General features: G+C 71.0%; 49 protein-coding genes (2 of these 49 running past the window's edge). 34 read left to right on the top strand and 15 right to left on the bottom strand.

The window, feature by feature from the left end:
* Positions 1-1,272 carry the 5' portion of an acetyl/propionyl/methylcrotonyl-CoA carboxylase subunit alpha gene (locus tag ABD810_RS29695; protein ID WP_344947803.1) on the bottom strand. It extends 474 nt beyond the left edge of the window, so only the first 1,272 of its 1,746 coding nucleotides appear in the window; its start codon is at positions 1,270-1,272; the stop codon falls past the left edge of the window.
* A 227-nt stretch (positions 1,273-1,499) separates the two neighbouring features.
* Here ABD810_RS29695 and ABD810_RS29690 point away from each other — a divergent pair, with 227 nt between their 5' ends.
* Entirely contained in the window at positions 1,500-1,772 is a 273-nt protein-coding gene (locus ABD810_RS29690) for a WXG100 family type VII secretion target (RefSeq protein WP_344947800.1), read from the top strand.
* 149 nt (positions 1,773-1,921) lie between these two features.
* On the top strand, positions 1,922-2,194 hold the full coding sequence (locus tag ABD810_RS29685; RefSeq protein WP_344947798.1) for a WXG100 family type VII secretion target: 273 nt from the start codon (positions 1,922-1,924) through the stop codon (positions 2,192-2,194).
* 145 nt (positions 2,195-2,339) lie between these two features.
* Here ABD810_RS29685 and ABD810_RS29680 read toward each other — a convergent pair whose 3' ends face one another.
* The 4 genes from ABD810_RS29680 to ABD810_RS29665 form a co-directional block, all read right to left on the bottom strand.
* Positions 2,340-6,812 carry an FtsK/SpoIIIE domain-containing protein gene (locus ABD810_RS29680; protein ID WP_344947795.1) on the bottom strand — a complete coding sequence of 1,491 codons (4,473 nt, stop codon included), beginning with the start codon at positions 6,810-6,812 and terminating at the stop codon, positions 2,340-2,342.
* 38 nt (positions 6,813-6,850) lie between these two features.
* Positions 6,851-7,348, bottom strand: a complete 498-nt coding sequence (locus ABD810_RS29675; protein WP_344947792.1) for a hypothetical protein — start codon at positions 7,346-7,348, stop codon at positions 6,851-6,853.
* A gap of 153 nt (positions 7,349-7,501) precedes the next feature.
* Positions 7,502-9,322: a polymorphic toxin type 17 domain-containing protein gene (locus ABD810_RS29670; protein WP_344947789.1), complete on the bottom strand. Its 1,821-nt coding sequence runs from the start codon at positions 9,320-9,322 to the stop codon at positions 7,502-7,504.
* A gap of 4 nt (positions 9,323-9,326) precedes the next feature.
* Positions 9,327-9,626 carry a hypothetical protein gene (locus ABD810_RS29665; protein ID WP_344947786.1) on the bottom strand — a complete coding sequence of 100 codons (300 nt, stop codon included), beginning with the start codon at positions 9,624-9,626 and terminating at the stop codon, positions 9,327-9,329.
* 316 nt (positions 9,627-9,942) lie between these two features.
* Between ABD810_RS29665 and ABD810_RS29660 the strand changes: the two genes are divergently transcribed.
* The 11 genes from ABD810_RS29660 (at position 9,943) to ABD810_RS29610 (ending at position 19,879) form a co-directional block, all read left to right on the top strand.
* Positions 9,943-10,899 (top strand): hypothetical protein, encoded by a 957-nt coding sequence (locus tag ABD810_RS29660; protein WP_344947783.1) that lies wholly within the window; start codon positions 9,943-9,945, stop codon positions 10,897-10,899.
* A 5-nt stretch (positions 10,900-10,904) separates the two neighbouring features.
* Positions 10,905-11,729, top strand: coding sequence for a hypothetical protein (locus ABD810_RS29655; RefSeq protein ID WP_344947781.1), 825 nt, complete (start codon positions 10,905-10,907; stop codon positions 11,727-11,729).
* A gap of 112 nt (positions 11,730-11,841) precedes the next feature.
* Positions 11,842-12,738, top strand: coding sequence for a type II secretion system F family protein (locus ABD810_RS29650; RefSeq protein WP_344947778.1), 897 nt, complete (start codon positions 11,842-11,844; stop codon positions 12,736-12,738).
* A complete protein-coding gene (locus ABD810_RS29645) occupies positions 12,735-13,646 on the top strand; it encodes a type II secretion system F family protein (RefSeq protein WP_344947775.1) in 912 nt (303 codons plus the stop codon). The genes ABD810_RS29650 and ABD810_RS29645 overlap by 4 nt, the downstream gene beginning before the upstream one ends.
* Before the next feature lie 16 nt (positions 13,647-13,662).
* Complete coding sequence (locus ABD810_RS29640; protein WP_344947772.1) at positions 13,663-13,893, top strand: hypothetical protein; 231 nt, start codon at positions 13,663-13,665, stop codon at positions 13,891-13,893.
* The gene (locus ABD810_RS29635; protein WP_344947769.1) at positions 13,880-14,350 is read left to right on the top strand and encodes a TadE family protein; all 471 of its coding nucleotides are present in this window, start codon (positions 13,880-13,882) and stop codon (positions 14,348-14,350) included. The genes ABD810_RS29640 and ABD810_RS29635 overlap by 14 nt, the downstream gene beginning before the upstream one ends.
* Positions 14,347-14,790 (top strand): TadE family protein, encoded by a 444-nt coding sequence (locus ABD810_RS29630; protein ID WP_344947766.1) that lies wholly within the window; start codon positions 14,347-14,349, stop codon positions 14,788-14,790. The genes ABD810_RS29635 and ABD810_RS29630 overlap by 4 nt, the downstream gene beginning before the upstream one ends.
* Positions 14,787-15,221, top strand: a complete 435-nt coding sequence (locus ABD810_RS29625) for an Rv3654c family TadE-like protein (RefSeq protein ID WP_344947763.1) — start codon at positions 14,787-14,789, stop codon at positions 15,219-15,221. Before ABD810_RS29630 ends, ABD810_RS29625 begins: the two co-directional genes overlap by 4 nt.
* A gap of 5 nt (positions 15,222-15,226) precedes the next feature.
* On the top strand, positions 15,227-18,238 hold the full coding sequence (locus ABD810_RS29620) for a BTAD domain-containing putative transcriptional regulator (RefSeq protein WP_344947760.1): 3,012 nt from the start codon (positions 15,227-15,229) through the stop codon (positions 18,236-18,238).
* A 61-nt stretch (positions 18,239-18,299) separates the two neighbouring features.
* Positions 18,300-18,932, top strand: coding sequence for a hypothetical protein (locus ABD810_RS29615; RefSeq protein ID WP_344947757.1), 633 nt, complete (start codon positions 18,300-18,302; stop codon positions 18,930-18,932).
* The gene (locus ABD810_RS29610) at positions 18,929-19,879 is read left to right on the top strand and encodes a hypothetical protein (RefSeq protein WP_344947754.1); all 951 of its coding nucleotides are present in this window, start codon (positions 18,929-18,931) and stop codon (positions 19,877-19,879) included. Before ABD810_RS29615 ends, ABD810_RS29610 begins: the two co-directional genes overlap by 4 nt.
* A 179-nt stretch (positions 19,880-20,058) precedes the next feature.
* Here ABD810_RS29610 and ABD810_RS29605 read toward each other — a convergent pair whose 3' ends face one another.
* Both ABD810_RS29605 and ABD810_RS29600 read right to left on the bottom strand, forming a co-directional pair.
* Positions 20,059-24,747: a type VII secretion EssC family protein gene (locus ABD810_RS29605; protein ID WP_344947751.1), complete on the bottom strand. Its 4,689-nt coding sequence runs from the start codon at positions 24,745-24,747 to the stop codon at positions 20,059-20,061.
* A gap of 73 nt (positions 24,748-24,820) precedes the next feature.
* A complete protein-coding gene (locus ABD810_RS29600; RefSeq protein ID WP_344947748.1) occupies positions 24,821-25,495 on the bottom strand; it encodes a COG4315 family predicted lipoprotein in 675 nt (224 codons plus the stop codon).
* Between the two features lie 408 nt (positions 25,496-25,903).
* Here ABD810_RS29600 and cutA point away from each other — a divergent pair, with 408 nt between their 5' ends.
* The 13 genes from cutA (at position 25,904) to ABD810_RS29535 (ending at position 37,844) form a co-directional block, all read left to right on the top strand.
* The gene (gene cutA / locus ABD810_RS29595; RefSeq protein WP_344947745.1) at positions 25,904-26,251 is read left to right on the top strand and encodes a divalent-cation tolerance protein CutA; all 348 of its coding nucleotides are present in this window, start codon (positions 25,904-25,906) and stop codon (positions 26,249-26,251) included.
* A 370-nt stretch (positions 26,252-26,621) separates the two neighbouring features.
* Complete coding sequence (locus ABD810_RS29590; RefSeq protein WP_344947742.1) at positions 26,622-27,323, top strand: hypothetical protein; 702 nt, start codon at positions 26,622-26,624, stop codon at positions 27,321-27,323.
* A 1-nt stretch (position 27,324) separates the two neighbouring features.
* Positions 27,325-28,113: a hypothetical protein gene (locus ABD810_RS29585; protein ID WP_344947739.1), complete on the top strand. Its 789-nt coding sequence runs from the start codon at positions 27,325-27,327 to the stop codon at positions 28,111-28,113.
* On the top strand, positions 28,110-29,417 hold the full coding sequence (locus ABD810_RS29580; RefSeq protein ID WP_344947736.1) for a TadA family conjugal transfer-associated ATPase: 1,308 nt from the start codon (positions 28,110-28,112) through the stop codon (positions 29,415-29,417). Before ABD810_RS29585 ends, ABD810_RS29580 begins: the two co-directional genes overlap by 4 nt.
* Positions 29,414-30,325, top strand: a complete 912-nt coding sequence (locus ABD810_RS29575) for a type II secretion system F family protein (RefSeq protein WP_344947733.1) — start codon at positions 29,414-29,416, stop codon at positions 30,323-30,325. The genes ABD810_RS29580 and ABD810_RS29575 overlap by 4 nt, the downstream gene beginning before the upstream one ends.
* Entirely contained in the window at positions 30,318-31,241 is a 924-nt protein-coding gene (locus ABD810_RS29570) for a type II secretion system F family protein (protein WP_344947730.1), read from the top strand. The genes ABD810_RS29575 and ABD810_RS29570 overlap by 8 nt, the downstream gene beginning before the upstream one ends.
* Positions 31,242-31,466, top strand: a complete 225-nt coding sequence (locus ABD810_RS29565) for a Flp family type IVb pilin (protein ID WP_344947727.1) — start codon at positions 31,242-31,244, stop codon at positions 31,464-31,466.
* The gene (locus tag ABD810_RS29560; protein WP_344947724.1) at positions 31,463-31,930 is read left to right on the top strand and encodes a TadE/TadG family type IV pilus assembly protein; all 468 of its coding nucleotides are present in this window, start codon (positions 31,463-31,465) and stop codon (positions 31,928-31,930) included. The genes ABD810_RS29565 and ABD810_RS29560 overlap by 4 nt, the downstream gene beginning before the upstream one ends.
* Before the next feature lie 140 nt (positions 31,931-32,070).
* Entirely contained in the window at positions 32,071-32,436 is a 366-nt protein-coding gene (locus ABD810_RS29555; RefSeq protein ID WP_344947721.1) for a TadE family protein, read from the top strand.
* Complete coding sequence (locus ABD810_RS29550; protein ID WP_344947718.1) at positions 32,433-32,870, top strand: pilus assembly protein TadG-related protein; 438 nt, start codon at positions 32,433-32,435, stop codon at positions 32,868-32,870. The genes ABD810_RS29555 and ABD810_RS29550 overlap by 4 nt, the downstream gene beginning before the upstream one ends.
* A gap of 28 nt (positions 32,871-32,898) precedes the next feature.
* Complete coding sequence (locus tag ABD810_RS29545; protein WP_344947715.1) at positions 32,899-36,051, top strand: BTAD domain-containing putative transcriptional regulator; 3,153 nt, start codon at positions 32,899-32,901, stop codon at positions 36,049-36,051.
* A gap of 177 nt (positions 36,052-36,228) precedes the next feature.
* Positions 36,229-36,909 carry a hypothetical protein gene (locus tag ABD810_RS29540; RefSeq protein WP_344947713.1) on the top strand — a complete coding sequence of 227 codons (681 nt, stop codon included), beginning with the start codon at positions 36,229-36,231 and terminating at the stop codon, positions 36,907-36,909.
* The gene (locus ABD810_RS29535) at positions 36,906-37,844 is read left to right on the top strand and encodes a hypothetical protein (RefSeq protein WP_344947710.1); all 939 of its coding nucleotides are present in this window, start codon (positions 36,906-36,908) and stop codon (positions 37,842-37,844) included. Before ABD810_RS29540 ends, ABD810_RS29535 begins: the two co-directional genes overlap by 4 nt.
* A gap of 1,244 nt (positions 37,845-39,088) precedes the next feature.
* On the opposite strand, the gene ABD810_RS29530 is transcribed toward ABD810_RS29535, so the two are convergent.
* The 3 genes from ABD810_RS29530 to ABD810_RS29520 form a co-directional block, all read right to left on the bottom strand.
* The gene (locus tag ABD810_RS29530; RefSeq protein WP_344947707.1) at positions 39,089-39,595 is read right to left on the bottom strand and encodes a methylated-DNA--[protein]-cysteine S-methyltransferase; all 507 of its coding nucleotides are present in this window, start codon (positions 39,593-39,595) and stop codon (positions 39,089-39,091) included.
* 118 nt (positions 39,596-39,713) lie between these two features.
* A complete protein-coding gene (locus ABD810_RS29525) occupies positions 39,714-41,492 on the bottom strand; it encodes a DNA-3-methyladenine glycosylase 2 family protein (protein WP_344947704.1) in 1,779 nt (592 codons plus the stop codon).
* A 123-nt stretch (positions 41,493-41,615) separates the two neighbouring features.
* On the bottom strand, positions 41,616-42,275 hold the full coding sequence (locus ABD810_RS29520; protein WP_344947702.1) for a class I SAM-dependent methyltransferase: 660 nt from the start codon (positions 42,273-42,275) through the stop codon (positions 41,616-41,618).
* Between the two features lie 115 nt (positions 42,276-42,390).
* Here ABD810_RS29520 and ABD810_RS29515 point away from each other — a divergent pair, with 115 nt between their 5' ends.
* Positions 42,391-42,987, top strand: coding sequence for a TetR/AcrR family transcriptional regulator (locus tag ABD810_RS29515; protein ID WP_344947699.1), 597 nt, complete (start codon positions 42,391-42,393; stop codon positions 42,985-42,987).
* 67 nt (positions 42,988-43,054) lie between these two features.
* On the opposite strand, the gene ABD810_RS29510 is transcribed toward ABD810_RS29515, so the two are convergent.
* The 3 genes from ABD810_RS29510 to ABD810_RS29500 all read right to left on the bottom strand — a co-directional run bounded on the left by ABD810_RS29510 (position 43,055) and on the right by ABD810_RS29500 (position 45,920).
* Positions 43,055-44,002, bottom strand: coding sequence for an NYN domain-containing protein (locus ABD810_RS29510; RefSeq protein WP_344947696.1), 948 nt, complete (start codon positions 44,000-44,002; stop codon positions 43,055-43,057).
* A 104-nt stretch (positions 44,003-44,106) separates the two neighbouring features.
* Positions 44,107-44,310, bottom strand: coding sequence for an acyl-CoA carboxylase subunit epsilon (locus ABD810_RS29505; RefSeq protein ID WP_344947693.1), 204 nt, complete (start codon positions 44,308-44,310; stop codon positions 44,107-44,109).
* An 11-nt stretch (positions 44,311-44,321) separates the two neighbouring features.
* Entirely contained in the window at positions 44,322-45,920 is a 1,599-nt protein-coding gene (locus ABD810_RS29500; RefSeq protein WP_344947690.1) for an acyl-CoA carboxylase subunit beta, read from the bottom strand.
* Positions 45,921-45,994: 74 nt separating this feature from the next.
* On the opposite strand from ABD810_RS29500, the gene ABD810_RS29495 reads away from it, so the two are divergent.
* From ABD810_RS29495 to ABD810_RS29485, 3 genes are all read left to right on the top strand, one after another.
* On the top strand, positions 45,995-46,798 hold the full coding sequence (locus tag ABD810_RS29495; RefSeq protein WP_344947688.1) for an ABC transporter ATP-binding protein: 804 nt from the start codon (positions 45,995-45,997) through the stop codon (positions 46,796-46,798).
* Positions 46,799-46,933: 135 nt separating this feature from the next.
* Positions 46,934-48,490, top strand: coding sequence for a hypothetical protein (locus ABD810_RS29490; RefSeq protein WP_344947685.1), 1,557 nt, complete (start codon positions 46,934-46,936; stop codon positions 48,488-48,490).
* A gap of 86 nt (positions 48,491-48,576) precedes the next feature.
* Positions 48,577-51,267, top strand: a complete 2,691-nt coding sequence (locus ABD810_RS29485; RefSeq protein WP_425566972.1) for a phosphoenolpyruvate carboxylase — start codon at positions 48,577-48,579, stop codon at positions 51,265-51,267.
* A gap of 122 nt (positions 51,268-51,389) precedes the next feature.
* On the opposite strand, the gene fdhD is transcribed toward ABD810_RS29485, so the two are convergent.
* Positions 51,390-52,352, bottom strand: a complete 963-nt coding sequence (gene fdhD / locus ABD810_RS29480) for a formate dehydrogenase accessory sulfurtransferase FdhD (RefSeq protein WP_344947679.1) — start codon at positions 52,350-52,352, stop codon at positions 51,390-51,392.
* A complete protein-coding gene (locus ABD810_RS29475; RefSeq protein WP_344947676.1) occupies positions 52,349-54,598 on the bottom strand; it encodes an FdhF/YdeP family oxidoreductase in 2,250 nt (749 codons plus the stop codon). Before ABD810_RS29475 ends, fdhD begins: the two co-directional genes overlap by 4 nt.
* Before the next feature lie 262 nt (positions 54,599-54,860).
* Between ABD810_RS29475 and ABD810_RS29470 the strand changes: the two genes are divergently transcribed.
* The 4 genes from ABD810_RS29470 to ABD810_RS29455 all read left to right on the top strand — a co-directional run.
* A complete protein-coding gene (locus ABD810_RS29470; protein WP_344947673.1) occupies positions 54,861-55,685 on the top strand; it encodes a biotin--[acetyl-CoA-carboxylase] ligase in 825 nt (274 codons plus the stop codon).
* Positions 55,686-55,787: 102 nt separating this feature from the next.
* Positions 55,788-56,300, top strand: a complete 513-nt coding sequence (locus tag ABD810_RS29465; RefSeq protein WP_344947670.1) for a PH domain-containing protein — start codon at positions 55,788-55,790, stop codon at positions 56,298-56,300.
* A 33-nt stretch (positions 56,301-56,333) separates the two neighbouring features.
* Positions 56,334-57,338, top strand: coding sequence for an adenylate/guanylate cyclase domain-containing protein (locus ABD810_RS29460; protein WP_344947667.1), 1,005 nt, complete (start codon positions 56,334-56,336; stop codon positions 57,336-57,338).
* An 84-nt stretch (positions 57,339-57,422) separates the two neighbouring features.
* Positions 57,423-57,671 carry the 5' portion of an S-(hydroxymethyl)mycothiol dehydrogenase gene (locus tag ABD810_RS29455; RefSeq protein WP_344947664.1) on the top strand. The gene runs 837 nt beyond the window's last position, so the window shows 249 of its 1,086 coding nt (coding positions 1-249); the start codon lies at positions 57,423-57,425; the stop codon falls past the right edge of the window.

The raw sequence follows: 57,671 nt of genomic DNA, 5'->3' as shown, positions 1-57,671 counted from the left end.
GGACACGACGGCCCGGTGGAACGGCAGCACGGTCGGCATGCCCTCGAGGACGAACTCGTCGAGGGCACGACGAGAGCGCTCGAGGGCCTCGGTCCGGGTGCGTCCGGTGATGATCAGCTTGGCCACCAGCGAGTCGAACGACTGCGGCACCGTCATCCCGGCCTCGTAGCCCGCGTCGAGCCGGACTCCCGGCCCGGAAGGAGCGTGCATCGTGGTCAGCGTGCCGGGGGCGGGCAGGAAGTTGCGGCCTGCGTCCTCAGCGTTGATCCGGAACTCGATCGAATGGCCGCGCACCTCGGGGTCGTCGTACCCGATCGGCTCGCCGTCGGCGATGCGGAACATCTCGCGCACCAGATCGATGCCCGTGACCTCTTCGCTGACGGGGTGCTCGACCTGCAGCCGGGTGTTGACCTCCAGGAAGGAGATCGTGCCGTCCTGGCCGACGAGGAACTCGCAGGTGCCCGCCCCGACGTAGCCGGCCTCCTTGAGTATGGCCTTGGAAGCGGTGTAGAGCAGCTCCTGCTGCTCGGACGTGAGGAACGGAGCCGGGGCCTCCTCGACGAGCTTCTGGTGCCGCCGCTGCAGCGAGCAGTCGCGGGTGGAGATCACGACGACGTTGCCGTGCGTGTCGGCCAGGCACTGCGTCTCGACGTGGCGCGGCCGGTCGAGGTAGCGCTCGACGAAGCACTCGCCGCGCCCGAAGGCGGTCACGGCCTCGCGCACCGCCGACTCGTACAGGTCGGGGATCTCCTCCTGCGTGCGGGCGACCTTCAGCCCCCGCCCGCCACCGCCGAAGGCGGCCTTGATCGCGATCGGCAGGCCGTGCTCGGCGGCGAACTCCACCACCTCGTCCACGCCGGTCACCGGATCCGGGGTGCCCGCCACGAGCGGCGCCCCGACGCGCTGGGCGATGTGCCGGGCGGCCACCTTGTCGCCGAGCGAGGTGATCGCCGAGGGCGGCGGCCCGATCCACACCAGACCGGCGTCGATCACCGCCTGGGCGAACTCGGCGTTCTCCGCCAGGAAGCCGTATCCAGGATGTACGGCATCCGCACCGGACTGGGCCGCGATACGCAGCAGCTTGCCGATGTCGAGGTACGTCTCACCGGGCGACTGCCCGCCCAAGGAGTACGCCTCATCCGTCATGCGCACGTGAAGCGCGTCGAGATCTTGGTCGGCGTACACCGCGACACCGATCAGTCCGGCGTCCTTGCATGCGCGAGCAATGCGCACCGCTATCTCGCCACGATTGGCGATCAGGACCTTCTGCACCGAGGTCGTCCCCTTCCTCCAAGGCCTTGCGCGCCTTCAACGGAGTGTAAGCGGCCTCTGATCTGGCGTGAGCCCCTACCCCCACGCTTTCTTCTGGGGATCCGGCGCCACCTGTGAGGACAGAGCCGATAACCGCTCGATATAACCAGTGCATCTTAGGGGTTCGACGTCTAAGGTAGGGGCGTTTGGCTACCCCCTGTATGCAGACGATCCCGAAGGAGACCGGCATGAGCCAGAGCCTGCTCGGCGGCGACCCCGCGGAAATGCAGAACATGGCCGCTCAGTTCACCCAGCAGGCGGAACAGGTGCGCCAGACGATGGCGGCGCTCGACCGCGAGGCCTCGAAGGTCGGCAGCGCCTGGACGGGGCCGGGAGCCGCGCGGTTCGGCGGCGCATGGCAGAACTACCGCCAGGCCTTCCAGCGGATGTCAGAGGAGCTAGCCGAGGCGTCCCGGATCATCACCACCTACCGCGGCAATATCGAGTCCGCGACGCGATAACCGGCGGCATGCGAGCCGGCCGCCACCATGGTTTTCCCAGGTTAAGAGGGACATGTCGGGCTATTTCCCTAAATAGGCACTCCTGACAACGATCGTCACTACTGTGTGGATGGCTATTGCGGTGACGATACGGGATGGAAGGGGAAGCCATGAGCAAGGTCGGCGGCATCCTGCCTGACATGGACAAGATGGCTCAGACATTCAAGACCCAGGCCGGCGCGGTGCGTGACGCGCAGAAGGCGCTGGACGCGGAGGCCGGCAAGATCCCGGCTTCCTGGTCGGGCCCCAACGCCGACAAGTTCCAGTCCGCCTGGAACGAGTACAAGAGCTCCTTCGAGAAGGTCGCGACCGCGCTCGAAGAGGCCCAGGACGGCATCAAGAAGAACCGCGACGCGATCGCCGCCGCGACGGGTTCCGCCTGATCACAGGCGGTCCGTCCGCCTGAACCAGGCCGGCCGAGCGCCGGGTCCGTCCGCCTGAACCAGGCCGGCCGAGCGCCGTCCTTGACCAGCGTGTCCGTGAGGGGGGCCGAGCGGCCCCCCTCTTCGCATGTCCCGGTCCGCCCCATCAGGGGTGCCGGGCCACCTGCACCTGTTCCCAGGCTCCGCCGAGCACCAGCAGGCCGCGACCGACCGGCCCGGTGCCGCTGGCCACGCTGCGCGGCAGCCGGACCCCGAGCAGGTCGCCGTCGCCGGGCTGCGAGGGCCGCAGCAGCAGCCCGTTGCGCGACTTCTTCATGGCGACGACCGGGCCCCGGTACATCGCGTCGAGGTCCTCGACGCTTCCCGCCCCGATGATGAGGCTGCCGGTGTCGCGGACCTCACCGACGTACTCGGTGATCCATTCGGCCAGGTCGCCGTCGTTGCCGAGCAGTTCGAGGTCGTCGATCAGCAGCACGTGCCGCCCGGAGCAGCCGGCGACCGTCTTCTTGATCTCGTCCAGGTCCGACTCCGCCGTGAAGGAGCCTCGCACGCCGGGGAGCCCGCCCATGTCGCGGAGCGGGCTGCGGCGCGGCGTGATCAGCACCGCCTCGTACGACTGGCCGAGCAGCCACGTCAGCATCGTGCACAGCGTCGTGCTCCGCCCGGTCTTGGGCGGTCCCGCCACGACCAGCCCCGGCCCGTGCTCCTCGGCCCGGAAGTAACGGACGCCGAGCGAGTCGCCGCCGACGCCGAACACCACGGCGTCCTGGGGCACCGGGTCCTCGGCGAGAGCCAGCGTCTCGGCCAGGTCCACCACGGGGGGCAGGGCGTCCACACGGAACGGCCGCAGGGAGCGGGGGATGTCGCCCGCCCGCGTCTTGGCGTCCCTGCCGATCTGGTGCAGGGCCGCCACCTGGGCCGTACCCGCCGGATCGGCGGCGAGCAGCGCCACCTGGGTCTCGCGCAGGCCGGTGCCGGCGCGGAAGCCGCGACCCGGCGGGAAGTGCTCCGGCACGTCCTTGGACTTCATGCCGACGTAGGTGTAGTCGCCAGGGTCGGGGAGCTTGAGCACGAGGCGGTCGTCGAACAGGGTCGAGATACGCCCGATCAGAGTGCTCCGGTCCCCGGACATCACGACCTTGACGCCCGCTCCGGCGCCCTCCTGGAGGATCTGCAGCCACTGGTCGATGAGCCGCCCGCCGTCGTAGGACTCGAAGGCGGCGACGAAGCCCTCCCACCGGTCGAACAGCACCAGTAGGTACGGAAGGCGCCGCTCGGCCGGGACGGCGGCACGCTGCTCGCTCACGTCGGCGAACCCCTGGGACGCCAGCGACTGCTGACGGCGGGCGATCTCCGCGAGGAGGCGGTCGGTCAGGCGGGCCAGGCGGTCGGGGGAGTCGCGGCCGATCACCGCGCCTGTGTGCGGCATGCCCACCAGAGGAAGAAGGGCGTTGTTGCCACAGTCGACCGCGTAGAGGTGCAGGTCGCGAGGGTCGGCGTGCAGTCCGGCCGCGCCCGCCACCGCGCGCAGCACCGACGAGCGCCCGCTGCGGCCCGCGCCGCACACGAGCAGATGGCCGCCGGTGGCGACGTCGTACGTCTCGGTGGCGCGCCTTTGCAGAGAAGGGATGTCGGCCAGGCCGAAGGGAAGCCGGGTCCAGGCGTCCGCGGGCGTCCCGTCCGCGACGGCCGGCGCGAGATCGTCCAGCGTGATCCGCTCGGGCAGGGGCGGCAACCATGGGCTGGGCTGCTCGGCCACGCCGAGCGACCGCGCGGTGCTCGCGATGGTCTCCACCAGCACGGCCAGATCGGTCACCATCGTGGACTCGTCGTCGCCGTCGCCGGGGCGGTCGGGGAACGGCCCGCCCAGCCCCCGCCACCCGAGCGGCACCACGTGCACCGTCTCGACCTTGTCGCGGCCGTCGCCGGGCCGACGGCCGCCGATCCTGGCCGACTGCACGGCCAGGGGCGAGGAGGCGCCCGACCTGACGTAGCACCGGCCCGGCGTGGTCTTGGAGATCGAGGCGGCGATCGGCGTGTTGATGACGTCGCTCGACTCGGTGGCGCTGGTCACGCGGAGCGCGATGCGCAGGTTGGTGTTCGCCGCGATGTCGGGGGTCACCACGCCCGCCGGCCGCTGGGTCGCGAGGATCAGGTGCACGCCCAGGGATCGGCCACGCCGGGCGATGTCCACCAGGCCCACCACGAAGTCGGGCAACTCCTGCACCATCGCCGCGAACTCGTCGATGACCAGCAGGAGCCGGGGCATCGGCGCCAGGTCCTTGCCCGCGTCGCGCAGGTCGTTGTAGTCCTCGACGTCCTTGGCGTCGGCGTCCAGGAGCAGGTGCTCGCGCCGTTTCAGCTCGGCGGCCAGCGACTGCAGTGCACGCTCGGTCAGGTGGCCGTCGAGGTCGCTGACCATGCCGACGGTGTGGGGCAGCTTCGCGCAGTCCTTGAACGCGCTGCCGCCCTTGTAGTCGATCAGCACGAACGTCATCTCGTCCGGCCGGTTGGCCACGGCCAGCGACGCGATGAGCGACTGGAGCAGCTCGGACTTGCCGGCGCCGGTCGTTCCCGCGATCAGCCCGTGCGGCCCGTCCAGGCGCAGGTCGACGGTGAACGGGCCGTCGGCGCCGATGCCGACGGGGACCCTGGTCGTGCGCCCCCGCCGCCAGTACGCCTCGATCTGGTCGGGCCGGGGGTCGGGCATGTTGAGCAGATCGAGCAGGCGGGCGCTGCCGGGGATCGCCGAGTCCGCGTCCTCGCGGCTGACGTCGCGCACGGGGGCCATGGCGCGGGCCATCCGGTCGCACCAGGCGATGGTCACCTGGTCGGCGATGACGTCGGTGTCCGTTCCCGCCGCGCCGCCGCGCAGGCGTACGAACGCGGGCCTCTCCCAGTCGCAGACCGCGACCGTGGTGCACTCCTCGGGCAGCAGCCGCTGGTCGTCGTCGACGCAGATCGAGTAGATCCCCACGGTGGGGCCCTGCTGCAGGACCTGCGGCATGCCGGGCAGGCCGCGGAGCGCGCGTGCGCCGTCGAGGACGAGCAGCACGTTGTAGGGCCGGTCGCTCGCGTATCCCTCTGAGAAGGCGTTGGGGGCCTGCCCCATGCCGAAGTGCTCGGCTGACCCCTTGGGACCCCGCCGTTCATTGATCTTGGAGACGAGCTCGGACACCCGCCGGGCCGCCGACTCCGCGTCGGTGCCGACCAGGGCCACGCAGTCCTCGCCGTCGTGGGGCGCGCAGTGCGGCAGCCACCGGACCCAGTTCCAGCTCACCGCCGCCTCGGTGTCCGCCGACAGCACCACGATGGCCAGGTCGCGAGGGCTGTGCAGGGTCGCGGCCTGGGCGACCAGCCAGCGGGCCAGTGCCCGTGACGACGGCCGGGCTCCGGTGAGGCCCATCACGCCGACCTGCGGCATGGGCACCGTGACCGGCACCGCGTGCGAGAGCGGCACCGGGGGGAGCGCCTTGGCGTCGGCGCCGTAGGCCCCGGCTTCAGGGACCATCTCGATGTGGGCGGGACCGTCGGCCAGGCCCACCCGCAGGTGCAGGGTGTCGGCGTCGTGGATGCGGCGTTCCCACAGGCGGCCACGCGGGCCCGTACAGGTGAGCAGCGCCTCGGCGGGGTCGGGGAACTCGGTTCGCCGCTCGGCCTGGTCGGCGCGCCGCAGCCGCTCCAGGACCTCGGCGAACTCCTCCTTGCGCCTGCGGTAGTCCTTCAGGGCCAGGCGGTGCCGCTTCCTGCCGTACCGGCGGTCGCTCCACCACTGGGCGACCATCGTGATCGGCGTGAGCAGGGCCATGAGCAGGAACAGCGCCTGCTGGAAGGCGATGGCCATCACGACGCCGCCGACCGCGAACAGCAGGCTGGCGAGGATCTGGAGACGCTGGGTCTCCTGCTGCTTCGGCTCGACCGGGACCTCGATGCTCCGCGTCCTGGCCGGGCCGGACAGGCGCGGCGGCCGGTTGTAGGCCAGGCCGCCGTCGGGCATCGGCGTCAGGTGCGCGTCAGGAGCCTCGGGATAGGCGAGGGTCACCACGGAGGCGCCCGCGATCACGACGCCGCCCCGCGGCCACGGCGCGGGCGCGGTGAGCGGCACGCCGTCGAGCGTGAGCTGCGCGCCCGGCCCAGGTTCGAGGACGACCTCCGTGGCCGTCACCTGCACGGTCGCGGTGTGCGGCGGGGCCAGCGGGTCGTCGAGCGGCACCACGCAGCCACGGCCAGAGCCGATGGTCGCGGCGCCGAAGCCCAGCCGGTGCACGGCGCCGGCGCAGGGCCCGCCGGAGACGCGTACCTCGACCACCCCGGCCGGTTCGGACCGCATGGTCGCGGCGGCGGCCCTCGGCCCGAACGCGATCATGTCGCCGTCGCGCAGCACCTGGGAGGCGGGGGCCGTGGGAGGCAGGGGGCGTCCGTTGGCCCACAGCTGGACGCCGGCGGGCACCGGGCGGTCGGACCAGCGCGGGTGGGGCACCACGTCGGCCAGGCGGTCGCCGGTGCCGAGCGACGCCTGCAGCGACTCGGCGAGACGGACGACGGTGGTGGTGTCGTCCCCGCTGGCGACGACGTCGCGGGGTCCGGTGTCGGTGAGCGCCGTGAGGGAGATGCGCATCAGGTCTCCTTCGCGGGAGCCGAGAGGGGGATGGCCGGTTACGGCTCGCGGCCGGTGCCGGGCGGGGGCATTCGGCGGGTGGGCTCGTCGCCCGATCTGAGGTATTCGAGGATCTCGGGGCCGAGCTCGCCGGCGGGGGGATCAAGGACGAGGTCCTCGGTCCGTGGCTCCTCGCCCGGACGGGGCGGATGGCTCGCCTGGACGAGCACCCAGGTGATGCCGGGGAACGGGGTGGCGGTGTCGTCCTCGGTGGCCCAGACCCCGTCCGCGACGTCCTCGTCACCGCTGAACTCCCAGCCGGACACCGGGAGCCGGGCGGCCAGCCTGGCCACGACCTCACGCGAGTCGTCGTCCGTCTGTAGGGCGAGCTCGGCCGTGGCCATCCAGGTGCCGGGGATCTTCCAGCCGTACGAGTCCGGCTCCCGCAGCTCGGCCACCGGCTCGCCGAGCGCGTCGAGGAGGGGGGTCAGCAGGGCCGCGACCTCGGACGGTCCCGGCGCGGCGACGTTCGCGGTGACCGCTACCCATCTGGTCATCAGTCGCCTACCTTTGTCACTTTTAATGGCCTTTATAGTTTAGTGCCGCTTTTATCGGCTTGCGCCATGATTTGTGGGATAAGTGGCGCTTTGTCGGCTTGTCATCGTGAGCGACCTCTGCGGTCGGTCACCCGGGGGTGACCTCGTATTCCATCAGTTGCCCACCCTTCCGGTGCCCCACTCGACGTTGAGATGGCTGCCGTCGGCCGTCAGCTTGCTCAAGCCGCCACCGCTCTTGACCTGCACATCCCATTCGCTCGCGGCGTCATTCGTGCCTCGCCCGTGCCGCTTTCCCTGCTGCCATACATTGCCGTACGCGTCGACGATGTTCCGCTTGTCGACCCTGTTCGGGTCCCAGTTCCTCGGCGGGACGAACGGGACGGGCCCGTCGGTGGGCAGGCCCAGCTTCTTGGCCTTCTCCAGCCATCGTGCGTTCTTGTACGCCTTGGCGGCGTCGGTCTGGAGGCGGTTCACGACGCCCAGCGCGTCCAGGACCTTGGCCGGGTTGGTGAAGCCGACGTTCTTAAGAGTGTTCTTGAGGCTCGCGAAGCCTTCGTTGATCGCGTCGATGTACTGGCCGAGCTTGCTCGAGTCCGTGAGGGCGTCGTCGGGGATGTTCTTGAAGAAGACCTTGAGCGCGGGGAAGGCCTTGATGAGCCCCATCAGCGCCTTGATCGGCTTGGCCGCCGCATCCCCGAAGTAGGGGATCATGGCGGCCATCGACAGCAGGGCGCCCTTCCAGTCGCCCGTGCCCAGCGAGACCAGGCCCGACACGCCGTCCGAGATCGGGGTGGGGTCGAAGATGCCGACGATGTCGGCCACCAGCACGACGGCGTCGGCGTAGCTCAGGCCGCCCGCGGGGATCAGGTCCTCGGTGTAGGTGCCCTTGAAGAACCGCTGGACGACCTCGGTGAAGGCGTCGTCGAGGGCCCCGAAGGGATAGCGCTCGGTCGGGTGGGCCGCGACCTCCTGGAACAGCCGCAGCACCAGCGTGTCGGCCGGGTTCTGCCACTGCTGGTCGCCGGGCGGGCGCATGCGCTCGTAGATGTCCGAGGCCTCGACGGTGGCGGCCTTCATGAACCTGGCGAGCGGGTCTCCGAGCTTGGGATTGTCGGTGTTCACCCAGCCGTACGCCTGGCCGCGCATCATCGAGTTGATGCGGTCGAACTCCTTGCTGTAGAGCTCGCTGGCGGCCAGGGGATTGTTCGAGATGCCGTCCAGGATGTCGGCGGTGAGGAGGTTGCCACCCGCGCCCTGGTCGTGCTTCAGGGCCTTCTGCCCGATGAGGACGAGTGTGTTCTTGTCCCACACACCGACCTTGATGACGGCGGCCAGGTCCCAGAGGTCGGGCCCCTCGCCGCCGGATCTGGTGGTGAACTTCTTCATCCAGGCGTCGTCGATGATCCCCTGGTGGCTGGCCGTGGCCATGATGGTGGCGAAGGCCCTGAGCCGCTCGTCGGACCCCTCCTCGCCCCAGGTGCGCAGCCGCCCGACCACCCATGCGGCCTTCTCGGGCCCGAGCTGCTTGAGGAAGGCGGCGGCGAAGTCGGGGTCGTTCTGGTACTTCTTGATCTGCTCCCAGACGTCGTCGGGGAAGCCTCCGGGCTTTTCGTACTGGGCGGCGAGTTCCTTGGCCTTGGCCTCGGCCTCCGCCTTGCTCTTGAACAGGCCCTCCCACTCGGTCTCCACCATGGTCCCGGTGAAGCCGAACTGGTTGTTCTCCTTGGAGAGCTGCTCGGCCATGCCCTGGCGCCGGTTCAGCATCGGCAGCTCGCCGTTGATCCAGCCCGCGACGCCGGTCAGCGTGACGATCGGCTTGGTCGACAGGCCCACCTTGTCGAAGGCGTCTTTCAGGCCGGGGACCTTGGTGTCCACCAGGCCCTTGGCGGTCTCCAAATCCTTGATCATCGCGCGCATCATGACAGGGTCGATACCGGCGAAATCCCTGCCGCCGTCGTCGTCTCGGGGAGCCACGCGGTTACCCTCCCAGGAGATCCATGCGGAGCATCTTCGCCTCTTGCGGCGAGCAGGTCTTCGGCGTCCTCGCGAGCATGCTGGACAGCTCGTCGTCGAGCCCGTTCAGGGCGTCGTTGTACGCCCTGTGCTGCTCGCCGAGTCGCGCCCCCCAGGTCTTGGCCGCGGCGCTGGTCCAGACCTTGCCGCTCGCCATGTTGCTCGCCGGCTTGTCGAGCTTCTTGCCGAGTTCGTCCTGCACTTTCTGCACGCGGCCCTGCAACTGCGTCAGGTAGGTGTGCAGGGGGTTCGTCACTTCCGCCACCGGGGCAGCATAACGCCCGGGCAACACCAACGCGGCTATACCGGTCAAGTCGCCAAATCAGGGCGTATTTACGGGCGGGGTCACGGCCCTCACCGGGGTTTCGGCCTGGATGTAACGGTCCAAACTCGTGCCGTTACGTCATCGGTCAAGGCAGGCGGTCAGATACCCCGTCACCCACGATAACAATTCATTTACTCTCAGTTCCCAATAAAGGCAGACATAGATGTCGCTTCCGGGCTTATTACGACGATCCTTGGCTGACTTGAGTAATGTCAGTGCCGCCAGGAGTGTCCCCCCAACTGTGGAGTCCTCACCGATGAGGGTTACCGAGCAAACCCCCTTCCGCGGCCCCGAGGCGCAACGGCTCGCCGACCAGGTGCCGTCCCCGGGCTCCCCGACGGGACGGAAGCTGCCCGTCGCTCCCCGCGAGCGCAGACCCGCGCTCGCCGCTCTGGCGATCCTGCTGATCATCGGTGGTGCCCTCATCACGACCGTCCTGTTCATCCAGAGCGGTGACAGGGTGTCGGCCATCGCGATCGGTGCCCGTGTGGGAGCGGGCCAGCCCATCCCGGTGCAGGCGCTCAAGGAAGTGCAGATCGCCGTCACCGACGTCCAGTACATCCCCTGGTCCGCGCGCACGGAGGTGGCCCAGCACTTCGCCGCCGTCGACCTGGTGCCCGGCACCCTGCTGAACGACGAGATGGTGGCGGTGGCCTCCTCGGAGCTGCGCCCCGGCAAGGCGGTCGTCGGGCTGTCGCTCAAGGCGGGTCAGGTGCCCGCTGGTCTCAGGAAGGGCGACCGGGTCCAGGTCATCTTCGTACCCGGCGAGGACGGCACGGACAGCGGCGGCAAGGTGCTCTCCGCCCGCGCCCTCGTCAACTACGTGGGCGGTGGCCAGAGCGGCACCGGAACCGGGGCGACCACGGTCTCGGTCATCGTCGACACCGAGGACACGGCGACCATCGTGGCCTTCGCGTCGGCCGGCAAGATCGGCCTCGCCTACCTGCCCGGACTGTCCGCCGACGCGGCCACGCGGCCCACCGCCGAACCCTCGGCCGGCCAGACGGACGAGCCGGACGGCATCACCACCGGCGAGCCCGACCCGAACGCGTCGAAGAAGCCCTCCACGACTCCCCGCGCGAGCACGCGGCCCAGCCGCACGCCGACGGTCCGGCAGCCCGACCGGCCCACCGAACGGCCGAACAGCCAGCGCAGCGCCAAGCCGTCCGTCACGCCGACCGCCGGCAGCCCCACGATCGACGGGCAGGGCTGAGCGACATGGTCCTGATCGCGCTCGCCGCGGACAAGGGCGCCCCGGGCGTCACGACCGCCGCCACCGCCCTTTCGGCGGTGTGGCCTCGCCAGGCGCTGCTCGCCGAGTGCGACGCGGCCGGAGGCGACCTCGCCTACCGGCTGCCCGCCGACCAGGGGCACCCCCTCGACCCCGGGCGCGGCCTGCTCAGCCTCGGAGCGGTGGCACGTAAGGGGCTGGACGCCCAGCAGATCTACCAGCACACCCAGCGCCTGGTCGGCGGCCTGCAGGTTCTGGTCGGCATCGGCGGAGCGGAACAGGCGGCCGGGCTGACCTGGTTGTGGGAGCCGCTGGCCCAGTCACTGAAAGCGCTGCCCGGCACGGACGTCATCGCCGACTGCGGCCGCATCGGCTCCTACCCCTCGATCAACGGGCTGCTCAGCACGGCCGACCTCGTCGTGCTGTTCGCCCGCCCGCAGCTCGACCAGGTCGCCCACCTGCGAGACCGCATCGCGACGCTGAGCAGGGCCCTGGCCGAGCGCAGCCGTACCCCGCCGCCCCTCGGCGTCGTGGTGGTCGCCGACGCCAAGGAGTTCGCCAGGGCGATGGGGGAGGTGCGCCGGGTCATGGCCGCGGCCGGGATGCCCGACCTCGTCCTCGGTGGCCTGGCCCACGACGTCAAGGGCGCCGAGCTGCTGCGCGGCGAGTGGGGTGGTCGCCTCGACCGCACCATGCTGATCCGCTCGGCGCGCGAGCTCGCCGCCAACCTGCTCACCCGCGCCGACTCCGGAGCCCAGCGCGGCCGCCACGCCCAGGCCCCGCAGCCCGCCCCCGAGAGGAGCACGGCATGATCCCCGTGCCGGCGTCCCGGATGCGGAGCCACGGCATGATCCCCGTGCCGGCGTCCCGGATGCGGAGCCACGGCGCGATCCCCGTGCCGGCGTCCCGGATGAGGAGCGCGGCGTGATCCCCGTTCCCGCGTCCCAGATGCTGCTCATCCTTCTGGGCGGCGCGGCCATCGGCGGCGGCCTGTTCCTGCTCGGGGCCTTCTTCATGGGCGCGGGCAAGGGGCCGGTCCGCCCGGACCGGTCGGCGGAGCGCCGCGCCGGCCTCAAGAAGCTCTCCACCCGCATCGGCATCGCGGTGGCCGTAGGCGGGGTCGTCCTGATCCTCACCCGGTGGCCGGTGATCGCCATCGGCTCCGGCCTGCTGGTCCTGGGCTGGCACGGCCTGGCGGGCGGCGCCGCCGAGGAGCGTGTCGGGATGCGCCAGCTGGAGGCGCTCGCCGCCTGGACCGAGTCCCTCAGGGACACCATCGCGGGCGCGGCGGGCCTGGAGCAGGCGATCCCGGCCTCGGTGCGGGCGGCGGCGGTCAGCCTCCAGCCCCACCTGGTGGCCCTGGTCGACCGGATGCACACCCGGATGCCGCTGGCGGACGCCCTCCACCGGTTCGCCGACGAGATCGACGACCCCTCCGCCGACCTCGTCATCGCGGCATTGATACTCAACGCCAAGCTGCGCGGGCCCGGCCTGCGCGAGGTGCTCAGCGCCCTCGCCGGCTCCGCCCGCGAGGAACTGGACGTGCGCCGCAAGGTCGAGGCCGAGCGGCGCTCCACCCGGCGCAGCGTCCAGATCGTGGTGGGCGCGTCCCTCGGGTTCGCCGGCCTGCTGATCGTGTTCAACCCCTCCTACGTCGCCGAGTACCAGGGTCTGCTCGGGCAGCTCGTCCTGCTGGTGGTGGCCGCGTTCTTCGGCGCCGGCTTCGCCTGGATGCGCCGGCTCGCCAAGTACGACAAGCCCGAGCGGATGCTGGCCAGGGCCACGGCGCTGCCCGTCACCGAGCCGGGGGTGGCCCGATGACCGAGCCGCTCATCGGAGGCGCCATCATCGGGCTGGGCGTCTTCCTGCTGCTCCGTGCGCTGTTCCCCACCCGCCCCGGCCTCGCCGCGCGGCTGCTGGCCGCCGACGCCGTACGACAGGGCGGGGCCGGGCCCCGCATGAGCGTGGTGACCACCAAGGAGGAGGTCAGCCCGCTGCGCCGCAAGGTCGGGGAGACGGCGGCGCGCTTCTACGAGGCACGCGGCTGGGAGCTGCGCTCCGCACGCGCCGACCTCGCCTTGCTGGGCAAGTCGTTCGAGGGGTACCTCGCCACCAAGTGCCTGCTCGGCGCGGGCGGGCTGCTCGCCGCGCCGATCCTGGCCGCCTGGATCCCGCTGATGGGATGGGACTTCCAGCTGTCGGTGCCGCTGTGGTCGGCCATCCTCCTCGCCCTGCTCTTCTTCATGCTCCCGGACCTGCAGCTCAAGCGGGACGCCGCCACGAGAAGGCGGGACTTCCGGCACGTCGTCGGCGCCTTCCTCGACCTGGTCGCCATGAACCTCGCGGGCGGCAGGGGAGTGCCGGAGGCGTTGCTGATGGCCTCCTCCCTCGGTGACGGCTGGGCGATGTGGCGTATCAGAGACGCGCTCGGGAACGCCAGGATCGTCGGCATCACGCCCTGGCAGGCGCTCGGCCAGCTCGGCGAGGAGGTCAACCTGGACGAGCTTCGCGACCTGTCCTCGGCGCTCGGGCTGGTCGCCGAGGACGGCGCGAAGGTGCGGCAGTCGCTGGCCGCGCGTGCCGAGACCATGCGCCGCCGCGAGCTGGCGGACATCGAAGGTCAGGCGGGCGAGCGGTCGCAGTCGATGCTGGTCGCCCAACTGTTGCTGTGCGCGGGGTTCCTGCTGTTCCTCAGCTTCCCCGCGGCCATGAAGATGCTGGGATCATGAGAGGGGACGTGTCCCGATGAAACTGCTCGACTCACCGATAGTGGCCTACCTGATGGCCATCCTCCGGGTGCGGCTCGACCGTGCCCGTACCGCCCCTACCCGAGGCGCCTCGGCCGTCGAATGGGTGATCATCACCGCCATCATCGCCGGCGTGGCGCTGACACTGGCGACCCTGATCTCGAGTCTGGTCAAGACCAAGTCATCCGAGATCGAGAGCAACTTTGGCGGCGGCGGTGCCAAAACCTGACCCGGCTTCCGCGATCAAGGTCCGACGGGGCCGGGGGAGGCGGAAGCGGGACGACCGCGGAGCCTCCGTCATCGAGCTGGCCTTGATCATGCCGGTCGTTCTCGTGGTCATCCTGCTGATCGTCCAGTTCACTCTCGTCTTCCACAGCAGGCAGGTGGCGGACGCCGCGGCGCGGGAGGGCGCCAGGATCGCGCGTGCGGCCGGCACCGGCTCGGACGGCTGGCAGGGCGCCGCGGAGACCCGCGCCAGGAACATCGTCAAGGCCGTCGGGCCCAAGATGCTCCAGGCGGTCGCGGTGCAGGCCTGGGAGAAGGGGGATCAGCGCGGCGTGACGGTCGAGGGCGACGCCGTCGCGGTGGTCCCCTTGCTTCCCGGCATGTCGTTCAGGATCACCTCCACCTTCGGCGGCCCCATCGAGTGCTTCAGGCCCGACAACGGCAGCGGAGGCTGTGAATGAGCCCATGGGAATCGGCGGCGGGCGCTCGCCGCCCGCCGGTGGGCGATGGCGAGCGGGGCTCGATGTCGGTGGAGCTCGTGCTGCTGGCGCCGGTGTTCCTGATCTTCCTGTTCCTGCTCGTGGGAGCGGGCCGGCTGGTGGAGGCGCAGGGCGAGGTCAACGGCGCGGCCAGGGACGCCGCGCGTGCCGCCTCCGTGGAGCGCGAGTTCGGCGCGGCCGAGTCGGCGGCCCAGAGTGCGGCGGCCGCCTCCCTCGGAGGGTCGTGCACGGGGGCCCCGGGTGTCGCGGTGTCCGCGACGTGGCAGCCGGGAGGTCAGGTGCGGGTGGAGGTCACCTGCGAGGTCGATCTCGGCAGCGTCGCCGGGTTCGGGTTCTCCGCCGTCAAGAGCATGTCGGGCGCCGCCGTGGCGCCGCTGGAGCAGTTCCGGAGGGTTGAGTGAGGCACGGGGGCGAGACGGGCGAGCGCGGGAGCGTGGCGGTCTTCACCGTCCTGTTCAGCGTCGCCGTACTGATCCTGGTGGGGTTGCTCGTCGACGGCGGCGGGGCGATCAACGCCAGGCTGCGCGCCGCAGACATCGCGGAGCAGGCCGCCAGGGCGGGCGCGGACAGCATCGACGTCGACCACCTGCGCGCCACCGGCAAGGTCCGCATCCTCGACGACGGGGAGGCGTGCACGAAGGCAGGCGCCATCGTCGGCGCGCACGCCGACGCGAGCGCCGTCCTGGCGTCGTGCGCGGTCGGTGACGGCGCGCAGGACGTCACGGTCACCGTGACGCTCACATGGAAGGCATACTTCCTGACCATCATCGGCTTCGGCGGCGGCACCATGGAGGCCACCGCCACCGCCGGGCCGCGGACAGGTCAGGGATAGAGGACATGGCTACAGCACCCGTACGCGTGCAGAAGCGGTCGGCGGCCGACATCCTGGTCGGCCTCCTGGCCGTCGTCGCGCTGCTCGCCCTCGTGGCCGGCGTGCCGTACGCGCTGATCCGCGTATTCGGCTCGCCGCTTCCCGACGGCGGGCTCTCCCTGGACACCCTCACCGAACAGGTGGGGCTGAGCACGGTGCTCGGCATGCTGTCGGTGCTGGTCTGGCTGGCCTGGCTCCAACTCGTCGTCTGTGTGCTGGTCGAGCTGTGGTCGGGCATACGCAAGGTCGGGGTGCCGACCCGGGTCCCGTTCGCACGCGGCACCCAGGCGGTGGCGCACCGGCTGGTCACCGCCGCGCTGCTGCTGTTCACCGCGGCCGCGGCGATCGCGCCCGTCGTCACCTCCGTCATCCCGGCCAAGGCGCCCCCCAGCGCGGTCTCGGTGATCTCGGCGAACGCCGAGAGCCCTCTGAGCGAGTACGGGGAGCAGGCGGTGCCGCTCTCCCAGGTGAAGGCCACCAAGAAGGTGTACGTCGTGCAGCCCCCCCATGGGCGCCACCACGAGAGCCTCTGGGAGATCGCCGAGAAGTGCCTCGGGGAGGGGCGCAGGTACCGCGAGATCTACCAGCTGAACGAGCACCGCGAGCAGCCCGACGGGAGCAAGCTGCACATCGCCAGCCTGATCCGGCCGGGGTGGGTGCTGGACATGCCCGACGACGCCACCGGCGTGCACACCGTCTCGGTCGACGAGGAACGCCCCGAGATCCTGGAGCGGCACCCGGGAAAGCCCGCCCAGCTCGACGGTTCCACGCAGTACGTCGGCGCCCACGCCGACTCCCCCACCGGCACGCACGCCCTCACGCCGCCCGATGGCGAGACCGGCTCCCTTGCCGACAGGTGGGCCGAGACGCACCCCGGCACGCACGCCCTCACGCCCCCCGGCACCGATTCCCTTGCCGACAGGTGGGCCGAGACGCATCCCGACAGGCGCGCGGAGGTCCGCGTCGACCAGGTGGGCATCGCCCTGAGGGACTCCGCGGACACCCAGGACCTGCGCGGGCTCCGGCAGCTTCTGGAGGAACGGCAGGGCACCACGGCGAGCGCCGACCGGCGGGACGGGCAGGGCGCCGCCGAGGGGGGATGGCAGGTGGGGGCGGTGATCCCCGACTTCGTCGCCGCCGGGTCGCTCGCCGCCGCCGGCCTGCTCGCGGCGCTCGGACGCAGGCGCAGGGAACAGTTGTGGGCCCGTGCGTTCGGCCGCAGGCTGCCGGTGCCCACCGGTGACGCGGCGCTCGCGGAGGTGGCGCTGCTCCTCGGCGCCGACCAGGCGGGCAGCAGGCTGCTCGACCTCGGGCTCCGCCATCTCAGCAAGGAACTGGGCGCCAAGGGCCGCACGCCGCCGACCGTCTACGGGGCCTTCCTCGCCTCCACCCACATCGACCTGTGGATCCATCCGGGTGACAAGGACGCCCCCGCGCCCTGGACGGCCGTCGACGGCGGCCAGGTCTGGCGGCTGGACGCCCGAGAAGGGCGGCTGCTGACCGAGCAGGCGGTGTCCGACACCCTCGCGCCCTACCCGGGGCTCGTCTCCATCGGCACGAACGAGGGCGGCCGGGTGCTGATCGACCTGGAGACCGCCCATGGCCTGATCAACCTGCGCGGACCGGGGCACATCGTGGCGGCGGCCTTGGCCGCGGTCGCCGTCGAGCTGGCGACCAACCGCTGGTCGGACCACATGAAGCTCATCCTGGTCGGGTTCGGCCCCGAGCTGGCGATGGTGGCCCCCGACCGCATCACCGTCGCGGGAAGCCTCGCCGAGGTGCTGCCCGAGCTGTCCGCCCGTACGGAGGAGGTCCAGCGCGCACTGGCCGCCGCCGGAGCCGACTCCGTGCTGACGGGACGTTCGCGGGGACTGCACGGCGAGGCATGGACGCCCACCTACCTGCTGTCCGCCGTGCCGCCCACCCCTGAGGAGGCCGCACGGCTCGCCGAGCTGGCCCGTACCGGCACGCGACTGTCCTCGGGATACCTGGTGGCCGGTGAGGGAGTGCCGGGGTCTGTGTGGACCTGGGAGCTCGCCGACGACGGTCGTGCCGGGATCAAGGCGCTGGGCTTCGACGTGGCGGGCCAGCTCCTGCCCGAGTCGCAGTACACGCAGGTCATCGAGCTCTTCCGCACCGCGGTGCAGGGCGGCATGCGGCCGCTTGGCGAGCTGGAGCCGAGCGGCCCGGCGGCGGCCCAGCTCCACCCGTCCTTCCGCCCTTCCGCCGAGGTCCAGGTGCTGGGCACGGTGCAGGTGCTCGCGGCCCGTCCTCTGGAGGAGGAGCGCATGCCGCTGTGCTCGGAGCTGGTCGCCTACCTGGCGACCCATCCGGGCGGGGTCCATCCGAGGGTGCTGGGCGGGGTGCTGTGGCCGCGCGGCGTGGAGGCCGTCGTGCGGGACGCCACCATCTCCCGTGCCCAGGAGTGGCTGGGCAAGGACAGCGCCGGACGGTTCAACCTGTACGCCGACGCCGAGGGCCGCCTGCACCTCGGGCCCGAGGTGCGCGTGGACTGGCAGCTGTTCCGCGAGCTCGTACGGCTGGCGCGGCACGATCCCGGGAGGGAGGCGGCGGCGCTGAACGACGCTCTGGCGCTGGTCCGCGGGCCGCTGATGGCGGGGCACCCGGCCGGGCGCTACGTGTGGCTCACCGCCGACCCGGTGAGCCCGGAGGTCACGGCCCGGGTGTCCGACGCCGCGCACCGGCTGTGCGAGCTGCGGATGCACGCGGGGGACCCCGACGGAGCCATCGCCGCCGCGCTGGCGGGGCTGCGGGTCTCCGAGGGGGACGAGAGCCTCTGGCGCGACCTGCTGCGGGCCGCGCACGCCACGGGGGAGCTCGGCACGCTGCAGCTCTGGGTGGGGACGCTGCGGCAGCGCGCCGCCGCGTCCCAGTACTGGGGACGGCTCGTTCCCGAGACCGAAGCGTTGATCGAGGAATTGCTTCCTTCCCCTGTACGGGAACGGGCGGCTGGCTAACATCAATGACCAATTAGTGGGAATTTTGCGCCTTGAGGGATCTGTGATGCGGAGATCGGTGGTGACCGTTTCGACGGTGCTGCTCGTGTCCGCTATGACGGCGGGCTGCGGCGAAGATTCTTACTCGCTCACCCCCAAGGGCGAGGCGGCCAGCGCCGCCCCCGCGCCGCTCCGCTCCTCCAAGGCCGCTCCGGCCGCGAAGGAAGACCTCGCCTTCCCCTCCGACCTGCGGGTGTTGTACGAGGCCCCGTCCGCCTCCGGCGAGGGGGCGCCCGCCGTGCGCGCCTTCCGTGACGTCTGGCGCCGCTGGTGGTACGCCGTCGCGACCGAGGGCCAGGACACGCGCTACCGGGATCTGCTCTCCAAGCAGCCCGGCAGCCAGAACGCGGTGTTCGAGCGGGTGGTGGCCGGCTGGGCGGCCGAGAAGGTCCGTCCCGTCGGAGTCATCCGCGCGCACGACGTACAGGTGTACTCGGCCACCGGCGCCCGCGTGACGCTCGTCGCGTGCGGCGACGAGTCGCGGGCCGGGACGAAGAGCGTGACGACCGGCCAGGTCTCCTGGTCGTTCGGCCGACGTAAGGCTTCGCGTTACAAGATGCGGATCATCATGACGTTAGAGGGAGACCGGTGGAGGGTCTACGCCTACCAGGCGTCACCCGGCAACCACCCGGCGGCCAAGGAGTGCCAGGCATGAGACGACTGCTCGCCGCCATCGCGTTGATCACCTCCATGTCGGCGTGGACGGCCTTACCGGCCTCCGCCGCGGCTCCGGGCGGCGGGTCGGGCGATGGCAAGAACTTCGATGTGTACGTGAAGAACCTGGTGCGGATCAAGGGCTCGGGGGCCAAGGGCGGCAAGCCGAACATCCCCGTGAACTTCGACCCCCCGCACTGCTGGTACCAGCCGCAGTACACCTACGCGGAGATGCGCCAGTGGGCCGAGCGCATCCGCTTCGCCTGGATGCACCAGGGGCCGGAGGATCAGAAGCCCGCGCACGACTGGTACGAGGACATCCTCGAACAGATCAGGCCGCATGCCGCCGAGACCGGCAAGATCTTCTGGTTCCTCACCGACGACGGGACCCCGGCGGGCTGGGACTGCTACATGAGCACCGACCCCTTCTGGATCTACGTCGGACCGCGCCCGCCCGCCATCCCGAACGACAAGATCATCGACCCCACCGACCTGGCACTGATCGCCCGGGCCAACCTGACGCTGCCCGACCCGGTGATCCGCATCAACCCGCCGGGCGGGCGCTCCTTCGTGGGCCTGGAGACCTGGGTCGGCGTGCAGAGGCAGGCGCCCCGCGACGTCATCGCCTTCGTGCCCGGCTTCCCCGGCCTGTTCGCCCGCATCGTTGCGCGGCCGACCAAGGTGTTGATCGACGTGCACGGGGCCGCCCTCGAAGAGCCGCCGCACGTGCTCGCCGGGGGATGTCCGACCTACCGCAGGGGCATGGACGTCAGCAACGGATGCTGGGTGAAGTACAAACGAGCCTCACTGGGATCGCCCTACCAGCTCACCGTGACCCAGACCTGGGATGTCACGACCAACGTCGCCGGGGTGAACCTGCCGCCGGGCTCGGTCTCCTCCAGCACCACGGTGATGATCGACGAGATCCAGTCCAACGTCACCCGCTGACCGTCATCCGTTCCGCCGGCACCGGCCGTGCCCGTTCTCGCGAGGGACGGTCACGGCCTCACCGGCGGTGACAACCGTCTCGGCCAGGTGGAAGCGACCGGCGGGCTCAGGAGGTCAGGGCCGTCCCGGCTCGATCGGGGTGGGCATCGGTCACAAGGCCGGCTCGTGAGCCGGCGGGTTCAGGGTGTCAGGGCCGTCTGGATCGGGGTGGCCGTACCCGAGACCACCAGCAGGCCCCGCCCGGGCGGGCCGCCGACCGCTCCCCGCGGCAGCCGCACGTTGAACAGGTCGCCGTCGGCCGGGCTCTGGACCGACAGCAGCAGCCCGGTCCGCGCCTTTCGCGCCTCGGCCACGAACCCCCGGTAGGCGGTCGCCATGTCTCCGGTCGTCCCCGCGATCAGCAGCCCGTGCTCGCCGTCCCTGCCACTGCGCAGCGTTCCCTCCAGCGCCATGCCGAGGGGCGAGTCGGGCGACACCAGTTCGGCGTCGTCCACGATCACGACGTACCGGTCACGGTCGGCGAGCACGCCCGGCAGGTCCCCGGCCTCGCCGTCGCCCCCGAGGACCGCCAGCACGCCGGGCTGCCCGGACAGCTCGCGCAGCGGGCTGCGGCGGGGGGCGACCACGGCGATAGGGGTGTCCTGGCCGAGCAGCGAGCGCGCGGCCGTGAGCAGCACCGAGGACCGGCCCGACCGCGACGGTCCGGCGATCACCGCCGCCGGGCCCTGCGCGAGCAGGTCCACGCCGAGAGGCGCCAGGGAGTCGCCGCCCGCGCCGAGCAGGGCCCACAGCGGCGAGGGCGCCTTGAATCCGGGGCTCAGCTCCAGCGCCTGGGACGAGGTGATGCGCATCGGCAGGGCGTCCACCTTCAGCAGCGGGCCCGGCCCGGGGAACCGCTCCGCGGCCGTACGTGCGAGCGCCTGCAGGGCCGCGACCTGCGCGGGTCCGGACGGGTCGTCGCAGAGCAGCGCGATCTGGCTCTCCACGACACCCTGCTCCCCGATGGTGATCGCCCGCCCCGGCGGCATGGAGGAGGGCAGGCTCCGTGGCGGGAGCCCGGCCAGGCCGTAGTCCGCGGGATCGGCCAGCCTCATGACGAGCCGGTCCTCGAACAGCGTGGAGATCTGCCCGAGCAGACCGGACCTGTCGGCGGTCACCACGGCGCGCAGCCCGACCGCCGGTCCCTCGCGGAGCAGCTGCATGAGCGCGTCGAGCAGCCGCCCGTAGTCGTAGCCCTCGAACGCCGCGGCGAAGCCCTCCCAGCGGTCGAGCATCAGCACGAGCCACGGCATCCGTAGCGTGGTGTCGCCTGAGGCGTCCCTCCTGCTCGCGGCCCTGGCCTCGGTCAGGGACGCGTACCCGGCCTCGGCGAGGAGCTGCTGCCTGCGGCCGACCTCGGACCGCAGTCGCGTGAGCAGGCGCTCCACGCGGTCGAGCTGGTCACGCGTGACGACCGCGCCGCAGTGCGGGAGCGCCACCAGCGGCAGCAGGGCGCCCGAGCCGCAGTCGATGGCGTGCAGGTGGACGTCCTCGGGCGAGGCGTGCAGGGCGATGGAACCGGCCAGGGTCCGCAGGGCCGTGGACCTGCCCGTGCGGGCCGTGCCGGCGATCAGCAGGTGCCCGCCGTGGGCGGGGTCGAGGACCAGCGGCCTGCGGTCCTGGGCCCAGGGAAGGTCGGTGAGGCCGAACGCCAGCGGCGGCACCTCCTCGCCCGCGTGCGCGGACCTCTCCAGCAGGACCGTCTCGGGCAACGGGGGCAGCCACGGGCTCGCCTGCTCCCCGACGCCGGCCAGCCGGGCGGCGTCCACGACGGCGTCCACGAGAACGGCCAGGTCGCTCGTCGGCCCGCCGTTCCCGGTGCCGGGGACGCCCGCCTGCGGGCCGGTACGCAGTGGGTGCCCGAGGTCGCGCCAGCCGACCTCCACGACCCTCGGCCCGGAGCTGCGGCGCGCCGCTTCCGGAACCCTCCCGCCGACCCGCGCCGTCTGCACCGCCTGCGCCGCCCCCACACCCGACCGCACGTAGCACCGTCCGGGAGTGGACTTGGAGATGTGCGCGGCCTCGGGGCCGGCGATGACGTCGGCCGATTCGTTCGCCTCGGTGACGCGCAGCGCGATCCGCAGCGAGGTGTTCGCCTGGATGTCGGCGGTCACCACGCCCCCGGGACGCTGGGTGGCGAGAACCAGGTGGATGCCCAGGGAGCGGCCACGCCGGGCGATGTCGACCAGCCCGTCCATGAAGTCCGGCAGCTCGGCGACCATGGCGGCGAACTCGTCGATGATCAGCAGGAGCCGCGGGAGCGGGGATAGGGGTGCGGAGCCGGTGATCGCCGCCACCCCGCCGGGTGGTGGTGCGTGCGGGTGGTCACGCAGCTCGTGGTACTCGTCGACGTCCTTGGCCCCGGCCGCCAGCAGCAGCCGCTCCCTGCGGCGGATCTCGGCGGCCAGGGAGGCCAGCGCCCGCTGCGTCAGGTGCTCGTCGAGGTCGCTCACCATGCCGACGGTGTGCGGCAGCCGCACGCACTCCTTGAACGCGGCGCCGCCCTTGTAGTCGATCAGCACGAACGTCATCTCGTCGGGGCGGTTGGCCACGGCGAGCGAGCAGATCAGCGTCTGGAGCAGCTCGGACTTGCCCGCGCCCGTCGTTCCCGCGACGAGCGCGTGGGGGCCGTCCGTGCGCAGGTCGACGCTGAACGGACCGTCCGCGCCGACGCCGATCGGCACCTCGGTGGTCCGGCCTCCCGACCGCCACCGCGCCGCCACCGCGCGCCCGGTCGGGGCCAGCTCCAGCAGGTCGAGCAGCCGCACGGAAGAAGGGAGCGCGGCCGTCGCGTCGTCCCTGCTCACGTCGCGCAGCGGGGACAGGGACCGGGCGAGGCGGTCGCACCAGGCGGGCGAGACCTGGTCGGCGAGGATCTCGCCGATGGAGTCGAGTCCTCCGCCGCGCAGCCGTACGAACCCCTCGGGGCCGCATTCGACGACGGTGGCGCACTCCTCGGGGAGCAGCCGCTGGTTCTCGTCGATGGCGATCGTGTACACCCCGGCGCGAGGCCCCTGCCGGAGCACCTGCGGCATCCCGGGGAGGGCGCGCAGCACTTGGGCGCCATCGAGGATGACCAGCACGTCGTACGGGCGGTCGTCGTAGGAGGCGAACAGGGGCTCCTCCTCGGGCAGGAACGACCGTCCCCATCCCTTGACCTGGGCGAGCGAGCCCAGGCCGTGGGCGTCGTCGTCGCCCAGACGCTCGCTGATCAGCGCGGCCAGCTCGGACACGCGCTGGGCCGCCGCCTCGGGGTCGGCGCCCACCAGCGCGACGCAGTCGGCCTCCCGGGGCGCGCAGTGCGGGAGCCAGCGGGCCCAGCTCCACTGGGCGGCCCCGTCGGCGTTGGCGGAGAGCACCACCACGGCCAGGTCGCGCGGGCTGTGCAGGGTCACCGCGGCGCCGACCAGGGACCGGGCGAGCCCGAGGGCGACCTCTCGCGTGCCGGTGATGCCGGCCACGCCCAGCCGCCGCATCGCCAGGGAGACCGGCACGGCACCCGAGACCGGCGGGTCCGGCATCGCGATGTCGGGGGACGCGCCGCGCTCGGGCACGAAATCGATCTCGGCGGGCAGGTCGGCCAGGCCCATGCGCAGGCGGAGCGCGTCCGGGTCGTGGCTCCTGCGCTCCCACAGCCGCCGCCGGGGGCCGGTGGCGGTCAGCAGGAGCTCGGCCGGGTCGGGGGAGGCGGCACGGCGCTCGACCTCGTTCACGGCCCTGGCCTTCTCGACCGCCGCCTCGAAGGCGGCCAGGCGTTCCTTGTACGCCTTGACGGCCTGGCGGTACTGCCTGCGGCCGTGGCGCCGGTCGCTGATCCACTGACCGATCATGATCAGGGGCGTCATCAGGGCGATCAGCAGGTAGTACCAGACCTGCAACACCGCGAACATGGCGAACCCCAGGAGGGCGGGGAGACAGGCGGCCAGCAGTTGCAGACGCACCCCCTCGCCCCGGCTGGGCTCGGCCGGCACCTCGAACCGCCTGCGGCGCTCGGCAGGGAGGAGCCGGGGCGGGCGGTTGTAGGCGAGGCCTCCTTCGGGCAGGACATCCAGGTGCGCGTCGGGCGGCTCGGTGGCCCGCAGCACGAGGACCGAGCCTCCGCAGGTGAGCGGCGTCCCCTCCGGCCAGGGCCGGGGAGCGGCCACCGGCTCGCCCGCGAGCCGCGGCACGGTGTGCGCGGCGCCACGGGTCAGGGCCCCGATGATCTCGGCCTTCTCCGCGCCGGTCTCCGCGGCCTTGCCCGCCCCTCTGCCGCGCGCCCGCCGCCTGGCCTTCCGCCGCGCCCTTCGCGACATCTTCGCCGGGGCACCTCCGGCCGACGACACCGACCTGACCAGGACCTCACCCGGCGTCACGCGCACCTCGGCCGCCTCGGCGGGCAGGTGGTGGTCGTCGACCGAGACCGCGCACGCGGGATCCGACCCGATGAGGTGGACTCCCAGCCCCAGCCGGTGCACCGAACCCGCGGCCGGGCCGCCGGCCACCCTGATCTCGATCACGCCGCCGGGCTCGGCCAGTACCGTGGACCCGGCGGCGCGCTGGTCGAGGGTCACCAGGTCCCCGTCGCGGAGCGCCGCCACCATGGGTGCGTCCGGGTCGAGCCGCCTGCCGTCCACCCACAGCGACGGCACCTCCCGCCCGCGCGGGCGGGCCTGCCCGCCCAGACCGTACGGCGCGCGGGCGCGTGACAGCCGTACGACATTTCCGCGGTGCTCCGCCGGCGCGCCTTTCAACGCGGCGGCGAGGCCCGCGACCGTGGTCTCCTCGTCGCCATCGACGACGACGTCGCGATGGCCGTGCTCTGAGACCACGGTAAGCATGATCCGCATGCGGCGTCTCCTCCGGGTCCGGCTCCCGCGTTTCAACGTAGCGACGGGAGTTCGCCCGGTCCGGAGGTTTACGTCAACCAGACCCGGGGGTGCCCGTCCCCCTATCCACTTTCTTGCCGTCAGGGTTGACGACGTACCACTTGCCACCGAACTCGTTCTTGCCCTGGCCGTTGTGGTCGCCGGGCTTGGTGTCGCCGCTGTAGTAGTAGAGCGGGTACTTGTTGTAGGTGACCTGCTTCTCGCCCTGTTTCCGGGTCGTGGTGCCGAGCAGGTTCGCCTTCACTCCGGTGCCCGCCCGCGGCTTGTCGAGTGTGAGGACCGGGGGCCAGGCGATCGCACAGGCGTCATAGCAGTGCGACGTGTTCTCCTGGTCCTTCTCGAAGATATACAGCGTCCTGTCGTTCTCACCGACGAGGATCTTGCCGAATCTCGAGTCGGCCACTTTGATCATCGCGTTCGCGGGCGTCGGCATCGGGGTCATCATCGTCGTGGTCCCGGTCGGCGACGCTCCGGGAGAGGCGGTGGCGGTGCCGGTCGGTGTGCCGGTGGCCGTGGCGGTGCCCGTGGCGGTGCCCGTGGCGGTGGGTGAGGTCCCGGGGTAGGTGGGGGTCCCCGTGGTCGTCGGCGACTCGGTGGCGTTCGCCGCCGCCTGGCTGTAGTTGGCCGAGGGCTTGCCGGTTCCGCCGCACGCGCTCACCAGCAGGACGGTTGTGGCCAGCCCGAGGCTCGACGCCAGGATTCTTTTCATGACCCCTCCATCTCAGGAGCTCCGCACCCAGCAGTCGGGCCGGATTGTGTATCTGTCGAGGGGGGACGTAGCTGTACCTTCCCTCTCATCCGGGTTTCAGCACACACGTCCTTATTTCGCATGGTCTCAAGCTAAAAGACCGATATAGAAAGACCGCTAGCCTGGGTGGTCACCGGGGAGGTCCCGGCCGGGCCGCCCGTTTCCCACAGCGCCGACTGTGGGCGATGGCTGTGGATAACCGGTCATCCTGTGGATAACCCTCGGATGTTGCGGCATGATTTCAGCCTTAAACCGGATTTATCTCCACGAATCGGGCAGATAGGTGTTGGGGATACCGTGCCGTCACTGTGGACAAAGCTGTGGACATCCGGCCGTGGGGGCCGGTGCGGCGAAGGGGAGAGGACTGCCATGCCGGAGTACGTGCAGGTCCAGGTCGCGATCGACGACCGGGCCAAGGCCGCCGAGCTCGCCCGGTCCGCCGTCTCCGCCAGGTTGGCCGCCTGTGCCCAGATCGTCGGGCCCGTCACGAGCACCTACCGGTGGAAGGGCCAGGTCGAGACGGCCGAGGAGTTCCTGGTGCTCGTCAAGACCACCCGTGAGCGGTCGGTCGAGCTGGTCGACCACATCCGCCGGGAGCATCCGTACGAGACCCCGGAGATCATCAGCCTGCCCGTCGAGGGCGGCCTCGACGCGTATCTGCACTGGATCGACGAGGAGACGGGGCCGGGGGGCGAAGCCCGTGAGACCGGCGGTTAAGATGCGCCTTCTCGGGGGAAACCTGAGTGGTAAGTGTGACTGCCGATACGCACGATACAAAGGGGAATAACAGCCGATATTTCACAACGAGTGGCGTCACGGGACCTTGGTGATTCTTGACGCTCCCGTTGACAGCTAATCCATAGTGGATAAGCATGGGTCCGGTTTCTATCCCTGGGCTTGGTGCAAGCTGCACACAATGGCAGGAGAATTCCGGACCATAACCCGACCGACCCCCGTCCTTACATATCCGTGACCATGCCGTCCCGCACCGTGGTCATGCGGTTCATCTCGATCAGCCCCTGTGGTGATCGATATCAGCGCATGGTGAGGGTGTCGGCCCGGTCCCTGATTCGGGAGCCCCCCACCCATGAGGATCAGCGAGAAACCCGACCGCGACAGCCGTGCGTCCGTCAACGCGGAGCGTCCGGGGACGCCGGGCGCGCTGTCCGGACCGGCCTCCCGCAAGCTCCCCATGCCCCCTCGCGAGCGCAAGCCGGCTCTGGCCGCCCTCGCGTTGCTGCTCGTCCTCGGCGGAGCGCTCGCCACCACGTTGCTCGTCATCCGCAGCGGCGACCGCGTCTCGGCCATCCAGATCACCCAGCAGATCGGCCCCGGGCAGCCGATCCTCCCCGAGGCGATGGAAGAGGTCCAGATCGCCGACACCGGCGTCGGCTACGTCGGCTGGAGCCACCGCCAGGAGGTCACCACGACCTTCGCCCGGGTCACCCTGCTTCCCGGCACCCTGCTCACCGAGCAGATGGTCAGCAGGACCAGCGAGCAGACAGGCCCCGGCAAGATCACCCTCGGCCTCGCGCTCAAGGCCGGCCAGGTGCCGCTGAGCCTGCAGAGAGGCGACCACGTCCAGGTGCTCTACGTCCCGGGCTCGGGGCGCGGCACGGCCCAGGGCAAGGTGCTGGCCCCCAGCGCGCTGGTCGAGAGCGTGGGCACCGGTGACGACGGCGGTTCGGGCCTGGTGTCGATCATCGTCGACGCGACGGTCTCCCCGACGATCGCCATGTACTCCTCAAGCGGTGAGATCGCCCTCGGCAAGCTCGCCGGAGCCGGCTGACGTGGCGCTCATCGCGCTCGCCGCCGACAAGGGAGCGCCCGGCGTGACCACGGCCGCGACGGCGCTCGGTGCGGTGTGGCCGCGGCCGGTGCTGCTGGCCGAATGCGACCCGTCGGGAGGCGACCTGGTCTACCGCCTGCCCGGCGTGGACGGCGCCGTGCTCAACCCGGGCCGCGGCCTGCTGAGCCTCGGCGCCACGGCCCGCCGCGGCCTGCATCCCGAGCAGATCCACGAGCACACCCAGAAGCTGGTCGGCGGCCTCGACGTGCTGACCGGCCTGACCAACGGCGAGCAGTCCGCCGGGCTCACCTGGCTGTGGGGCCCGCTTGGAAGGGCATTGGCCGCGCTGCCCGGCGCCGACGTGCTCGCCGACTGCGGCAGGCTCGGCGTCCACCCGCAGATGAGCGACCTGATCGCCGAGGCGGAGCTCACGCTGCTGTTCACGCGGCCGAGCCTCGACCACGTGGCCCACCTCCGCGAGCGGCTCATGCTGATCAGCGGGCAGGTCGGCGTGGTGGTGATCGCCGATCCGCGCTCCTACCGCGGCTCCATCGACGAGGTGCGCCGCATCGTCGCCGCTACCAGCAGGGACGTCGCCTTCGTGGCAGGTCTGGCGTACGACCCCAAGGGTGCGGAGTTGCTCCGAGGTCAGTGGGGCGGCCGTCTCGACCGATCCCTGCTGATCCGCACGGCACGCGAGCTCGCCGGGCGCCTCGCCGCCCGCGTCGCGCCGGGCCGTGCGTCCGCCACAGACCTGTCACGCCCACGAACGGGGGAAAGAGCCAAATGAGCATCGACCACACGCTGGTGAAGCGGTTCCGGCAGGAGGTCGGTGATCGCCTGGCGCACCAGCGCAGGCTCGACCAGGCGAGCGGCCTGGTACCGATGTCGGGTGAAGACGAGCGCCAGTTCGCGCGGGCGCTGATCTCCCAGGTGCTGGAGGAGCACGCGCGCAACGAGATCGGCTCAGGCCGCACCCCTCCGACGGCCGAGGAGGAGGAGGCCCTGGCGGCCGGCATCCATGCCGCGCTCTTCGGCGTAGGCCGGCTGCAGCCCCTGCTCGACGACCCCGAAGTCGAGAACATCGACGTCAACGGCTGCGACCGCGTGTTCGTCGGGTACGCCAACGGCCAGGAGCTCACCCACGATCCCGTGGCCGAGTCCGACGAGGAGCTGATCGAGCTCATCCAGATCCTCGCGGCCTACAGCGGCCTGTCGAGCCGTGCCTTCGACACCGCCAACCCCCAGCTCGACCTGCGCCTGCCCGACGGTTCACGTCTGTCGGCGGTCATGGACGTCACGGTGCGCCCCGCGGTGTCCATCCGCCGCGCCCGCCTGGGCAAGGTCTTCCTCAGCGACCTGGTGGGCAACGGCACCCTCACCGCCGAGCTCGGCCGCTTCCTCGCGGCGGCCGTCGCGGCCAGGAAGAACATCATGATCGCGGGGTCCACCAACGCCGGCAAGACGACGCTGCTGCGTGCCCTCGCCAACGAGATCCCGTCCCACGAGCGCCTGATCACGGTCGAGCGCGCGCTGGAGCTGGGCCTCGACCAGTTCCCCGAGCTACACCCCAACGTGGTGGCGTTCGAGCACCGCCTTCCCAACTCCGAGGGCCAGGGCGAGATCACCATGGCCGAGCTGGTGCGGCGGTCGCTGCGTATGAACCCCAGCCGCGTGATCGTCGGCGAGGTCCTGGGCGACGAGATCGTGACGATGCTGAACGCCATGACCCAGGGCAACGACGGGTCGCTGTCGACGATCCACGCGAACTCCTCGATGGAGGTGTTCAACCGCATCGCCACCTACGCACTTCAGGCCGAGGAGCGGCTGCCGATCGAGGCGTCCCACATGCTGATCGCGGGCGCCATCGACTTCGTCGTCTTCATCGAGAAGCGCAACGACTACCACGTCGGCGGGCGGCTGCGCCGTTTCGTCGCGAGCGTCCGTGAGGTCGCGGGCTGTGACGGCCGCGTCCTGTCCTCCGAGGTGTTCGCCCCGGGCCCCGACGGCTACGCCGTCCCACACGCTCCGATCGCCTGCATCGAGGAGCTGGCCTTCCACGGCTACGACCCCAATGCGGGGGCGTGGTCATGATCTCACTGCCGGCCGGGCTGTTCGACCCACTGGCGATCATCGCCGGCGCCGTGACCGGCGGCGGGTTGTTCCTGTTCGGCCTGGCACTGTACGGCCTGCGTCCCGGGCCGGCCACCCCCGACCGCAGCGCCCGGCGCCGCGAGGTCGTGCGCCGGCTCTCCACGCGGTCGGCGGTCGCGACCATCACCGGCGGGCTGGTGCTGGTGGTCACGGGCTGGCCGGTCATGGCGGTGGGAGCGGTGTTCCTGGTCCTGGCCTGGCGTGGCCTGACCGGCGGCGCGGCGGAGGAGCGAGCGGCCATGAGCAGGCTCGAAGGGCTGGCCGCCTGGACCGAGTCCCTCAGGGACACCATCGCGGGCGCGGCGGGGCTCGAGCAGGCCATCCCGTCCTCCATCAGGGCGGCGGCGCCGACGCTCCGGCCCCACCTGCGGGCGATGGTCGACCGGCTGCACACCCGGATGCCGCTCGCGGACGCGTTGCGGCTGTTCGCCGACGAGCTCGACGACCCGTCCGCCGACCTGGTCATCGCCGCACTGATACTGAACGCCAAGCTGCGCGGCCCCGGCCTTCGTGAGGTGCTGGGCGCGCTCGCGGTCTCCGCGCGCGAGGAGCTCGACATGCGCCGCCGCGTCGAGGCCGAGCGCCGCTCCACGCGCCGCAGCGTCCAGATCGTGGTCGGCACGGCCGTCGCCTTCGCCGCGGCCCTGGTCGTCTTCAACCGCTCCTACGTCGAGGAGTACGACTCGCTGCTCGGCCAGGCGGTGCTGGTCGTGGTCGCCGGGCTGTTCGGCGCCGGGTTCGCCTGGATGCGGCGGCTGGCCCGTTTCGACAAGCCCGCCCGCCTGCTCGGCCCGGTGTCCAGCGCTCCCCTGGAGCGCGAGCTCGTGTCCGGAGGCATCCATGGTTGAGAACGTCCTCGCCGGCGCGGTTTTCGGGTTCGGGCTGTTCCTGCTGATCAGGGCGCTGTTCCCGCCGAGGCCCGGGCTGGTCTCCCGCCTGCTGGCGCTCGACTCCGCCCGCGAGGGCGGCACGCTCCATCTCCAGCTCATCAGCCCAGACGAGGAGGTCAGCGCCTTCCGGCGGGGTCTCGGCCAGCGGCTCGCGCGGTTCTACACCGCGCGCGGCTGGGAGGTCCGCTCCACCCGTGCCGACCTGGCCCTGCTCGGCAGGTCCTTCGAGGGCTACCTGGCGACCAAGGTCCTGCTCGCGGTGTCGGGCCTGCTCGCTTTCCCCATCCTGGTCGGCTGGCTGCTGCTGATGGGATGGGGCGTCTCGCTCCAGGTCCCGCTGTGGGCGGCGCTGATCGTCGCGCTGATCTTCTTCTTCCTTCCCGACCTGCAGATCCGCCGGGACGCCGCCGTACGCCGGAGGGACTTCCGGCACGCCGTGGGCGCCTTCCTCGACCTGGTCGCGATGAACCTCGCGGGCGGCAGGGGCGTGCCCGAGGCGCTGCTGATGGCGGTGTCGGTCGGCGACGGCGGCAGCGCGTCCAACTGGGCGATGGCCCGCATCCGCGAGGCGCTGGCCAACGCCAGGATCGTCGGCATCACTCCCTGGCAGGCACTGGGCCAGCTCGGCGACGAGATCAACGTCGACGAGCTTCGCGACCTGTCGGCGGCGCTGGGGCTGGTGGCCGACGACGGCGCCAAGGTGCGCGCCTCGCTGACCGCGCGCGCCGCGACGATGCGCCGCCGCGAGCTCGCCGAGGTCGAGGGGCAGGCCGGCGAGCGTTCCCAGTCGATGCTGGTCGCCCAGCTGCTGCTCTGCGCGGGCTTCGTGATCTTTCTTAGTTTTCCGGCAGCGATGAAGATGTTGGGGTCCTAGATGCTCACACCTCCGTGGCTCACGTATCTGGTCGCCGTGCTTCACGTGCGGATCGACCGCGCCAGGACCGCCCCTTCGCGGGGAGCCTCCGCCGTCGAATGGGTGATCATCACCGCGATCATCGCCGGCGTGGCCCTGGGCCTGGCCACGCTGATCAAGACCCTGGTCACCCAGAAGCAGGCCGAGATCCAGAGCAACTTCGGTGGGGGCGGCGGAAAGTCGTGACCGCGCGGCGCCCGTTCCCAAGGGCCACCGCCCGCCGGCGCCCCGGCACGCCTCGGCGTGATCGCGGGGCGACCGTGGTCGAGCTGGCGCTGCTCACTCCGGTTCTGCTCATCGTGGTGCTGCTGGTCGTGCAGTCGGTCGTGTGGTTCCACGGCCGCCAGGTGGCGGACGCGGCGGCGAGGGAGGGCGCCAGGGTCGCGCGTGCCGCCGGGGCCCGTGGAAGCGGCTGGCAACGTGCCGCCGAGGCCAGGTCCCTGGAGGTCGTGCGGGCGATCGGGCCCCTGCTGCTCGCGGGCGCCCGGGCCCGGGCCTGGGAACGTGGCGGCGAGCGCGGTGTCGAGGTGGCCGGAGGCGGCGTCTCGGTCATCCCGTTGCTTCCGCGCGCGGCGTTCACCATCACCTCCCGGTTCGGCGGTCCGGTGGAGTGCTTCCGCCCCGACGACGGGAGCGACGGGTGCGGCTGAGAGGTTCCGGCGGCCGTACGATGCCGCCCGGCGTGGCGGCGGACGTGGCGTCCGGTGGGCGAGGTCGCGTGGCCACCGGCCGTCGAGGTCGCGGGGTGTCCGGCGGGGGAGGGCGCGGGGCCGGGCGTGATCGGGGGTCGATGGCGGTGGAGACCGTCATGCTGGCGCCGGTCTTCCTGCTCTTCCTGATGTTCCTTGTCGGGGCCGGTCGCGTCGTGGAGGCGCAGGGCGAGGTCAACGGTGCCGCCAGGGACGCCGCGCGCGCCGCGTCGGTGCAGCGGACGCTGAGCACCGCCGAGCGATCGGCGCGCGGCGCCGCCCAGGCGGCGCTCACCGGCCAGTGCAGCCCCAAGGTCAGCCTTTCCGGAAGCGACTGGAAGGAGGGCGGCAGCGTCCGGGCGACCGTGACCTGCGACCTGAAGCTCGACTTCCTCGGGTTCGGTGCCCTGAAGCAGATGAAGGGCGGCTCGGTGGTGCCGCTGGAGCAGTTCCGGAGGGTCGAATGAGATCGCTCCAGGAAGACCAAGGCTCGATGTCGGTCTTTGTCGTGATCTTTTCGGTGGTGGTGTTCCTGCTCGCGGGACTCCTGGTCGACGGTGGAGCGGCCATCAACGCGAGGCTGCGAGCATCCGACATCGCCGAGCAGGCGGCACGGGCGGCCGCCGACCAGATCGACGTCGAGAACCTGCGGGTCACCGGACAGGTACGCCTGCTCGGTGACGAGGGCGCGGTCTGCGGCAAGGCCCGGGCGATCGTCGCGGCACACGACGACGCGGACGTCCGGCTCACCCGGTGCAGTATCGGCGCCGGCCAGGCGGTGGTGACCGTCGCGGTCAGCGCCCGCTGGGACGCGCTCTTCCTGGCCGCGCTGGGGTTCTCCGGCTCCGCGATGTCCGGCACCGCGACCGCGGGCCCCGATCCCGGCGACCAGCAGCCGTGACCGGGGCGGAGACGAAGGAGGGAGAGCGATGACCACGCCACGCAGGCCCCCGCCGCGCCTGTCATCCGGGATCGCTTCGGCGGCGCCACCTCGGCGCATCCGGCCGCGACGGACGGCCGGCGACGTGATCGCCGGCATCGGCGCGCTCATCGCCCTGGCCGCGCTCATGGGTGGCGTCCCCTATGCCCTCCTGCGCCTCGCGGGCCCGCCGCTGCCCGAAGCGCTGCTCAACGGAGACCTGCTGACCCGGCAGGTCAGCACCACCACGGCCGTGGCGGTCCTGATCCTGCTCGTGTGGCTCACCTGGTTCCAGCTGGTCATCTGCGTGGTCGTCGAGGTGTACTCCGGGATCCGCCGGATCGGCATGCCCGCACGCGTCCCGCTGTCCGGGGGGCCGCAGGCTCTGGCCAACCGGCTCGTCTCCACCGCCTTGATGCTGTTCACCGTCTCCGCCGTGGCGATTCCGATCGCGGGCATCGGCTCCGGCGCGCCGCCGGTCCGGCCCTCGGTGGTGGCGGCGGCCCTCACCGCCCCCGTTCCCACGGAGCAGGCCTCTCTCGACATGGTCCGCCAGGTGAAGAAGGTGTACGTCGTCCAGCCTCCGCACGGGCGCCACCACGAGAGCCTCTGGGAGATCGCCGACAAGTGCCTCGGCGACGGGCGGCGCTATCCCGAGATCTACCGGCTCAACCAGCACAAGGCGCAGCCGGACGGCACCCGCCTGCAGATGGCCGACCTCATCAAGCCCGGCTGGGTGCTCGACATGCCGGACGATGCTAGGAACGTCCATGTTGTCCCCGTCGACGAGCGGCGGGAGACGACGCTCAAGCGCCATCCGGGCACACCCGTCGAGATGGACGGCCGCACCCAGTTCGTCCTGCCGGACGCGGACAAGAGTGAGGCCCGGCCCGGACAGGGCAAGCAGGGCGTGAGCAAGTCCGGTCAGGGCGTGAGCAAGGTCGGCCAGGGTGCCGACAAGTCGAGCCAGGGCGTCGGCAAGTCCGGCAAGGGCGTCGACGAGTCAGGCCAGGGCGAGCAGGGTGTGAGCGGGTCCGGCCAGGATGGGTCCACGGGTGACGGCGAGGGCCGGTCCCGCGAGGACGCTGAGGCGGCTCAGGGCGAGACCGCGAAACCCGGCGACACCGCTGTCGTGCCGCCACAGCCCGCGCTGCCCCAGCGCACCTATCATCTTCCCGCCGTCCCGAAGATGCCCTCCGTTTCCGCCATTCCCAAGGCTCCGCACGCGACCGTTTCCCCTTCCGGAAAGACCGCGGACAAACCGCAGAAGACCGGAAAGATCGAATGGCCGGAAAGGCAGCAGAAGACCGAGAAGCAGGACCAGGGCGGTGGCCTTGACCTCGTCGATTACCTGGCCGGCGGATCCCTGGCCGCGGCAGGCCTGCTCGCGGCCCTCGGGCGGCGGCGCCGCGAGCAACTCTGGCACCGCGCGTTCGGTCACCGGATTCCCCGGCCGAGGGGCGACGCCGCCGGCGCGGAGGTGGCGCTCCGTCTCGGCTCCGACGCTCCGGGCAGCCGCATGCTGGACAACGGGCTGCGCCTGCTCGGCAAGCTCCTGGCCGAACAGGGCCGCGTTCCCCCGACGATCTACGCCGTGCATTTGTCCGCGCGCGGGCTCGACCTGTGGATCCACCCGCCGGAGCAGGACGCGCCCGAGCCCTGGGAGTCGCACGACGGTGGCCGCACCTGGCGGCTGCTCGCCCACGAGGGCCGGGGCATCGACGAGCACGCGCTGGCCGACGCGCCCGCCCCGTACCCCGGTCTGGTCTCGCTCGGGGTCACCGAGTCGGGCCGGGTGCTGATCGATCTGGAGGCGGCACACGGCGTGATCGCCATCACCGGGCACCGCGTGCGCGACGCCCTGGCCGCCCTCGCGGTCGAGCTGGCGACCAACCGCTGGTCCGACCAGATGCGGGTGACGCTGGTGGGTTTCGGCGCCCACCTGACGACGATCGCCCCCCACCGCGTCCGGGTGGTGGGCAGCCTCGCCGAGGCGTTGCCCGAGCTGGAGGCCAGGGCGGAGGAGCTGGCCGCCTCGGGGACGCAGGTGCTGACCGGCCGTGTCCAGGGCCGCGCCGCCGACCCCGTCTGGCCCCCGCACTTCCTGCTGTCCGCGATCGGGCCGGACACCGATGAGGCCGGCCGGCTGGCCAGGCTCGGCCGCGCGGGCACCCGCATGGCGGCCGGGTACGTCATCGCGGGCGAGGTCCCCCACGCCACGTGGACGTGGGAGATCACCGAGGAGGGCAAGGCGAAGGTGGAGGCGCTCGGCGTCACGGTCGCGGCGCAGTTGCTGCCCCGGCGGCACTTCGACGCCGTGGTCGAGCTCTTCCGCACCGCCGAGCGCCAAGAGGGCGAGCCGGTGCGCGAGGACGAGGAGCCTCGCGAGTTCACCACCACCCCGTCGATCAACGTGCGGATCCTCGGCCCCATCGAGATCGGGCCGGTGCCGCCGCTGGAGGAGGGCAGGGCGGAGCTGGCGTGCGAGCTGGTCGTCTACCTCGCCAGCCACCCGGCGGGCGTGCATCCAGTGGTGCTCGGCGGCATCCTGTGGCCACGCGGCGTGCAGTCCGTCGTGCGCGACGCCACGATCGCCCGGGTGGCCGAGTGGCTGGGCACCGACAGCGAGGGCAGGCCCAACCTGCGGACCGACGACACCGGCCGGCTCCGGCTGGGTCCCGAGGTGCGTTCCGACTGGCAGCTCTTCCGCGAGCTCGTCCGGCGATCCCACAACGACCCGAGCGCCCGGGCCGTGCTGCTGGACAAGGCGCTGGGGCTGGTGCGCGGCCCGCTGCTCAACGGCCGGCCACGCGGGCGTTACGCGTGGCTGGCGGCCGACGAGCTGGAGTACGAGGTGGCGGCGAGCGTGGCGGACGCCGCCCACCGGCTCTGCGAGGTGCGGCTGGCCCACGGCGACGCCGAGGCCGCCGTGGCGGCGGTACGGGCCGGCCTGCTGCTCGCCGCCGACGACGAAGGGCTCTGGCGCGACCTGCTGAGGGCGGCACATGCCACCGGAGACCCGCTCAAGCTGCGTGCGGTCGTCGACGGGCTGCACCGCCGGGCCTCCTCCCATCCCTACGGCGGAGGGATGGCCCCGGAGACCGAGTCCCTCATCGACGAGCTCCTGCCCACATGGCGACTGCACTCGATGCCATCCGCGTGACCCACCCCCGAAACCGGCGTCCGAGATGTCCGGCACAGACGACAATCCGAGCGGCAACAGACCGGTACAGGCGACGATCCGACAAGCGACAGAAAGGCGGCGGACGTGAGAGCGATGGTTCGCGTGGGTCCCAGAGATTCTCGCGAGTCATGCCGATACACGCATAACGGTGGTTCGATGTCCCGTCCCGTGGTTAGCGTCATCGGCATGCGGATGCGGGCTGTCCTGGCCGCCGTCGCGCTGCTGGGCACCGGGTGCTCGGCCGCCGGCGCGGAGCGCCCCTTCAACCCGGCGGACGGCGTCGCCTCCACGGCCGCCGGCTCCTCGGCTCGTCCGCAGGCCCTGTCGACGCCAGGGGTCCAGAACGTCGAGGTGGCGCCGGGCATGACCGTGTCGATCGAGTCGCCCGCGGGCCTCGACAGCGCGCAGCAGGCCATGGTCAAGGCGTTCACCGACGGGTACGTCGAGTCGTGGAAGGCGGTCGTCACGCAGGGCAAGGACACCGCCTACCTCGCCGGCGTCGAGGACCAGGCGGGCCGCGAAGCCTACACCTGGGTCAGCGGCTTCGTGAACCGGCAGGAGTCGGCCACGGGGCTCGCCAAGGTGTACGCGGTGCGGGTGGCGTCGGTCACCGGTGACGGCGCCGAGGTGAACGCCTGCGTCGACGAGTCGGGCGTACGCGTCACGGAGGTCGACGACGGCCGTCCCATCGCCAGCCAGCCTCCCTGGACCCGGCAGCCCGCCTCGGTGTACATGCAGGTCGCGGCCGTGCGCAAGGGCGACGACGGAGTCTGGCGGGTCAAGGCCTACATGCACGCCTCCTACCCCCACGAGCGTGCGAAGGAGTGCCGCCGATGAGATCTCTGTTGTCCTTCGTTCTGGCCGCCTCGCTGATGACCGCGCAGGCGCCCGAGCCCGGAGGCCCGCGCGGTGAGGGCTTCCAGGACGGCCGCACGAGCGGGGTGGTGCTGCGCAACTCCAAGATCGTGCTGAGCGGCAACGGCCTGGGCGCCAAGAGCGACGGCTACCGCGTTCAGCGTCCCTGCTGGTACGAGCCCGGCGACAACGCCGACCAGATGCTGGAGCGCCAGGAGGACGTCCGCACCTACTGGTTCCATACCAACCCGACCGGCACCGAGGAGGACTTCGACGCATTCCTGAAGCAGTACAAGGACAAGGTCGGCGAGGACGGCCGCTGGTGGACCCCCGCGTACAACGCCGGCGACCCGGACGGCCTGTCATGCTGGTCCGGCCTGCAGGGCGCGGTCTGGGTGCCCGCCGGCCAGACTCCACCGGGCGGCATCACCCTCGCCGAGCTGTACCAGCTGGCCCGCGCCGCCCTCACCGTCCCCGAGCCGACGATCGAGCTCAGCCCCGACGTGAAGAGCTACGTCAACCTGCCGACCTGGGTGTGGCTCAGCGGAGTCGGCGACACCACCCGCTCGGTCACGGCCGAACTGCCCGGAGTCATGTCCGCCACCGTGACGGCCACGCTGACCACCCTCACGATCAAGTCGGGGACGACCGCCGAACGGGCCGAGGTCAAGCAGGACTGCGGTCCCACGGGCCACCCCTACGTGAAGGGCGGCACGTTCAGGTGCGGCGTGCGTTACTTGCGGGCGTCGATCGACCGGGGCCGCAACGCGTACGTGCTCACCGTGACGACCGAATGGCCGGTGACGGCCGACGGCGGGGTGGGCTTCGCCTTCCAGCCCGTCCAGGCGACGGCCGTCAGGGACATAACCGTCGGCGAGGTCCAGAGCACCGTCCGTAAGAGCACCGGCGACAAGTGACCGGGGATCCTGCTGGGAGATCGGCCTCGGACTCCATCGGGGGGGTGGTTGGGCTGGGGGCTGTTGGGAATCGGCTGGGTCGATGGCAACCGGCTGGGCGATGGCAACCGGCTGGGCGATGGCAACCGGCTGGGCGAGGGCAATCGGCTGGGCCGGGGACTTGCGGGATGGGGTCTTGCGGGTTTGTAGGGTTCATTGCCCTCCCGGCACCCGTTTGGCCGGGGTACCCGGTTGTTGCCCACCCAGGTGGAGAACCTCTGATGACGGGCTGGGTGGGGCCTATCGGGGTTGCCCGCTCGGGTGGAGAACCTCTGATGACGGGCTGGGTGGGGCCTATCGGGGATACCCGCTCGGGTGGAGAACCGCCGATGAAGGGGCGGGTGGGGATGGGCCGGGCGGTGGTGGGTTGGGTTGGGGGCTAGGAGGATCGGCTGGGCCGGGGTTTTGCGGGATGGGGGCTGGCGGGTTTGTAGGTTGTTGGCCCTCCCGGCACCCATTTGGGCGGGGTGCCCATTTGATGCCCACCCGGGTGAGAGTCACCGATGACGCCGGTCAGCTCATGGTCACGATCAGAGTTGACCTTTACCTTAGGTCAGGCTGCACGCTCATCGTATGGCCGCCTCGAAGAGGCCGGGTGTTCCAGAAGGCCCAGCAGAGGCTCGTCAAGGAGGTGTTCTGCGGCGGGCAGGCCGGATCGGCCGACCAGGCGGCCAAGCCGACGCAGCCGGCGGGCTGATCACCTCGGACCCGTACGCCTTGAAGGTGGACTCCTTGCGGTCTCGCATCAGGCAGAACGCGAACCGGGCCACTCACCGACTTCACCCGCACCATGTCCGTGATGTCTTCACCCGGGGTGGGTGGCCACGGGTGCCCTGATCAAATGGGTGCCGGGTGGGTCTAGAGACCGTTCGCCAATAGGCCCGCGATCTCTGGCACCCCAGTTTTCAGCCTCCGACGGTCTACGACACCGCCTCCCCTTGACCCGTCTGAGGTTCCACCCGCACCGTGTCCGCTGAGTCGACGGCCGCAGACTGACCCCCACCGGCTCCACCCGCACCGTGTCCGCTGAGTCCCGACCCGGGTGGGTGGCCACGGGTGCCCCGGTCAAATGGGTGCCGGGTGGGCCTGAAGACCGTTCGCCAACAGGCCCGTGATCCCTGACACCCTCAAACCCGACCCTCCGACGGCTTACGACACCGCCTGCCCTTGACCCCTCACCGCCCACGACGGCCGCAACGTGCCGCCTATCGGGTGGTTTCGTGGTTGAGCAGCCATTCCTTCACGGGGCTGCCGTAGTAGTAGCCGCCGAAGCCGCCTGCGGACGGCAGGACCCGGTGGCAGGGGACGACCGGAGCGATGAGGTTCTGTGCGCACGCCGACCCGGCGGCACGTGCCGCCGTCCTCGGCAGTCCGGCCCGTTCGGCGAGCTGTGCGTAGCTGACCGTCGTGCCTGCCGGCACCGCGCGCAGCGCCGCGAGCAGCCGCTGCCGGGTCGGTGTTCCCGGTTGGTCCACCTCGATGGTGTCGAGCGCGAACAGGTCGCCGTCGAAGTAGTCCCGTACGGCCTGTGCCGGCTTGCCGAGATCGTCGACGATCGTGAGCGGAAGCGCGGTCAGCCTGCCGGGTAGCCGTACGAACATCTCGCCGGGGTCGGCGGTGAACCCCGCCGCGACGAGGACGCCGTCATGGACGAGCAACGACAGCGGACCGGTGGGGGTGGGCATGATCTTGGCGTTGATTGTGGAAGTCATGGCATTTCGGGGCAAAGGCGAGGCTCACGCCAGGCCGGGTGCCCCTTCTCCTTACTGTGGTCGTCCGTGTCCAGCCGGTTTCTCCGTACTGGTCAGCGATCCGGTGCTTTGGTGCTGGTCAGCGATCGAGAGGTGCCTTGGTGTCAGTTGTCGGTAGGCCCGCTTCTGAGCTCCAGAGGTACAGAGCGGCGTAGGCGCGCCAGGGGCGCCACCGTTCGATGTCGGCTTCGGGAATGTCGAGTGCCTTCATGGCTCGCTTCAGTCCGAGATCACCGACCGGCCAGGCGTCCGGGTCGCGCAGGGCGCGCATCACGACGTAGCCGGTGGTCCACGGGCCGATGCCGGGTACGGCCATCAGCCGCGCGGTGGTCTCGGCCGGGTCCGCGCCGCCGTCCAGTTGGATCTCACCGTTGGCGACCCGCTCGGCCAGCGTCCTCAGCGTGGTGATCCGCTGCCCGGTCAGCCCGAGCCCGGACAGATCGGCCTCCGCCAGTTGCTCGGCGGACGGGAACAGCAGGTACGGCCCGATGTCCTGCTCCGGCGCGATGCCCCGCGGCCTGGTGTGGTCCGGCCGGATGTCCTCCTCAGGCCCGGTGCCACCCAGCCCGTTGAGCTCCGGCCCGACGTCCTCCGGCCCGACGTCCTCTGGCCCGACGTCCTTCGGCCCGACGTCCTTCGGCCCGGTGTCGTCTGGGCCGGTCGGAAGGTGGTTCCGTGGCCGGGAAGGGGTGCCGGCGCGGGCGGCCAGGCGGCCCAGGAGGGTTCGGGCTCCGGCGACGGTTACCTGCTGGCCTACCACGGCGCGTACGGCCAGCTCGAAGCCGTCGAAGGCGCCGGGCACGCGCAGGCCAGGACGGCTGGTGACCAACGGGCGGAGCGAGGTGGCTTCCAGGGCGGTGGCGATGGCCTGCGGGTCGGCGTCCAGGTCGAGCAGGCGGCGGCAGCGGGCGACGATCCTGGCCAGGTGGCGGGTGTCGGCCAGGGTCACCGACAGCTTGACGTGGCCGTCCGCGGGGACCAGTGTGATCACTCCGCCGGGCACCGCCCGCCGGTACCGCGCCGGGTTCGCCTCCTCGACCCCGGGGACCGCACGGGCCGCGAGGAATCCGAGCAGCGTCTGGGCGTCGTAGGGCGCGCGGTAGTTCAGCCGGAGCGTCAGCGACGCCGAGCCTACGCCGGCGTCGTTACCGCCGGGGCCGCCGGGCGTCTCGCCGGCGCCGCCAGGTGTCTCGCCGGCGCCGCCGGATGTCTCGCCGGCGCCGCCGGATGTCTCGCCAGGGCCGCCGGGTGTCCGGGTCCGGTTCGCGTGGGCGACGAGGGTGCCGCCTGAGGCGGTGCGCAGGGTGCCGGGGGTGAAGCCGTAGGCGTCCTTCATGCTGGCGTTGAACTGGCGGACGCTGCCGAATCCCGCGGCGAAGGCCACGTCGGTGATCGGCAGAGCCGTCTCGGTCAGCAGTTGCTTGGCGAGCAGGAGGCGGCGGGTCCTCGCGACCGCGAGGGGTCCCGCGCCGAGCTGGGTGGTGAACAGACGCAGCAGGTGGCGTTCGGTGACGTGCAGGCGGGCGGCCAGGCCCGCGACGCCGTACTCGTCCGCCACGCCGTCGTCGATCAATCGCAGGGCCCGGCCGATGAGGTCGGCGGGGACGTCCCACCCGGGGTCGCCCGGGCTCAGCTCCGGGCGGCAGCGACGGCACGGGCGGAATCCGGCCGCCTCCGCCGCCGCGGCGTGCCGGTAGAAGCGGACGTTCTTCCGGGCCGGGGTGCGCGCGGGGCAGATGGGGCGGCAGTAGATACCGGTCGAGGTGACGGCCGTGTAGAACCGCCCGTCGAACCTGGTGTCCCGGGCGCTGACGGCCCGGTAACAGGAGTCGAAGTCGAGGGTCTGGTGTGGAGTCACAAGTACGACGTTATGCCGTGCTCACGCCCCTGCACTGGCAGAAATCGGACCTCGGAGCGCCGACGTTCTCCGGGCGACGTCGATAGCAGCACGGCGCCGCCCGGGCCCCCGGTCAGAGGTCTTTCATGATCGGGTTTCGAGGGGGCGGATGGCGTTGACGTAGTAGAGCACCGGCCCCACTTCACCGGTGTCCTCGATGCGGAAACCGGCGTCAGGTACCAGGGCGGCGAGCAGGTCCGGCATGCTCGGCCGCATGGCGGGCCCGGCCAGCACGCCGACGAGACGGGCGGCGAGGGGGTTGGCCGGTGGGCGGAACTCGGCGATCAGCAACCGTCCACCCGGACGCAGTACGCGGAACATCTCCCGCACGGCGCCGCCGCGGGCGGCGGTGGGCATGTGGTGGACGGCGAAGCTGGAGACCACGACGTCGAAGGTGGCGTTGGGGAAGGGCAGCGCCTGTCCCTCACCCACCTGGTAGGAGCAGTTGCCAGGTGCGCGTCGGCGGGCGTGGTCGAGCATCGGATGCGAGGGGTCGACGCCGGTCACCCGCCCATCGGTGCCCACGAGAGAAGCCAGTATCCGGGTGAGGTACCCGGTGCCGCAGCCGACGTCCAGAACCTGATCGCCGGGCCCCGCGCCGGACAACGCCGCCAGGCGGGTGAAGACCCGGCGGCGGCGCCCGGCGAAACCCACTTCCGCCATGATCTCGTAGGCACGTGGGTGATCGATCGTGCCGCCCCCGTCCTTGTGCCGGGAGTGGCCGTGCAGGAGCTTCATACCCATGGCATCTCCTTCTTGCTCCGAACAATCTGTTCAGTTCTAAATAGTCCGTTCGCTAAGGTGGGAGGTCAACAGGCAGATGCGCCAAGCCGTGCCGTACTGAACACAGGTGGTGAAGGTGTACGGAAACCCGAGCCGGGAGAGTCCTGACCGGCGGGTGCGGCGCACCCGGCGGGCCGTCCATCAGGCATTGGTGGAGCTGATCCTGGAGAAGGGCTACGACGCGGTGACCGTCACCGATCTGATCAACCGCGCCGATGTAGGCCGCTCGACCTTCTACGCGCACTTCACCGACAAGCAGGACGTGCTGTTCGGCAACCTCGACGAGCTTTCCGATCTGCTTCACCTAGTGCCGGCAGCCAAGCCGGACAAGCTCTTCGCCTTCAGCCTGCCGATGTTCGAGCACCTCCATGAGCAGCGCCGCCTGGCACGAGCGCTGCTCGGGCGGCGCGGGGGCAGCGCTGTGATGGCGCGGGCAGAACAGATCATGGCCGACGTCGTCCGTGGCGAACTGCTGGCGGCACTCCCTCAGGGAAGCCGCCCGCCGCCCTCGCTCGATCTGGTGGTGACCTGCGCCGTCGGCGCGTTCATGGCACTGATGCGCAAGTGGGCGGACGGGGAGCTCGCCGCCACGCCGGCGGAGATGGACGCGGCGTTCCGCGCCGTGGTGACACCCGGCGTGGAAGCGGTGCTGGCCGCGCACAGAGGACGGTGAGGCTTCGGACCGGTCCGGTTCCGCGCATCCTGTCCGGGTGGTGAGGTTCGAACCTCACAGACCACGGTCACTTGGTGGAAATGCCGACTCCTAGATCGAACTCGCGGTAGACCCGGGCCCAGAAGCCGTCGCGGAGCCAGACCCGGGCCTCGGGGTAGGGGCGCAGCGAGTGGCCGAGCTCCTTCTCCGCCTCGATCAGCAGCTCGGTGTCGATGACCGTCGGCAGGAGCGGGCCAGGGAGCAGGTCGCGGATGTTGTCGCGGCCCCGGGTGAGGATCCACTTCTGCGCGACGTGCTCGCCGACCTCCTCGACCCTCGGGCGGCTCGGCCCCAGCTTGGTGACCTGGCCAGGATGCTTGACGGCGGGTTTGGCGCTGAGCGCGGTGCGGCCGGCGAAGACCTGGGCGGGCGAGGGCGGCGAGGGCGCGGTGGCGGCCACGACCTGGGCGGCCCGGCTGAAGTACGGGCGCAGGAAGTCGGCACCCAGCTCCTCCACGGTGTCGGACTCCCAGACCAGGCGCTCGGCCTGGTTGGTCCCGTAGGGAGGCTCGACGCCCCACAGATGGATGCGCACTCCGAACGTCTGGGCCGCCTCCACCGCCGGGACCATGTCCTCGTCTCCCGCGATCAGCACGGTGTCGCTCACCGCGTGATGGCGGGCGAGGGCCTCCAGGTCGCTGCGGATCTGGGCGTCGACGCCCTTCTGCTGTCCTCGGGCGTTGAGGTTGCCGAGGCGCACCTTGACCCACGGGAGCTGCGCGATCACGCGCTGGTCGACGGTCGGCACCCGGTCACGGGCGGCGTCGTACCAGTAGACCCGCAGCAGCTCGCCGGGGATGCGTTCCATGGCGTGCTTCTTGAGCGCCTGGATGAGCTCGTCGGCGGCTACGCGATATTCCTTGCGCTCCTTGGCACCCAGGATGACCTCGCCCGCCGCAGCGTAGAGATACCCCACGTCCACGAGAACGGCATATTTCGCCGCCACGGGATGCGGTGTGAGGTCCGGGATTGCCATGCTTCTCCTCCAGGCCTCGGTCCTAGGTGATGATCGGCTGACTATATTCCCCCATTTCTAGATAGTCCCAACTCTTAGCGCGCTTGACACCCACTTCCAAAGATCTAATGAGGCCGTGAGCTTGCTCGCCACGCTCCTGGACCCGTGGGGAACGCCCTTCTCATCTGATGTGCTGGGTTACGCCACCTTTCGCGGTTTGGAGCCGTTTGGGCCGGGGTTGTCGCTCTTGTGGCGACTGCGATGACCAGCGCGGCGACCTCCTCCACCGTGGCGTCGCCGTGAATGATCGTGAGATAGGGCTGATCCATGGGCGCGCCTCCTACAGGGGAATGTTGCCGTGTTTCTTCGCCGGCAGGGTCTGGCGCTTGTTGCGCAGCACGCGCAGCGCCCGCACGATCTTGATGCGCGTCTCGGAGGGCCTGATCACCGCGTCGACGTATCCACGCTCGGCCGCGAGGTAGGGATTGGCCAGGGTGTCCTCGTAGTCGGTGATCAGCCGCGCCCGCTCGGCGTCGGGATCGGCGGCCGTCGCCAGCTCGCGCCGGTAGAGGATGTTGACCGCTCCCTGGGCGCCCATCACCGCGATCTGCGCCGTCGGCCACGCCAGGTTGATGTCGGCACCCAGGTGCTTGGACCCCATGACGTCGTACGCGCCGCCGTACGCCTTGCGGGTGATCACCGTGACCAGCGGCACGGTCGCTTCCGCGTACGCGTAGAGCAGCTTGGCGCCGCGCCGGATGATCCCATTCCATTCCTGGTCGGTACCCGGAAGGAAGCCGGGTACATCCACGAAAGTGAGGACGGGAATGTTAAAGGCATCGCACGTGCGGACGAATCGCGCGGCCTTTTCGGAGGCGGCGATGTCGAGCGTGCCCGCGAAGCTCATCGGCTGGTTGGCCACCACTCCCACGGAATGGCCCTCCACCCGGCCGAACCCCACGACGATGTTCGGCGCGAACCCCGCGTGGATCTCCAGGAATTCGCCGTCGTCGAGAACGTGCTCGATCACCTGGTGCATGTTGTACGGCTGGTTCGCCGAGTCGGGGATCAGGGTGTCGAGTTCACGGTCGGCCTCGTTGACGGCCAGGTCGGCGGGGGAGTCGAAGACCGGCACCTCGTCCATGTTGTTGGACGGCAGGTAGGACAGGAGCGCCTTGGCGAACTCCAGGCAGTCGGCCTCGTCGGCCGCCTCGTAGTGGGCGACGCCTGATTTGGAGTTGTGGGTGTGCGCGCCGCCGAGCTCCTCGAACGTCACCTCCTCGCCGGTGACCGTCTTGATCACATCGGGACCGGTGATGAACATGTGCGACTTCTCGCGCACCATGAGCACGAAGTCGGTGAGCGCGGGGGAGTACACGGCGCCGCCGGCGCACGGCCCCATGATCAGCGAGATCTGCGGGATCACCCCCGAGGCGTGGACGTTCCGCTTGAAGATCTCCGCGTAGAGCCCGAGAGAGACGACGCCCTCCTGGATGCGAGCGCCGCCGGAGTCGTTGATGCCGACCACCGGGCAGCCGGTCTTCAGGGCATGGTCCATCACCTTGACGATCTTCTCGCCGAAGACCTCGCCGAGAGAGCCGCCGAAGACCGTGAAGTCCTGCGCGAAGACCGCCACCGGGCGGCCCGCGACCGTGCCGTAGCCGGTCACGACCCCGTCGCCGTACGGCCGCTCGCTCTCCATGCCGAAACTGGTCGACCGGTGGCGGGCGAGCTCGTCGAACTCCACGAGCGAATCTTCGTCGAGGAAGGCGACAAGCCGCTCGCGAGCGGTCATCTTCCCCCGAGCGTGCTGCTTCTCCACCGCGCGGGAGGATCCGGCGTGGACGGCCTCGTCGAGGCGTCGCTCCAGGTCAGCAATCTTGCCCGCGGTGGTGTGCGGATCGATGCCGTCGAGGTGTGGAACGGGCTCAGCGCTCATGCCGGTAGGTTAGCTCGCCCTCCAGATCGCCGGTCACCCGGAACCGGAATAGCACCCGCCATTAGAGTGACGGCATGACCGATTTCGCCAGTGATGCCGCCTCGGCCCGCTCAGTCGGTTTCTCCGAAGCGGTTCGTACGCGCGGCCTCTATAAGCGATTCGGCCAGCAGGTGGCGGTCTCCGGAGTCGACTTCGTCGTGCCACGCGGCAGCTTCGCCGGCCTCGTGGGGCCGAACGGCGCGGGGAAGACCACCACGCTCAGCATGATCACCGGGCTGCTCATGCCCGACGCGGGCTCGGTGGAGGTCGGCGGGGTCGACGTATGGCGGCACCCGGTGGCGGTCAAGGCCCACATCGGCGTGCTCCCCGAAGGACTGCGGCTCTTCGAGCGGCTGTCCGGGCGTGAGCTGCTCTCCTACAACGGCCAGATCCGGGGCATCGCCAAGGACGAGGTCGCCAGGCGCGCCGAGGAACTGCTGAAGGTCATGGATCTCGCCGACGCGGCCGACAAGCTGGTCGTCGACTACTCCACCGGCATGCGCAAGAAGATCGCCCTGGCGGCGGCGCTCCTGCACAACCCGAAGGTGCTCTTCCTCGACGAGCCGTTCGAGGGCGTCGACCCGGTCAGCGCCAACACGCTGGTCGAGGTCCTCCAGCGCTACACCGCCTCCGGTTCCACCGTCGTCTTCTCCAGCCACGTGATGGAGCTGGTGGAGCGGCTCTGCGACTGGGTGTCGGTCATGAACCACGGTCGCATCGTCGCCCAGGGCACCCTGGCCGAGGTACGCGGCGGCCAGACGCTCAACCAAGCCCTGCTCCACCTGGTCGGCGTCCGCGGCAACGGCGACGAGGGCCTGTCGTGGCTGGGGTCCGCGTGAGGAGAAAGAGACCTGTCGCCGCCATGGTCGTTTCCTCGGAAACATGGTCGTTTCCCCCGGAAAAGGGAAGGGACCTGTCGAAGGGCCACCGGTCGTGGTTCGGCTCTTCGTCCACTTGAATGAGAGGGCTCCGTTGTGGCCTGGCTCTTCGTCCGTCTGAAGCTGCGGCTGATCGCGGGCAACCTGCGCGGCGACACCATGCGCCAGGTCGGCTTCGTCTTCACGATGATCGCGGCGGTCATGGTGGCCATCGGCGGGCTGGTGTTGATGAGCCTGCTGCGGCTCGCCCCCGCCGACGTCGCCCTCGACGCCGGCATGATCCTGTTCACCGTGCTCACGCTGACCTGGGTGATCGGCCCGCTGCTCGTGTTCGGCGTCGACGAGACGCTCGATCCGGCCCGGCTGACCCTGTTCCCGCTGTCCGCCCGGCAGATGGCCGTCGGCATGTTCGCCGCCTCCGCCACCGGGCCGTGGCCGCTCGCCTCGCTGTTCTTCCTCCTCGGTGCCGTCGTCGGGCTGTCGCGGAGCCTCACGGGGATGCTCATCGGACTTGTGGCCATCGTCTTGCAGGTCGCGCTCTGCCTGGTCGCCACGCGCGCCGTCACCACGTCGCTGTCCGGCGTGCTGCGCACCCGCCGTGGCCGTGACCTGCTGGCCTTGGGGGTCGTGTTCGTGATCCTCCTGACCCAGCTGCCCAACCTGCTCCTGACCCAGGGCACCGGCGGCGATCCCCGGGAGTTGCTCACCAGGGTGGCCTCGGTGGTGCGGTGGGGGCCGCCGGCGATGGCCGCGCACGCCATCGCGGACGGCGGGCTGATCGGACTGGCCGAGGTGGTGGTCGTCGCCCTGGCGGTGCTCGCCCTCGGCTGGCTGTGGATCGTGGCGCTGCGCAGGGCCATGGTGACGCCCGACTCCTCCACGCAGGTCGGCTCGGTACGCCGAAGCCGCTTCGACGGACTCCTTCCGGGCGGCGCGCTCGGCGCCGTCGTGGCCAAGGAGCTCAAGTACGTCCGCCGTGAACCCCGGGGCCGCATGGGGTGGATGGCGGCCATCGGCTTCTCCGGAGTGCTGATGTTCTCCCTGAGCAGCGGTCCGAACGGCCTCGAAGGATCGGCGCTGGTCGTCGCCCCGGCCTGCATCGGCGCGCTGATGATCGGGCTCCAGGCGGCAAACGCCTTCGGCATCGACGGCCGCGCCCTGTGGATGAACGCCATCGTCTACTCCTCCGACCGCGACCTGCGCACCGACTTCGCGGGCCGGCACCTCGCCGTCTCCCTGCTCGCCGTGCCGCTGCTGGCCCTGCTGTCGGTCGCCGCCGCGCTGTTCGCCGGGCACCTGCTCTGGGCCCTGCCCGCCCTGCTCACCGCCGCCGGGCTGCTGCTGGTCGCGCTGGGCGTGGGGGCCGTGACCAGCGTGATCCTGCCCTACACCTACCCCGAGCGGATCAACGCGTTCACGAGCGCGGCTCCCGGCCAGGGAGGGGTGGCGTTCGCCGGGTCGTTCGGCGCCATGCTCGGCACGAGCATGCTCGCGTTCCCGGTCGTGCTGCCGGTGTTCCTCGGGCTGACCTGGGTCGCGCTGCTGGCCGTGCCGTACGGCCTTGCGGTCTCCTTCGCGGGCCGGCGGCTCGCCGCCACCATCGGCTACGCCCGCCTGCCCGATCTCCTCGGCGCGGTCTCCCGCCCCTCCTGAGCGGCTTTCCTTACGATCACATTGGTCTAGTCCACTACGTGAGACCGGTATCCAGCCGGTGGAGCAGACTCGATACTCTTCCTGGTATGGCCGCCATCGCTTCACAGCAGGCAGACCGTTCTCCTGTTGAACGCCACAGTGCCGTCTCCGAGATGCCCGACGAGCTGCGCGCCGACGTGCGCATGCTGGGCGAGCTGCTCGGCCGGGTCATCGCCGAGGACGGCGGTCCCGACCTACTGGCCGACGTCGAGCGGCTGCGCAAAGCGGTGATCGCGGCGCGCAGGCGTGAGATCTCCGTCGACGAGGTGGCCTCGATGGTCGCCGAGTGGCCGATCGACCGGTGTGTGCAGATCGCCCGGGCCTTCACGTGCTACTTCCACCTGGTCAACCTCGCCGAAGAACACTTCAGGATTCGCATACTGAGGTCCAGAGACACTGGCGAGGCCACGCTGCCCGAGTCGCTCGCGCAGGCCGTCAGCGCGTTGAAGCACGACCTGCGCCCCGACGAGCTGGCACGGCTGATCGCCGAGCTGGAGTTCCGCCCGGTGCTGACCGCGCACCCGACCGAGGCTCGCCGCCGAGCGGTGGTCACCGCCATCCAGCGGATCAGCGTCCAGCTCGCCGAGTACAACGCCCCCGACCGGGGCGCGTACGAGCGGGAGGAGGCGCACCGCCGCCTGCTGGAGGAGATCGACCTGCTGTGGCGCACCGCCCAGCTCCGGCACACCAAGCTCGACCCGCTCGACGAGGTCCGCACGGCCATGTCGGCGTTCGACGAGACCCTGTTCCGCACGGTCCCGCGCATCTACCGATCGCTGGACACCGCCCTGGCCGAGGGCAGCGGCACGCGTGAGCCGCAGGCCAAGGCCTTCATCCGCTACGGGAGCTGGATCGGCGGCGACCGCGACGGCAACCCCAACGTCACCGCCCGGGTGACCCGCGAGGCCGTGCTCATCCAGGCCGAGCACGTGCTCACCGCCCTGGAGAACGCCGCCACCCGCATCGGCCGCACCCTCACCGCCTCGTCCCTCTACGGCACGCCCAGCAAGGAACTGCGCGACGCGCTGGCCGGGGCGGTCGACGATCATCCGGAGCTGGCGGCCGAACTGGGCAAACGCTCGCCGCGCGAGCCGCACCGGCAGTGGCTGCTCTTCGTGGCCGCCAGGATCGCCGCCACCCGGCGCCGCGACCTCGACCTGGCGTACCGCTCGCCCGACGACCTGCTGCGCGACCTGCGCCTCTGCCAGGCCTCCCTGGTGGCCACGGGGGCGGCCCGGCAGGCGTACGGGGAGATCCAGCACCTGATCTGGCAGGTCGAGACCTTCGGTTTCCACCTCGCCGAGCTGGAGGTGCGCCAGCACTCCCAGGTGCACGCCCAGGCGCTGGAGGAGATCCGGGCGGGCACGCCGTCCGAGCGCACCGAGGAGGTCCTGGCGACCATCCGCATGATCGCCTGGATCCAGGAGCGGTTCGGCGTCAGGGCCTGCTCCCGGTACGTGGTGTCCTTCACCCGGTCGGCCGACGACATCGCGGCCGTCTACGAGCTGGCCGAGCACGCTCTCGGCCCCCGCACCCCCGTGCTCGACGTCGTGCCGCTCTTCGAGTCCGGGGAGGACCTCGCCAACTCGGCGGACGTCCTCTCCGGGATGCTGCGCCTGCCGGCGGTCCAGAAGCGCCTGGCGGCCAACGGGCGCCGTCTCGAGGTCATGCTGGGCTACTCCGACTCGGCCAAGGAGCTCGGCCCGGCCGCCGCCACGCTGAAGCTCTACGACGCGCAGGCGGAGCTGGCGGCGTGGGCGCTGTCCAACGACGTACGGCTGACGCTCTTCCACGGCCGGGGCGGTGCCCTCGGCCGGGGTGGTGGCCCCGCCAACCGGGCCGTGCTCGCCCAGGCGCCCGGATCGGTGGCGGGCCGGTTCAAGGTCACCGAGCAGGGTGAGGTGATCTTCGCTCGGTACGGCCACCCGGCGATCGCCCTGCGGCACATCGAGCAGGTGACCAACGCCGTGCTCCTGGCGTCCACCCCTTCGGTGGAGGCGCGCACCGGCGAGGCCGCATCCAGGTTCCGCCTGCTGGCCGAGCGGGTCGCCTCCGCCTCCGAGCAGGCGTACCGCTCGCTGACCGAGGCATCCGGGTTCCCCGAGTGGTTCGGCCTGGTCAGTCCGCTGGAGGAGATCGGCTCGCTCCGGCTCGGCTCACGCCCCGCCCGGCGCGGCCTGGGCGCACCCCGGTCGCTGGACGACCTGCGGGCCATCCCGTGGGTCTTCGCCTGGGCCCAGACACGCGTCAACCTCCCCGGCTGGTACGGCCTCGGCAGCGGCCTGCTCGCCGTGGCCGGTGAGGCCGGAGCCGGGCAGGAGCCGGGGCCCGGCCTGGAAGAGCTGCGGCAGGCCTATCGTGAGTGGCCGCTGTTCGCCTCGCTGCTCGACAACGCCGAGATGTCGCTGGCCAAGACCGACCGGCAGATCGCCGCCCGCTACCTCGCCCTCGGCGGCAGGCAGGACTTCGCCGACCAGGTACTGGCCGAGTACGACCTCACGCGCAAGCTCGTCCTGGCCGTCACCGGCCACTCACGGCTGCTGGAGAGCCGGAGGGTCCTCTCGCTGGCGGTCCAGCTCCGCGACCCCTACGTCGACGCACTGTCCCACTTGCAGCTCCGGGCCCTGTCGGCACTCCGGGCCGAGGACACCCTCTCCGACGAGGAACGCGAACGCCTGGAAACCCTCCTCCTCCTAAGCGTCAACGGCGTCGCCGCCGGCCTCCAGAACACCGGCTAGTCTCCGTCGTCTCCCCGCCCCAGTGCCCGGCACGCGGAGCGCGGATGGAGTGGTGAAGTGGGCTGGGTCCGGGTGTGCCGGTGGCTCATCCCGGTCAGGGGTGTCGGCGACGGAGGTGATCTTTATGCGGGCGCCACCTTGATGCGTTCAGGTCTTGCGTAGATGTTGAAGCGCTCTCCTCGCAGGAAGCCGACGAGGGTCATGTCGAACTCTCTGGCCAGGTCGACGGCGAGGGAGGACGGGGCGGACACGCCGCAGACCATGGGCACGCCCGCCGCCAGGGCCTTCTGCATGATCTCGTAGCTGGTCCTGCCGCTGACGAGCAGCAGGTACGAGCTGAGCGGCAGGCGCTCGGACATCAGCGCCCAGCCGACGAGCTTGTCCACGGCGTTGTGCCGCCCGACGTCCTCACGCACGGCCAGCAGCGTCCCGTCGGGCGCGAACAGCCCGGCGGCGTGCAGGCCACCGGTCTTGCCGAAGATCCCCTGAGCCTCCCGCAACCGCTGCGGCAGCTCGTACAGGACCTCGGCCGCGACCGGCGCAAGCGCCCGCATGGGCGTCACCTCAGTGAGGACCGGGCGTGTGTCCTCCGTGGACACAGCGCGTGTCTCCTTCAGGGACGTCTGGCGTGTGCGCAGGGCGTCGAGGCTGGCGGTGCCGCAGACCCCGCAGGCGCTAGATGTCATGAAATGTCGGTGCATTGTGGGCAGGTCGGGGAGGACCGGTCCGCGCAGCCGTACGGTGACCGTGTTGTAGCGGGCCTCCGGCGGGAGATCCTCATCAGTGCAGTACGCGATCGAGGCGATGTCACCCGCCCCCGCGATGCCCTCACCGGAGAGGAACCCGGCGGCGAGCTCGAAGTCCGCCCCGGGCGTTCGCATGGTGATCGCCAAGGTGTGCGTCGCGCCGCCGGCGGTGATGCGGATCTCCAGCGGCTCCTCGGTCGCCAGGTCGTCCCGCCGGTCGCGTACGGTGCCGCCGGACACCTCCCGGACCCGCACCCGCGTCGTCGGGCCTGGCCGGACGCGCTCCACGGCCGTCACCGCGAGGTCGTCCGGACGCCGAGGGTGGTGTCCGGTGGTCATGGGGCGACCTTCTGGAGCGTGACCACGGCGTTGTAGTCGGGGATGCGTGCGTCGGGTGAGCGGCGGGACACGTCCAGAAGCACGTTGCCCTCCGGCCAGTGGATCTGCAGGTTCCCCGGGGTCAGCGGCGCCCGCAGCACGCGCCCGGTGAACCGGCCGGCGGCACCCGCCAACTCCACCTCGGCGCCGTCGGCCAGCCCGAGCCTGTCGGCGTCGTACGGGCTGATCAGCACGGCCTCTCGGGTGGCGCCGTTGAAGCCGTCGCGCCGCTCGTGGACCATGCTGTTGAACTGCTTGCCGCGCCGGGTGGCGACCATGAACGAGCCGTCGGGGCGTTCGAGCGTGGGCGGCTCGACGGGCGAGAAGTGGCCAAGACCGTCGGCGGTGGGGAAGCGCCCGCCGGGGCAGAGGTGCCGCCCGCCGTACTGCACGTTGTCGCCGAACTTCCTCAGCCCGGCGATCCCGGCGTAGAACGGCACGGCGTCCTCGATGTCGCGCCGGATCTGCGGCGTGCCCCCGGGATAGCGGATCTTCTCCGCCAGTTCCGGCCGGGCGCGCGCCGCCAGCTCGGTGAAGATCTTCCACTCCGGCCACGCCTCGCCGAGACGCGGCCCCGCCACCTCCGGAGAGAAGATCACGCGACGCTCGGTCGAGGTCTCGGTCACCCCGCCCTCCATCTCGTACCGCGTCTGCGCGGGCAGCAGGAGGACGTCGCCCTCGGACTCGACCAGCATCTGGCTGGACAGCACGATGTCGACGTGGACGCGCAGTCCCAGGCGGGACAGCGCGTCGCGGCAGTAGGCCGGGTCGGGGAGCACCTCGAGGAAGTTGCCCCCAGAGGAGATGAGCACGTCCAGCTCCCGGGCGTGGGCCGCGTCGATCATGTCCGTCGCGGTGAGCCCCGGCGTGGCCGGCACCTCGAATCCCCACTTCTCAGTGAACTTCCGGGCGTTCTCCGGCGTGACCGGCAGGCCGCCGGGGAGGCCGGTGGCGTACGCGCCCATCTCCGCGCCGCCCTGGACGCCGCTGTGCCCGCGGATCGGCATTAGCCCGCAGTGGTCGCGTCCGACGAAGCCTCTGGCCAGGGCGAGGTTGACGATGGAGCGGACGTTGTCCTCGCCGTAGGAGTGCTGGGTGATCCCCATGGACCAGACCAGCACGGCCGACTTCGCCTCGCCGAGCAGCTTGGCCAGCTCGAACATCGTGCTCCGGGTCGCGCCGCTGAGCGCCTCCAGCGACTCCCACGACTGCGCGGCCACGGCCTGCCGTACGTCCTCGAAGCCCGAGGTGTGCCGGTCGACGAAGGCCTTGTCGAGCCAGTCGTTCTCGATGAGGTGCTTGAGCACCCCGTTGAGGAAGCCGATGTCGCCGCCGACGTTGACCCCGAAGAAGTCGTCGGTGATCTTCGTGCCGAACAGCGCTGACTCGGCGTTGGAGGGCACCCAGTAACGGTCCATCCCTGGTTCGCGGTAGGAGTTCACCATCGCGATCCGGGTGCCCGCCTTCTTGGCGTGGAAGAGGTACTTCATCGCGACCGGCTGGTTGTTCGACGGGTTGGAGCCGATGAAGACGATCAGGTCCGAGCCGATCCAGTCGGTGTAGGAGCAGGTGGTCGCGGCGGCGCCGATGGTCTGCTTCAGCGCGACGGTGGAGGGCGAGTGGCAGATGCGCGCCGCGTTGTCGATGGAGTTGGTGCCCAGCGCCCGGACGGCCTTCTGCGCCGCGAAGTAGTTCTCGTTGGGCATGCCGCGGCTGGTGAGGTAGACGCCGAGCCTCGTGCCGCGTACGGGCGGGCCGGCGGCACCGGTGACGGAGCCGTTCAGGCGGGACGCGGCCAGGTCGAGAGCCTCCTCCCAGCCGACACGGGTGAACCCGGGCTCTCCCCGGCGCCGGAGCAGGGGATAGGGCAGGCGGCCGAGGTCGCGCAGCTCCGCGCTTTTCATCTTGGCCAGCGGGGCGACGTCGGCCAGCACCGAATGGTCGAGCGGGGGCATGGTGTTCAGCTTGAGCAGCCGCAGGCGGATGTTGCACAGGTGGATCTCGTCCATAGTCCAGTCGCGCATGCCCCGGGTGCCGAGGGCGCAGCCGTCACAGGTGCCCTGGGTGAGGATGCGCCAGGCGAAGCGCCGGTTGCCCTTGACCGACCGGAAGGCCTTCCACAGCTCCAGGTAGTTGTTCGGCTTGCGTTCACCGATGCCGAAGGGCTTCCAGCTCGCCCAGTTCCGAGGGTCCAGACGCTTGCTCACCGGACGTTCACCCGTTCCTTGTTCCTGCCGCCTCGTTCGCACGGCCTACGTTCCTGCCGCCTCGTTCGCACGGCCTACTCATAGCATCACCTTTTTCCCAACTTTGACTAACCACGGCTTCCCCCCGCATCCCCGCATCCCCGGGTCACCGGTCCCATGTGGCGGCCGGGCACGGTCAAGTTTGTGGCGGCGTTACCTAGGGTTCGCCGGTCATCGGGGCAAGCGGGCCGTGCCACTTCGCGAGGAGGAGGAGGATGGAAGGGTGCTCGATTCGCCGTACACCGATCTCGACCGGCCGCCGCTCTCCCAGGCGGCGCTGACCCGCGCCCTCGTCCGGCCGGGCGGCCTGTGGTCCCAGCTCACCGTCGTCGACCGCACCGGCTCGACCAATGCCGACCTGGCCCAGGCGGCCCGCGAGGGCGCGCGGGAAGGCGCCGTGCTGATCGCGGAGCTCCAGTTGGCCGGCCGGGGGCGCCTCGGCCGCGTGTGGACCGCCCCGGCACGCTCGGGGCTCACCTTCTCCGTACTGCTGCGCCCGGGGGTCCCGCCGGTCAGGCAGGGCTGGGTGACGTTGCTGGTGGCGCTGGCCGCCGCGTCGGCCCTGCGGCGCGTGGCCGGTGTCGACGTACGGCTGAAGTGGCCGAACGACCTGCTCATCGGCGAGCGCAAGGTCGCGGGGGTGCTGGCCGAGCGGGTGGAGGGCGCGGTCGTCGTCGGCATGGGGCTCAACGTGACGGTGCGCGCCGACGAGTTGCCGGTCACCACCGCCACCTCGCTGAGCATCGAGGACGCCGAGTGCGCCGACCGCGATCCCCTGATCAGGGCCGTGCTGCGTGAGATCGAGGCGCACTACCGCGACTGGGTGGCGGCCGACGGCGACGCCGACGCGGCCGGCCTGCGGTCGGCCTACCTCGCCATGAGCGCCACCGTCGGCCAGGAGGTCCGGGTGGAGCTCCCGGGAGAGCGCCTGCTGACGGGCGTCGCCACGGGAGTGGACGGGTCGGGCCACCTCATCGTCCACACCGGAGGCGCCGACCATGCCCTCAGCGTCGGCGACGTGGTCCACATCAGGCCCGCTTCGGCCTGAGCGTCAAGAATCGGGCAAGGAAGTGCCCGCTTTGGCGGGACATCGGTCCGGCACGGAAGATGGGGCAGACGTGGGGCAGATCGACGTGCCACGATTTGCCCCATGGGTCTCCCTGAACATCATCTGACGTCGGGGGAGCGGGTCGTCCACTCGTTCCACCCGCACTGGAAGCGCCTCGTGGTGCCTTTCTTCGCGCTGCTTCTGGTCATCGCCGCTTCGAGCGCGGCCTTGTTCTTCATTCCGGTGGACTACGAGTACGCCCGCTTCGCCTGGATAGCGGTCGCCGTGGTCTCCGTGGTCGCCCTTGCCCTCTGGTCGTTCATCCCCTACCTACGGTGGAAGACGACCTCGTACACGCTTACGACGCACCGGTTCAACATCAGCACCGGCATCCTGAACAAGTCCGACGACGACATCCCGCTGGCCAAGGTCAACAGCGTGAGCTCCGACCAGACCTTCATCGAGCGGATGCTCGGCTGCGGCACCCTGGTGGTGGAGTCGGCCTCGGACAAGGGTGAGATCAACCTCAGGGACATTCCCAAGATCCAGACGGTTCGGTCGGAGCTGTTCCGGCTGGTGGAGGACGCATCCGACGGGGACATCGACGGCAGGTGAGATATGCCCCGATCGTGGCGTAACCTCCTGAGAATGCGCGAGACCGAGACTGTGGGACGTCCGACGGCCGAGCAGATCGAGCGGCTGTTCGTGGGCTCCGCACCTCGACACACGCGGGGCGAGGTGGCGAGGCGGGCCGGGGTCTCCTCCCAGCTCGCCCAGCGGATCTGGCGCGCGCTCGGCTTCGCCACACCCGCCGACGACACGCCCGCCTTCACCGACGCCGACGTGGAGGCGCTGCGCCGGGTGGCCGGCATGCTCGGCAGCGGGTTGATCGAAGAGGAGACCGTCGTACGGATGGCCCGCGCCCTCGGTCAGACCACGGCCAGGCTGGCCCAGTGGCAGGCCGAGATCATGATCGGCGCGATGCTCGATCCGGCGGAGCCGCCCGGTGACGAGGAGCTGGCGGGCATCCTGGAGGTCTCGCGGAAGCTCCTGCCCGACTTCGAGCGGCTGCTCGTCCACGTCTGGCGCGCCCAGCTCGCCGCGGCCGGCACCCGCCTGCTCGCGATCACCGACACGAAGGTCGACGGCACCGCCGAGGCGGTGCCGGGGCGCCTGACCCTGGCCGTCGGGTTCGCCGATCTGGTCTCCTTCACCCAGGTGTCGCGCGAGCTGGACGAGCAGGGGCTCGCGGAGCTGGTGGAGAACTTCGAGGCCAGGACCTCCGACGTCGTCGCCGCGCACGGCGCCCGGCTGGTCAAGACCCTCGGTGACGAGGTGCTGTTCACCGCGCCCACGGCCGAGACGGCGGCGCGCATCGCGCTGGAGCTCATCGACGTCATCCGCGACGAGGGCAGGGAGGTGCGTGTCGGCCTGTCGTACGGGCCCGTGCTCCCGGCCATGGGCGACGTCTTCGGGACCACGGTGAACCTCGCCGCCCGGCTGACCACGATGGCCCGTCCGTGCACGGTGCTCGTCGATCCGGGCATGGCAGGCGCGGTGGAGGGCAGTCCGGGGATCGTGATCCAGCGCATCCGGCGGCGACCGGTCCGGGGTCTCGGGCTGGTGCAGCCCTTCGTGCTCCGCCGCTCTTGACGGCCCGAATGGTTCGTCAACATTCTGAACGCCATCGACGTGTCGACACACGCCGGTGCAGCTCGATAAAGGAAGGGACTCACCATGCCGTATGAAGTCCAGGGTGTGATCGCGGGAGGCAAAGGCGAGGCCGTGACGGTGCAGACCGTCCTGGTACCCGACCCCGGGCCGGGCGAGGCGGTCGTGAACGTGCAGGCCTGCGGCGTGTGCCACACCGACCTGCACTACCGCGAAGGCGGGATCAACGACGAGTTCCCCTTCCTGCTCGGTCACGAGGCCGCCGGCGTCGTGGAGGCCGTGGGCGCCGATGTCACCGGCGTCGCCCCCGGCGAC

This window comes from Sphaerisporangium flaviroseum, assembly GCF_039537005.1.
Lineage (GTDB): Bacteria > Actinomycetota > Actinomycetes > Streptosporangiales > Streptosporangiaceae > Sphaerisporangium > Sphaerisporangium flaviroseum.
Note: the sequence above shows the minus strand (reverse complement) of the source record. Positions and strands in the feature narration are given on the sequence as shown.

Coding starts and splice junctions, on each gene's coding strand:
- ABD810_RS29590 (WP_344947742.1), top strand. CDS start 26,622: ATGAGGATCAGCGAGAAACCCGACCGCGACAGCCGTGCGTCCGTCAAC.
- ABD810_RS29645 (WP_344947775.1), top strand. CDS start 12,735: ATGACCGAGCCGCTCATCGGAGGCGCCATCATCGGGCTGGGCGTCTTC.
- cutA (WP_344947745.1), top strand. CDS start 25,904: ATGCCGGAGTACGTGCAGGTCCAGGTCGCGATCGACGACCGGGCCAAG.
- ABD810_RS29565 (WP_344947727.1), top strand. CDS start 31,242: ATGCTCACACCTCCGTGGCTCACGTATCTGGTCGCCGTGCTTCACGTG.
- ABD810_RS29690 (WP_344947800.1), top strand. CDS start 1,500: ATGAGCCAGAGCCTGCTCGGCGGCGACCCCGCGGAAATGCAGAACATG.
- ABD810_RS29505 (WP_344947693.1), bottom strand. CDS start 44,310: ATGGATCAGCCCTATCTCACGATCATTCACGGCGACGCCACGGTGGAG.
- ABD810_RS29550 (WP_344947718.1), top strand. CDS start 32,433: ATGAGATCGCTCCAGGAAGACCAAGGCTCGATGTCGGTCTTTGTCGTG.
- ABD810_RS29545 (WP_344947715.1), top strand. CDS start 32,899: ATGACCACGCCACGCAGGCCCCCGCCGCGCCTGTCATCCGGGATCGCT.
- ABD810_RS29510 (WP_344947696.1), bottom strand. CDS start 44,002: ATGGCAATCCCGGACCTCACACCGCATCCCGTGGCGGCGAAATATGCC.
- ABD810_RS29495 (WP_344947688.1), top strand. CDS start 45,995: ATGACCGATTTCGCCAGTGATGCCGCCTCGGCCCGCTCAGTCGGTTTC.
- ABD810_RS29655 (WP_344947781.1), top strand. CDS start 10,905: ATGGTCCTGATCGCGCTCGCCGCGGACAAGGGCGCCCCGGGCGTCACG.
- ABD810_RS29485 (WP_425566972.1), top strand. CDS start 48,577: ATGGCCGCCATCGCTTCACAGCAGGCAGACCGTTCTCCTGTTGAACGC.
- ABD810_RS29460 (WP_344947667.1), top strand. CDS start 56,334: ATGCGCGAGACCGAGACTGTGGGACGTCCGACGGCCGAGCAGATCGAG.
- ABD810_RS29620 (WP_344947760.1), top strand. CDS start 15,227: ATGGCTACAGCACCCGTACGCGTGCAGAAGCGGTCGGCGGCCGACATC.
- ABD810_RS29675 (WP_344947792.1), bottom strand. CDS start 7,348: ATGACCAGATGGGTAGCGGTCACCGCGAACGTCGCCGCGCCGGGACCG.
- ABD810_RS29465 (WP_344947670.1), top strand. CDS start 55,788: ATGGGTCTCCCTGAACATCATCTGACGTCGGGGGAGCGGGTCGTCCAC.
- ABD810_RS29570 (WP_344947730.1), top strand. CDS start 30,318: ATGGTTGAGAACGTCCTCGCCGGCGCGGTTTTCGGGTTCGGGCTGTTC.
- fdhD (WP_344947679.1), bottom strand. CDS start 52,352: ATGACCACCGGACACCACCCTCGGCGTCCGGACGACCTCGCGGTGACG.
- ABD810_RS29605 (WP_344947751.1), bottom strand. CDS start 24,747: ATGCGGATCATGCTTACCGTGGTCTCAGAGCACGGCCATCGCGACGTC.
- ABD810_RS29660 (WP_344947783.1), top strand. CDS start 9,943: ATGAGGGTTACCGAGCAAACCCCCTTCCGCGGCCCCGAGGCGCAACGG.
- ABD810_RS29610 (WP_344947754.1), top strand. CDS start 18,929: ATGAGACGACTGCTCGCCGCCATCGCGTTGATCACCTCCATGTCGGCG.
- ABD810_RS29640 (WP_344947772.1), top strand. CDS start 13,663: ATGAAACTGCTCGACTCACCGATAGTGGCCTACCTGATGGCCATCCTC.
- ABD810_RS29540 (WP_344947713.1), top strand. CDS start 36,229: ATGTCCCGTCCCGTGGTTAGCGTCATCGGCATGCGGATGCGGGCTGTC.
- ABD810_RS29555 (WP_344947721.1), top strand. CDS start 32,071: ATGGCGGTGGAGACCGTCATGCTGGCGCCGGTCTTCCTGCTCTTCCTG.
- ABD810_RS29520 (WP_344947702.1), bottom strand. CDS start 42,275: ATGGGTATGAAGCTCCTGCACGGCCACTCCCGGCACAAGGACGGGGGC.
- ABD810_RS29535 (WP_344947710.1), top strand. CDS start 36,906: ATGAGATCTCTGTTGTCCTTCGTTCTGGCCGCCTCGCTGATGACCGCG.
- ABD810_RS29680 (WP_344947795.1), bottom strand. CDS start 6,812: ATGCGCATCTCCCTCACGGCGCTCACCGACACCGGACCCCGCGACGTC.
- ABD810_RS29575 (WP_344947733.1), top strand. CDS start 29,414: ATGATCTCACTGCCGGCCGGGCTGTTCGACCCACTGGCGATCATCGCC.
- ABD810_RS29530 (WP_344947707.1), bottom strand. CDS start 39,595: ATGACTTCCACAATCAACGCCAAGATCATGCCCACCCCCACCGGTCCG.
- ABD810_RS29580 (WP_344947736.1), top strand. CDS start 28,110: ATGAGCATCGACCACACGCTGGTGAAGCGGTTCCGGCAGGAGGTCGGT.
- ABD810_RS29500 (WP_344947690.1), bottom strand. CDS start 45,920: ATGAGCGCTGAGCCCGTTCCACACCTCGACGGCATCGATCCGCACACC.
- ABD810_RS29630 (WP_344947766.1), top strand. CDS start 14,347: ATGAGCCCATGGGAATCGGCGGCGGGCGCTCGCCGCCCGCCGGTGGGC.
- ABD810_RS29600 (WP_344947748.1), bottom strand. CDS start 25,495: ATGAAAAGAATCCTGGCGTCGAGCCTCGGGCTGGCCACAACCGTCCTG.
- ABD810_RS29685 (WP_344947798.1), top strand. CDS start 1,922: ATGAGCAAGGTCGGCGGCATCCTGCCTGACATGGACAAGATGGCTCAG.